This is a genomic window from Dactylosporangium sp. NPDC049742 (assembly GCF_040674675.1).
Classification (GTDB): Bacteria; Actinomycetota; Actinomycetes; order Mycobacteriales; family Micromonosporaceae; genus Dactylosporangium; species Dactylosporangium maewongense.
On sequence record NZ_JBFANF010000085.1, the window covers coordinates 1 to 44,653 of the forward strand.

A 44,653-nucleotide genomic window follows, 5' to 3' on the forward strand; every position below is an offset into this window, starting at 1 on the left:
CCGGCGGCACGCTCCGGGGCGTGCGCGACCTGGCCGGTCTGGTCGGCGTCGGCCTGCTCTGCGCGGTCCTGCTCGGCGGCGCCCCCGCGTGGGCCGGGCCGCTCGGCTACGCCATGGCCGGCGTGTACGCCCTGTACACCCAGTGGCACGCCCCCGCCCTGACGACGCCGTGGATCTGGCCGGGCCGCCCGGCCGGCGACGTCGGCGGTGCGGTCTGCGCCGCGCTGGTGTTCGCCGCCGGGACGGCCCTGTTCACGTGGCGCGGCGCCCGCGACGTCAGTACCTGAAGCTCGCCACCAGCGTCGACAGCTCCGAGGACATCCTGGCCAGCTCGGCCGTCGTCTGCTGGGACTCGGTGACGCCCTGGCTGGTGACGCGGGACGCCTCGGCGACGCCGGTCATGTTCGCGGCGATCTCGCCCACGCCGGCGGCGGCCTCCGCGACGCTGCGGCTCATCTCGCCGGTCGTGGCCGTCTGCTCCTCGACCGCCGACGCGATCGTCGTCTGGAAGTCGCTGATCCGGCCGATGACCTGCGAGATCTGCTCGATCGCGGCGACCGCGCCGGACGTGTCGGCCTGGATCGCCTCGACGCGCCGGGCGATGTCCTCGGTGGCCCGGGCGGTCTCCTGCGCGAGGTCCTTCACCTCGGACGCGACGACCGCGAAGCCCTTGCCCGCGTCGCCGGCCCGGGCCGCCTCGATCGTGGCGTTGAGGGCGAGCAGGTTGGTCTGCTCGGCGATGGACGTGATCACCTTGACGACGTTGCCGATCTCCGCCGACGACGCACCGAGCTTGTTCATCGTCGTCGACGTCGCCTCGGTGATCGTCACGGCATCGGTCGCGACGCGGGCCGCCTCGGTGGCGTTCTGCGAGATCTCCCGGATCGACGCGCCCATCTCCTCGCTGCCGGCCGACACCGTGTCGACGCTGCGGGACACCTCCTTGGCGGCGGCGGACACCGCCTGCGCCTGCACCGAGGTCTCCTCCGCCGACGTGGAGATCTGCGTCGTCACGCCCGACATCTCCTCGGCGGCGCTCGCGAGCGACGTCGCCGAGCCGTCGATGGTGAGCACGGTCTGCCGCAGCCGGACCAGCGCGTTGTCCAGCGCCTGCCCCATCCGTCCCGGCTCGTCGCGGGTCTGAAGTCCCGTGGTTTGGGTGAGGTCGCCCGCCGACAGCGCCTCGCACACCCACCGGACCCGGTTCAGCGGCCGCACGACGCCCCGCGCCACGACCAGCCCGACGCCGAGCGCGAGCGCGAGCCCGACGACCAGCATGATGATCGAGTTCCGGCGGCTGCGCTCGTAGCCGGAGCGGGCCGAGGCCGCGGACTTGGCGGCGTCCGCCCGCTCCGCGTCGTTCAGCTCCGCGATGTCCTTGTAAAGGGTCGCGACGATCGGCTGGACCTCCGTGTCGCGGGTCTGCTGCCACGACACGTAGTCGTTGCGGGCGCCGGAGGGCAGCTGCTTGGTCTTCACCACCTGCACCCAGCTCTGCCAGGTGCTGGCCAGATGGTCGATGGTCGCGGGGTTGCCCGCGGGGAAGCTGTTGCGGTACGCCTCCATCGCCGCGTCGAACGCCTTCAGGTCGTCCTCGAACATCCCGCTGAACTTCGTCACCGCGTCCGGGTTCTGGGAGATGGCCTGGTTGGCCGAGTCGATTCCGGCCTGCGCCGCGGACGCCTTGATCTGCCCGACGGCGGTGACGCTCGCGACGTTGCTGCGGTAGATCCGCCGCGCCGTGTCGCTGGCCTCGGACAGCGACAGCAGCCCGGTGATGCCGACGGCGAGCGCGACCACGGCCGCGACACCGATCGCGGCGAGGATCTTGATGCGGACGCTGAGGTCGGTGAACCAGTTGTGGGTACCGGCAGGCGAAGTCACCAGGGGCCTCCGAAGTACGAGTGAGCTCACCCCACCGTACGAAACGCGGCCTTTGCCCGAAGGTGATTCGCGATCATCGCCGGTTCGGGGTGTTGCCTTCGTCATAAGGTGGAAGACGCGGCGCCGGCCGGGGTGTTGGCGGCGACATGAGCCGACTCTTCGCTCCGGTGACCCTGCGTGGCGTCACGTTCCCCAACCGCGTCTGGGCGGCACCGATGTGCCAGTACTCGTCCGCCGACGGGCACCCCACCGACTGGCACCTGGTGCACCTCGGCGGCATCGCCCGCGGCGGCGCCGGCGCGGTCATCGCGGAGGCGACCGCGGTGCGCCCCGACGGCCGGATCACCCCGCAGGACGCCGGCATCTGGAGCGACGAGCAGGCCGCGGACTACGCCAGGATCACCGCGTTCATCCGCGGCCAGGGCTCGGTCCCCGGCATCCAGCTGGCGCACGCGGGGCGCAAGGCGTCGACGTTCGCGCCGTGGCGGGGCAAGGGCAGCGTGCCGGCGGCCGAGGGCGGCTGGCCGACCGTCGCGCCGTCCGCGGTGCCGTTCGACGGCTTCGCCACGCCCGCCGAGCTGTCCACCGGCGAGATCGGCGCCCTCGTGCGGGACTGGGCCGCGGCCGCCCGGCGCGCGGTCGACGCCGGGTTCGAGGTCGTCGAGGTCCACGCCGCGCACGGCTACCTGCTGCACGAGTTCCTGTCCCCGCTGTCCAACCTGCGCACCGACGCCTACGGCGGCGACCTGGCCGGCCGGTCCCGGCTGCTGCTGGAGGTAGTCGACGCGGTCCGCGGCGCGCTCCCGGACCGGCTGCCGCTGCTCGTGCGGGTCAGCGCCACCGACTGGGTCGAGGGTGGTCTCGCCGTCGACGAGGTCGCCGAGGTGGCCGCCGTCCTCGCCGGGCACGGCGTCGACCTGGTCGACGTGTCCAGCGGCGGCAACCACGCCGGCCAGCAGATCGTCGCCGGCCCCGGCTACCAGGTGCCGTTCGCCCGGGCGGTCCGCGAGCGCTCCGGCCTGCCGGTGGGCGCGGTCGGGCTCATCACCGAGCCCGCCCAGGCCGAGAAGATCCTCGCCGAGGAGTCCGCCGACATAGTCTCGCTCGGCCGCGCGCTGCTGCGCGAGCCGTCGTGGCCGCAGCGGGCCGCGCTGGAGCTGGGCGACGACGTCGCGTGGCCGCCGCAGTACCGCGCGGGCCGCCCGGCCGTTCCCGTCGCGATCCCCCGCTCATAGGCCGCCGGCGTAGTCGAACCAGTCGAACCGGACGGTGCCGTCGGCGCAGTACATGCCGATGACCCGTCCGGTGAAGCCGCCGGCGACCTCCGTCGACAGGTAGCGGCCGTCGAGCGTGGCGAGCGCGGTGAACGTCCCGTCGGCGCCCTCCACCCCGAACGCCAGGACGTCGGGTCCGCACCGGGGGTCGTCGGTGGATGCGGGCGCCACGTCGACGCCGAGGACGACGGGTCCGTCCGGCACCGGGCAGGACGCCACCTCGGCGCACAGCGGGCCGATCCGGGCCAGCACCTTCGCAGTACCGGCGAACACCTCGATCTCGTAGTGGTGGGCCTCGTCGAGGCGGACCACGAGACCGCCGCGGCCCTCCCCCGGGTCGAGCAGCGTCCTGGCCCGGCACGCGAGGTGCTGCTGGCGCCGGGCGACGAGGGTGAGGTCCAGGTCGTCCAGCGACCCGCCGGCCGCGTGCAGCGTCAGCCAGCCGGGCCGGTCCTGACTGGTGGAGGGCGGCCGCCGCAGCGACACCCACCGCGGATGCATGGGACCGTCGAAGTCGTCGCGGACCGGCTCGGCGGCGGCGGGGTACAGCGGCCAGCCCACGGCCGGCAGGTCCAGGGTCAGCGGACCGGCGACCGGCCAGCCGTCGACCCAGCGCACCGGCGCGAGGTACGTCTCCCGGCCGAGGACGTGCCAGCCGGGTGAGCCGCCGCCGGGGCGCACCCCGAGCAGCACCATCCACCAGGAGCCGTCGGGCGCCTGCACGAGGTCGGCGTGGCCGGTGTTCTGGATCGGGTGATCCGTCCCCCGGTGGGTGAGGATCGGGTTGAACGGGCACGGTTCGAACGGGCCGGATGGCGACGGTCCGCGCGCGACCGACACGGCGTGGCCGCGCTCGGTGCCGCCCTCCGCCAGCAGCAGGTACCAGTGATCGCCGATCCGGTACAGGTGCGGCGCTTCCGGCGCCTTCGCCCCCGGCGTGCCCGACCAGATCCGCTGCGGTTCGCCGAGCGCGGCCCCGCTCGCGGTGTCGAGCGCGGCCCCGGTCGCGGTGTCGAGCACGGACCCGGTCGCGGTGTCGAGGCGTACCTGGGAGACGCCGGCGACGGTGCACCAGCAGGTGCCGTCGGCGTCCCACGCGAGGTCGGGGTCGATGCCGGCGACGCCCGGCAGCGGGATGGGCTCCGACCAGGGCCCGGCCGGGTCGGTGGCGGTGTAGAGCTGGTTGCCGCCGGCGCTGACGTTGGTGACGACGAGCCAGAACCGGCCGTCGTGGTGGCGCAGCGTGGGCGCGTAGAGGCCGCCGGAGGACCGGGTGCCCGGCGGCAGTGGCAGCTGGCTCGGGCGGTCCAGGGCGTTGCCGATCTGCGTCCAGTTGACCAGGTCCCGGCTGTGGAAGATCGGCACGCCGGGGAAGTACTCGAAGCTGGAGCAGGCCAGGTAGTAGTCGTCGCCGGCCCGGCAGACGCTCGGGTCCGGGTGGAAGCCGGCAACGACTGGGTTGCTCAGGTCGCTCGTCATGCGGTGACCCTTCCAAGGCGTTGACAGCGGGGCCCGGGCGGGGGTCTATTATTCGACTGAACGTTTGGTTAGTTCTTGCCGCTTGCTTCGTTGGTCCAGTTTCTTGTTGGTCGATTTCGTTGGTCGATTTCGTTGGTCGAGGAGAGCCGTATGCCCACTCCCATGCTCCGGAGCCACGTCCTCGGCGCCTGGCACACCGCTGACGACGACGGCAAGGCCGTCCACGACGCGGTCACCGGCGAGGAGATCGCGCGGGTCAGCTCCAGCGGCGTCGACTTCGCCGCCGCCCTCGACTACGGCCGGCGCACCGGCGGCCCGGCGCTGCGGGAGCTCACCTTCCACCAGCGCGCCGCCCTGCTCAAGGCGCTCGGCCTGCACATCCGCGAGCAGCGGGAGCGGCTCTACGCCGTGTCCGCGAGGACCGGGGCGACGCTCGGCGACTCCAAGTTCGACGTCGACGGCGGCATGGGCGTCCTGCTCTCGTACGCCAGCAAGGCCAAGCGCGAGCTGCCCAACGACACGGTCTACGTCGACGGGCCCGTGGAGCCGCTCGGCAAGGGCGGGACGTTCCTCGGCCAGCACGTCTGCGTGTCGTTGCGCGGCGTCGCGGTGCAGATCAACGCGTTCAACTTCCCGGTCTGGGGCCCGCTGGAGAAGTTCGCGCCGGCGTTCCTGGCGGGCGTCCCCACCATCGTCAAGCCGGCCACGCCGACCGCGTTCCTCACCGCCGAGCTCATCGAGGTCATCGTCGAGTCCGGCCTCCTGCCCGCCGGCGCCCTGCAGTTCGTCGCCGGCGGCCTCGGCGACACGTTCGACCACCTCACCGGCCAGGACCTCGTCTCCTTCACCGGCTCCGCGTCGACCGCGCAGCTGCTGCGCACCCACTCCGCGCTGGTCCGCAACGCGGTGCGGTTCAACGCCGAGGCCGACTCGCTCAACCTGTCGGCGCTCGGCCCCGACGCCGTCCCCGGCACACCCGAGTTCGACCTGTTCGTCAAGGCTCTCGTCGCCGAGATGACCGTGAAGGCCGGCCAGAAGTGCACCGCGATCCGGCGGGCCTTCGTACCGTCAGGGCTGGTCGAGGCCGTGGTCGAGGCGGCGACCGCCCGGCTCGCGAAGACCGTCGTCGGCAATCCGGCCGCGGAAGGTGTACGGATGGGCGCCCTCGCCAGCCTCGACCAGCGCGACGAGGTCCGGCGCAGCGTCGGCGCGCTCACCGGCGCCGGCCGGATCGTCTACGGCGACCCGGAGAAGGTCGACGTGCTCGACGCCGACCCGCAGCGCGGCGCGTTCCTGTCCCCGATCCTGCTCGTCGGCGACCCCGACCGGGCCGAGCCGCACGAGGTCGAGGCGTTCGGCCCCGTCGCCACCGTCATGGCCTACGACACCACCGACCAGCTCGTCGAGTACGCCGCCCGCGGCCAGGGCAGCCTCGCCGGCTCGGTCGTCACCGCCGACACCGCGTTCGCCCGCGACGTCGTCCTCGGCGTCGCACCCTGGCACGGCCGCTTGCTGATCCTCAACGACCGCGACGCCAAGGAGTCCACCGGCCACGGCTCGCCGCTGCCGATGCTCGTCCACGGCGGCCCCGGCCGCGCCGGCGGCGGCGAGGAGATGGGCGGCATCCGCGGCGTCCTGCACCACATGCAGCGCACCGCCGTCCAGGCCGACCCGGACACGCTCGCCGCGGTCACCGGCCGCTGGGTCGCCGGCGCGCAGCGGCACGTCGACGACGTCCACCCGTTCCGCAAGAACCTCGCCCAGCTGCGCCCCGGCGACACCGTCGTCGCCGGCCCGCGCCGCGTCACGCAGGAGGACGTGGAGCACTTCGCCGAGTTCACCGGCGACACGTTCTACGCCCACATGGACGCCGAGGCCGCCGCCGCCAACCCGCTCTTCGGCGAGCGCGTCGCGCACGGCTACCTCGTCGTCAGCCTCGCCGCCGGCCTCTTCGTCGACCCCGACCCGGGCCCCGTCCTGGCCAACTTCGGCGTCGACTCGCTGCGCTTCCTGTCCCCCGTCAAGTTCGGCGACGAGCTCACCGTGACGCTGACCTGCAAGCAGATCACCCCGCGCGAGTCCGCCGACTACGGCGAGGTGCGCTGGGACGCCGACGTCACCCGCCAGGACGGCGAGTCCGTGGCGAAGTACGACGTGCTCACCCTGGTCGCGAAGCCGGCCGGGTGAGCGTCTCGGGCCGCTCCGGCCGACGCGAGCGCAGCGGGGGCGGCCAGCTTCGCGTCTCGGCCCGCTCAGGTCGACGCCGTAGCGCGGCGGAGGCGGCGGCATGAGCGACGCCGTCGAGCTCGGGCAGCGCCCCGGCCGCGGCCGCCCTCCCCGGTACAGCCGCGACGAGCTGCTCGCGAAGGTCGTCGCGGTCTTCAACGAGCGCGGCTACGAGGCCACCTCCATGGAGGACCTCGCCCGCGCGACCGGCCTGAACAAGTCGTCCTTCTACCACCACTTCACCGGCAAGGAGGAGCTGCTCGGCCTCGGCGTCGGCCACGCCCTCGACGCCCTCACCGCGGTGCTCGCCGAACCCGAGTCACTCTCCGGCCGCCCGGCGCAGCGCCTCGAACACGTGCTGCGCCGCACCGCCGAGGTCCTCCTGGCCGAGCTGCCGTACGTCACCCTCCTGCTCCGCGTCCGCGGCAACACCACCGTCGAACGCGACGCCCTCCACCGCCGCCGCGACCTCGACACCCGCGTCGCCGCCATGGTCCGCGCCGCAGCCGACGCCGGCGAGATCCGCGCCGACATCGACCCCCGCCTCGCCACCCGCCTCCTCTTCGGCATGGTCAACTCCATCACCGAGTGGTACCGCCCCGACCCCTCCCGCCCTTCCCCCGCCCCCGACATCGCCTCCGCCGTCGTCACCCTCACCCTGCACGGCCTCTCCACCCAACCCGTCCCCTGAGCCGCGCCACCGCGACCTCCTACCCCGGCGAGTCCCGCAACCTGGCCGCCACCGCACTGACCATGTCCCAGCCGTCGCACCTGACATGCGTGGCATCGGCCGGCCGCCAGCCCCGGTCGAGCGCCACCTCCAGCAACGCCCGCACCACCCCAGGCGTCGAGCAGGCGACATCGAGCACCAGAAACGGCTGGTCGGCACTGCCCGTGCCGCGGTCGTCGCCACCCTCGGCGCGCCGAGCCTGCCTACTACACGGCCGCCGCTGCAGCCGAGATCTGCCGGGCCTCCGGGGTGCGCATCAGCAGCGCGGGATGGGACCAGTACGTGCCGGGGTCGCCGTACAGCCTGCTCTGCTGAGCCTGTTCCCGCAGCATGCGGGCCTGTCCGGATCTGTCCGGGCTGCCGCGCGGCCCGTCCGGAGTTGTCCGGACCGCGCCGCGCGCCCTTCCGCTGGGCGGCGCCCGACCTGTTCGCTCGGCGTGCGGCACCCCGGCCGCGACGCCACACAGGGAGAGCTCATGACCGCAACGTTCGCAACGCCCCGCACCCGTCGCCGGTTCGCCGGTCTCGTGGCCACCGTCCTGGCTGCGGCGCTCGGCGGTGTCGCCGTGGCGCCCCAGCCGGCGGCGGCGTGGCCGTGGGAACCGGCCGTAACCCTCAACGGCAAGGTCGGCTGCACCTACGCGACCACGAACACCGTCACATGGGCCTGGGTCGAGGCGACCAACGGCGAGCGCGGCTGGGCGACGCTGAGCGGCAGCGGCATGACCCGGCCGTACTACTTCGACTTCAACAGCGTCGGGACCGGCGGCACGACCGTGACGTTCAAGTGGGGCTGCTCCACCGACGGCGAGCACTCGACCACGTTCGGGCTCAACCGCCCGTCGACCGGCAAGACCGCCACCCGCAACATCTGCTACTGGTCGCCCTGCTCGTTGTAACCGCACACGCTTACGTCCGCGGAAGGGGACGGCGCCGCGCACGCCACGGCAGCGGCGCCGTCCTCGCGGCTACAGGCGCTCGAATGGCCGGTGAGCGGCCTGCTTACCGGGCCGAGATCCTGGGCCGGACGCGCGGCGCCGGGCGGCTCCGGTTCAGCCGTTCGTAGAGCGCCGTGGTCTCGGCCGCGGGTCGCACGCCGAGCTCGTCGCCGAGCACAGTGACCAGTTCGATGTACTGCCGCCGGACCCGGCCCGGCTCGCCCAGCACGGCATAGCAGTTCATCAGCGCGCGGTGCGCCGCCTCGGCGAGCGGGTCCAGGTCGAGCAGCCGCCGGTAGGCATGCACCGCCCGCCCGGGGTCGCCGCCGTCGCACAGCAACCCGCCCAGGCGCAGCAGGCTGTCCTCGGCGCGTGTGCGCAGCCCGGTGCGCCGCGCGGCGATCCACGGCCCGGCAGCGAGGTCGGCCAGGAAGTCGCCCCGGTAGTGCTCCAGCGCCTGTTCCAGCAGCGTCACCGCCCCGGCGGCCGATTCCTCCGCGGCCGCCTTCTCCAGGCCGGCCTCGAACGCCTCGACGTCGTACAGGTGCGGCAACGCCCGGTTGAACGCGTACCGGCCGTTGCTGAACCGCACCCATTCGCCGCCGCCCAGTGCCCGGCGGGCGTGCCGTACCGCGGTGTGGAAGCTGTTGCGCAGCCCGGTGCCACCGGTGTCGGGCCACAGCGCCTGTCCCGCCTGTTCCTTGCTGCCGCCCGGGTGCGAGAGCAGATAGTGCACCAGTTCCCGGGGCTTCTGATACGTCCAGTCGGCAGGCCCGAGCAGCCGCTGCCCCGCGTACTCCCGCACCTGCCCCAGTGCGAAGATCCGCACCTGCGCGGGGAGCCGGCCCTCGGTCCGCACCGTGGCCGGCGCGACCGGGGCCGCTGCGATCAGGACCGGCGCCGCAACCAACGCCACGGAAGACCGGGCCACGGACAGCTCCGCGACGGAGGCGACGATGTCACCGAGCGGGACGGCTGCCGCAGCCGCCCACGCATCGGCCGTGAAGGGCGATCCGCGCAGCGCCGCGGCCAGCCCGGCGACGTCGGCGTCCTCGACGGGCGGGCGGGGCGTACCCAGCGTCGCACGGACGACATCGGCGGCACCCAGCAGCCGCGCCGCGACGACCGGGTCCTGGTGCGCCGCCGCCAACGCCTCCAGGCCGCTGGCGGTGCGCCACAGGTCGCCGACGGCGTACTGCGCGGCGACGCTCTCCGCCAGCAGGTGAGCCGCACGCGCCCGGTCACCGGCCCGCAGGGCGACGCGGCCGAGCAGTTCCAGCGCCCAGGCGGTCCCCTCGGCGAAACTGACCGACCGTGCCAGGTCCAGCGCCTCGGTCAGGATCCGCTCGGCGGTGTCGTGGCCTCCGCCGTAGAAGGCCGCCGCCCCCGCGTTGATGAGGCAGGCGGCGGTCCGGCGCGGGTTACCGACCCCGCGGAAGTACGCCACCGGCCCGGCGGCGAGCTCGGCCGCCCGGCCCGGGTCACCGCGCAGCCAGGCCAGGAACGCCAGCTGGTTGCGGGTGCCGGCGGCACCACCGGAGTCACCGGTCTCCTCCCGGCGGCGCAGGCACTCCAGCAGCAGGCGTTCCGCGTCGTCGTATCGGCCGCGTTCCCGGGCGATGCCGCCGAGGACCGCCAGCACCGAGGCGTGCCCGGCCGCGTCGCCCAGTTCCCGGTACAGCGGCAACGCCCGGTCCAGCTGATCGGCGGCCAGGTCGTACCGGCAGTGCAGCATCGCCAGCGACCCCGCGGCGAAGTGGCCGGCCGCGCGCGACCGTGGCGACCCGGCGCCGCTCTCCAGCGCCGCGATGAGCCACCGCAACCCTTCGGCGTACGTACCGCGCAGTGTCCACCATGGATACAGCGCGACCGACAGGCGCAGCAGCCGCTCCGCCGACGGGGCACGGTGCGCGCTCGCGTGGCACCACGCCAGCGCGGCGACCAGGTCAGCCCGTTCCGCGTCCAGGCGGCCGGGCCACGCCCCAGTGTCCGATGTGGACCTGCCGCGGTCGCCGAGTTCGGCCAGCTCGGTCACCAGGGTGGCGTGCCGGTCGCGGACGACCTCCTCCTCGCCGGACGCGCTGAGCTTTCGCGCGGCGTACCGGCGGACCGTCTCGAGCATGGAGTAGCGGACCTCGCCGCCGCTGCCGCGGACCTGGACCAGGGACTTGTCCACAAGGGATGCCAGGCTCCACAGGATCCCGGGAGTGCCGTCGCACAGCGCTTCCACGGCGGCGAGGGTGAACGTCCCGGCGAAGACGGTCAGCCGGCGCAGGAGGACCTGTTCGTCCGGCTCCAGCAGGTCATGGCTCCAGTCTATTGTGGACTGGAGGGTCCGCTGCCGGGCGACGCTGCCGGGGCGGCCGTTGTCGAGCAGTCCGAACACCACGTCGAGCCGGTCGGCGAGGTCCTCGATGGGCAGGGCCGCGACCCGGGCGGCCGCCAGTTCGATCGCCAGCGGCAGCCCGTCGAGGCGGGCGCAGATCGTGGCGACGGCGTGGGCGTTGCGCTCGCGCAGCACGAAGGCGGGGTTGACGGCGACGGCCCGGCGCGCGAACAGCTGGATGGCGGGCCAGGCCGCGAGTTCGTCCAGCGGGGGCAGCGCCGACGGGTCGCAGACCGGCAGCGGCGGCACCGGGTGGCACCACTCCCCCGTGATCCGCAACCGTTCCCGGCTGGTGACCAGGACCCGCAGTCCCGGGCAGCCGTCGACGAGCCGGTCGGTGAGGTCGGCGGCCTCGGCGATGACATGTTCGCAGTTGTCCAGCACCAGCAGCAGGTCCTCGCCGCGCAACCGGCGGACCATCGACTCGGCGAGCGGGACGCCGGCGGTGTCACGGATCTCCAGGGCGGCGGCGAGGGTTGCGGCAACCGCGCCGGGCCCCGCCACCGGGGCCAGTTCCACCCACCGGACCGGCAGTGCGCCGCCGGCCTCGACGTGCGCCGCGACCGCCCGCGCGAGGCTGGTCTTGCCGCTGCCGCCGGGCCCGGTGAGCGTGACGATGCGGTGCCCGTCCACCGCCCGCACGAGGTCGGCCACGTCGCCGGCGCGGCCGACGAGCGTGGTGCGGGCGGTCACTGCGTCGGTCATCGGGCGGCCGCTCCTCGCATCGTGGCGCTGGTCAGTGACCAAGTCACCACGATGCGAGGTGCACCGGGAACCGCAATGTCGGGTTGGCGACGCCATGTATCAGAACCGGAAGAAGAATCCGTTCTTGCGCAGCATCTCGAACGTGTCGGGTGGGAAGACCACCTCGCTGGTGCCCGGCGGCACACCGGGTGGAGGGTTGTCGATGGTCCGGGTCACGGCGGTGTGCCCGTACGCGTTGAAGAGCCGGTCCGCGGTCTCCTTGGGAATGGCGATCCCGACGACCGCCGGTTTCGCCGGCGGCGCGGCGCTGAACGGCTTGGCGGCGTTGAGGTCGTTGACCTTCTGCGCGCTCCGCTCCGCGAAGATGTTGGCGATGTCGAGGTTTCTCGTGGCGAACAGCTTGCCGCTGTGCGCGCCGCCACCGGCCGACAGCGAACCTCCCTGGGTGGCCACCATCTCGTCCGCGGCGGTGTCGATCGTGCCGTGGGCGACGACCTGCATCGTCGAGGTGTCGTCGATGTAGTCCTCCGCTCCTGCCTTGATGGCGAGTTCCCGCAGGTTCGGGCCTTTGGGCCGGGTCACCTCCCGCGGTCCGGTGCTGGGGGTCGGGCTCCACTTCGTCGGCCCGTCCCCGCCCGGCGGCGTGGGTCCTGAGGAGCCGTCGCCGGCCATCATCATGACGCCGGCCGCCAGCGGTGCTGCGCCCCCCGCGGGGGCGAGCGCGAGCGCCTGCACTCCGGCCGGTGCCAAAGCGGGTCCGCCTGCGGTCGCCAGCTGGGGCAGGGACCCGCCGGCTGCCCCGCCACCACCGGCGACCCCGGCGATCCGGGCGGCTCCGGAGGCCAGCAGCGCCCCGCTGAGAACGTTGGACGCCACACCGAACGCATCCCGCCCCGCCTGCCGGGCATCGGTCGCGTTCACGAACCTCTCCCCAGCGACCAGCGCCTGGTAGAACGGGTTGAACATCTTGGTCAGCCCGCCCACGCCCTCCTTGTCGTAGGCCTGGCGGGCACTGGAACCGAGCGCCTTGCCGGCTGTGACCGGGTCCCGCACCGCGCCGGCCAGTCCAGTGCCCAGGTGCAGCGCGCCCTCCCCGATACCGAGCCAGTAGTCGGCCTGGACCTGCCAGAAGTTCGGCCGCTCCTGGCGGCCGTCCGGGTCGTGGAACATGATCGGATTGCATCTGACGTACCGGTAGAGACTGCCGGACGTGCGGACCGGGTCGGCGGCGGTCCAGCGGGCCAGCCACGGCGCGTAGTACCGGGCACCGTGATACGACAGGCCGGTCTCCGCGTCGCGTTCCTTGCCGGTGTAGCGGTACCGCTTCGGCGTCTCGGTCTGCGACCGCACCGCCCGGTATGCGCAGCTGCCGAACGGGTGGTACTCCTCGTAGGAGATGACCCGCGCCGAGGAGTCCAGCTCCAGGGTGGCCGAGCCGAGCTGGTCGGAGTACTGGTAGCGCACCAGCTGCGCCGCGCCCGGATCAGTACCGGCCGTTCTCGTCTCCACCAGTGCCACCCGGGTCCGGTCGTCGGTGATGTGCCGGCTCTCGCGTTCCAGGGTCACCGTGCTGCCGTCGCCGCCGAAGCTGCGGTGCACCTCGAACCCGCCCAGGTACCGGCGTTCAGCGGCCCGCGTCGGCGTGGAGGATCCGGTGGCCGAACGTTCGGTGACCGCGCGCACCCGTTCCCCGCCGGCGTCGTAGACGTAGTACGTCGTCTCCGGCGTGCCGTCGGTGACCACCTGCCGGGCGACGGCGCGCAGCCGGTCGGCGTGGTCCCACGCCATCAGCGGCAGGTGCGGCATCCGGGTCATGTTGCCGTGCGCGTCGTGCTCGTAGGTCTGTTCCGGACCGGACCCGACGCTGGTGGCGACGAGCCGGTTGCTGTGTTCGGTGTACGTGTGCCGCCGCGTCCACCCGGCACCGGGCTGCGCCGACTGGTGCACCAGTTCGAGCAGGTTCCCGACCGGGTCGTAGCGGTACCGCTCGGTGTAGCGGCCGACCGCGGCCCCGTCGCCGGGGTGGATCGCGGGCCCCGGCAGGTCCGGGCCGGTTCCCGGGGCACCGGCAAGCTGTTCGCGCCCACCGGCTTCGACGAGGCGGTACAGCCCGTCGTAGGTGTAGTCCGCGCCGGGTTGCACGACCTGGCCGGCGAAGAAGGCGGTCTGCTGTGCCGCGTCCCGTACCGCCGTGATGTTGCCGACCGGGTCGAAGGTGTGGCGGAGGTCCTGCAGCACCTCGGCGGCGCGGCGGGTCAGCAGGCGGCGCAGCCGGCCGGTGTCGGGATCGTAGGTGTACGTGGTGACCGTCCCGTTGCCGTGCACGACGCGCGTGCGCCGCCCAGTCGCGTCGTGGTCGAGCTCGGTGATCGCGTGCAGGTCCGCGCCGCCCGGATCCAGCAGGCCGGCGGGTACCGGCCGGCGGGTCCACACGTCCAGCCGGGTGAGCCTGCCGCTGATGTCGTAGCTGGGCCGCACCACGTCGGTACGGTCACCGCCGTACGGGCCGGCCTGCTGGACGGTCCGGTTCAACGCGTCGTAGCGGGTGTGCGTCGTGTACGTCTCGGTCTCCAGCGGCGGATCGGCCGACCAGTCCGGGACCTCGCGGTAGCCGGCTGTGAACCGGCGGGTCGCGGTCAGCGGGTTGCCCTTGAAGTCCCGGCGTTCGGTGGTGCTGCGCCCGGCGCCGTCGTACACCGCGTGCACGGCGCCGCGCAGGTTGCGATCCTCGGCGTCGGGCAGCATCTCGCCGTGCACGGTCCGGCCGATGACGCGTTCGGGTTCGGTACCGGTGAGCAGGTGCACCTCGACCGGACGGCGCAACGCGTCGTACGTGGTGCGCAACCGATGCCCGCGGTCGTCCCAGGTGGCCAGTACCTGCCCGGCGATGTCGGTGAGCACCCGCCGGACGCCGGTGTCCATCCCGGCCTGGCGCAGCAGCCGGCCACCGAACCCCCGGTCGGTGCGCAGGACCAGGCGGTCGAGCCCGTCGCGGACCTCGAGCTCGTTGCCCTCGACGTCCAGCGTCAGCCGGGTCAGCTCGGCCGGTTCCGCCCCACCGGCCTCGGTCCGGGTGCGGAACGCCCGGCCCAGGCTGTCCAGGTGGGTGACCGTGGGCGTGGCGGCGTGCGCGGCCGCCTTGACCGCCGCGTCGCGTTCCTCGGCGCCGAGCCCGCCGTCCACCCGTCGCGCGTACCAGGTCGGCAGGTAGTCCCCGGCGGGCAGCAGCGCGGCGAACCCGGCCAGGTCCGCGTCGGTGCGCGGATCCAGCAGGACCGTGTCGTTGCCGTCCCAGGTCTCCTGCCGCCACGGGTCGAAGACCACCTTGTCCCAGCTGTGATCGGGCCGCAGCACGGCCACGACCCGCTGTACCGCGTCGTAGCACCGGGTCGCGCTCACCCCGGCGGCACGGTCGGCCTCGAAGCGGTGGGTGCCGGTGAAGAACGGCTCGTACTCGCGGACCGGGCTGCCCTTGGCGTTGAAGACGGTCCAGCCGGTGGCGATCCAGCGTGGCGAGACGATCGGGCCGCCGTCGGCGACCGGGCCGGGTGCGGCCGCCGCCTTCGTCTGCACGATCCGGCCGAATCCGTCGGAGTACGTCACGGTGTGCTGGATCCGGACCGGTTCCCCGGCCGGCTGGTCGGCGGCGTGGGTCTCCCGGACCAGGGTGTGCACGACCGGGCCCTGCGGCTGGGTGTCGCCCCGGGAACGGTGGTAGGCGAACAGATCGTGGATCAGCCGGGTGGTGGCGGCGCCGAGCAGCCCGGCCGGATCGGTGACCTCGCCCGCGAGCACGTCCTCGGGCAGGTCGGCGGTGAACCCGTCGAGCGAGTCACCCACCGGTTCACCCGGCTTGCCGCGCACGGCGGTGCCGACGACGACGCCGTGCACGTCGAACGCGACCTCGCTGCGGTTGCGGTTGGCGTCGGTGACCAGCCGCGGTTGCAGCACCCGGTAGTCGAAGCCGCCCGCGACGATCTGCCCGACCGCGTCCCGTTCCCCGACGGTGGTGCGGTTGCCGAGCGCGTCGCGGACATCGACGACGGCGAGGTCGTACGGGTCGTACCCGGCGATCGTGGTGGCGCCGAACGGGTCGGTGAACCGGACCGGGAGGAAGAAGTGCGCCCGGGCCAGCGCCAGCTCGGCCTGCGGGGTGCCGCCGGCCGCGAAGTGCACCCGCCCGGACGGCACCCACCAGCCGGCGTCTGCACTGTGGACGTACCCGGCATCGGCCAGCATCGCGTCGTCGACCCGGTCGCCGTACGCCTGCGTGACCATCTCGGGTGTCAGCGCCAGCGTGTGCGACTCGTACGGCAGCGCCAGCGACTCCAGTGCACCCAGCGGCAGCGGCCCGGTCAGATCGTCCCGCCGGTACAGCGTGCGGCGGTGCTCCAGCAGCCGGCGCGCCCCGTCGGCGGCGACGCGCAGTTCCTCGGCGGTGAACAGCCCGCCGGGCTGGGTGGGCGGGTCGAGCAGTTCGAAGCGGCGCCCCTCGGCCGGCAGCGGGGTGCGGTAGGCGACCGGTCCGGTCACCGCGGTGGTCATCCGGTTGTCCACGACGGTCATGTACAGCCGGTGCTGCGCCGCCCGGTCGGCCGCGCTCAGGGTCGGGTCGGGATCGGGGTGCCGCCGGCCGTAGGTGACGCTCACGGCGCGCAGCACGTTGCCGAAGCTGTCGACCTCCAGGGTGACGCCGTGGCTGACCCGGGGGTCGGGGACCGTCTGGTCACCGGCCTGGTCACCGGTCCCGTAGGTGGCGCGGTCGTACGCCGCCTCGACCGTCTCGTGCTCGTGCACCAGGAACACCGGGTGGGCGTTGCGTCCGCGTGGCTGCACCAGCCGGAGCGCGGGGCGGCGTTCGGTCACCGTGTACGGCAGCCCTTCCCGCTCGGTGCGGTCCTGCGCGTAGACCTCCTGGCGCAGCATGGTGCCCCGCAGGGCGCGGAGCGCGTCGCGGCGATCGGCGTCGGACAGCCCTTCCGGCAGCGTGGTCGCGGGCAGGCGCACGATCGGGTCGCCGTCCCAGTACTCCTGCCGCAGCTGCGTGGCTGTCGCTCCGCCCGGGTCGTGCAGGCCGGTGTGGAACCAGGTGCGGGTCAGCACCGGCGGCGTGGTCAGCACGTCCGTGCCGGTGCCGGCGGTCGCCGCGACGGTTTCGGAGTCGGTCTGCTCGACCAGGCCGAAGCCCCGGAACTCCCGCTCCACGCCGTCGTAGGCGCCGTGATGGTAGGTGTATCGGGCGACGAACCGGCTGTGGCTGACCTGGTCGAGGGTCTGTACCTCGGTGACGACGTGCACCGGGAACGGCAGCCGGGTCGCCCACGGCCGTCCGGCGGCCCGGTCGGCGAGGTAGAACCGGATCGACGAGGCATACCCGACCCGGGTCTCGGCGCCGAGGTTGTTGCGCACGCCGACGAGCAGGTACGGCTTGACCCCGCCCATCAGGTCCAGGTAGCGCAGCCGGTCACCGGCGGTCCCGTGCCGCGGCGCCGGCCACACCAGGCAGGCGGTGCCGTTGCCGAGCAGGTCGGTGACGGTGACGTCGGTCGCGGTGGCGGTCGGCGGGACGTGCGTGATGTGGTGCGGCGCGGCGAAGGAGTTGCCGGACTGGTTCAGCCACACGCGCACGCCGTCGCCGTCGAGGTAGAGCAGGTCGGCGACGCCGGTGCCGTCGACGTCGGCGAGCCGGACCCGCCGCTGGTCGAAGGACTCCGGCGGGGCGAGGATCGGGGCGCCGGCCATCGGCACCCGGGCGCCGAAGCGGCCGTGGCCGAGGTTCGGCCAGTACGAGATGTCGCCGTTGCGGATCCGGACCACATCCGGCAGGCCGTCGCCGGACATGTCGGCCAGGTACACCGATCCGGTCCGGTCGGCGAGCACCAGGCGCGGCCCGGTCTCGTCGTCGAGCGGGTGCGGGCGGCGGCGGGCGTCACCGAACCCGGCGGCGCCCAGCGACGGGTACCACGTGATCGCGTCGGTGTCGGTGAGCAGCAGGTCGGCGTGCCCGTCGCCGTCGAGGTCGACGAGCCTGGCGTCGGCGCGGTCCAGGTCGGTGGGCAGCCGTTCGAACGCCCGGAACGGTCCCCAGCCGTCGCCGTCGCGTTCGGTGAACCCGGGGACCGGGCCGTCGAACGAGACGACGTCGAGGGTGCCGTTGCCGGTCAGGTCCAGCAGCTGCCGCCGCGTCCCGGCGGGAGTGCCGAGTGCGCGCGGGACCGGCTGGGCGGCGACGGCGACGGCCGGTGCCAGCCGGCCGTCGCCGTAGTTGCGGTGGTAGAGCCAGCTGCCGCCGGACTCCACCAGCGCGCCGGAGATCCCTTCGCCGTCGAGGTCGACCCAGGCCGCCGGTCCGGCGGGAGCGTCGGGACCGGCCTCGCGCACGTCCTCGGCGAAGGTCGCCGCGCTGTACTCGCACTCCACCGGTGGCATCGACCGGCGCAGGTAGCCGGTGCCCGAGCGGCGGTACGCGTGGACGGTGGCCGACGCCAGCAGGCTCGCGATGGGCTGCCCGCGCCCGGGGTCGCCGTGATATCGCAGCTCGGTCGCCCGGACCAGGCAGTCCGCGCCGACGCCGGGCTCGTCCGGGAAGTGGTGGAACATCAGCACCCGCCGGCACAGCCGGTAGAGGCGCAGGTCGAACCCGGGCCGGTGGTCGGAGAACGGGTCCAGGCGGGCCGGCCATGGCCGGTCGGGTTGCGGCGCCGGGTGTTGCGGGTCGTGGTCGCCGTAGTCGAGCACCACCTCGAACGCCCAGTCGGGTGCGGCCGGCTGCGGGTCGGCGAGCCGGGAGGCCCGGTTGCCGTAGCGGATGCGTTTGAGGTACCGGTGGGCGCCGCGCCCGGCCGGGGTGCGGTTCAGCTCGGCCGGTGCGCCGGTGTCCACTCCGAGGCTGTCCTCGCCCCGGTACTCGAACTCCATCGCGTTGCCCCGGTCGTCGTACCGGCGGCAGATGAGCCAGCTGAACACCCGTTGCGGCGCGGCCGGGTCGGCGATGCGCGACTGCGGGGTCTCCCCGTACACGGTCGTGGTGCCGTCACCGCCGGCGGTCCGCCAGTGCACGTCCCCGTCGGCGTGGCGGGTCCACCGCTCGACCCGTGCGAACGCGCCCTCCACCCGGGGGCGGTACCGGTCGATGCGGTGGCCGGGCGCGTGCCCCGGCCGGTCCAGCACCACCGGGGTGCCGGCGCCGTCGAGTTCGGGCACCAGGTCCTCCGCCCCGGCCAGGACGAACACGTCGCCCTGGCCGTAGACCGGCAACCGCCGGTCGGTCGAGCGGGCCACCGCGGGAAGGCCGAGGCTCCAGCCGAGGCCGAACGCGCCGTTGCCGGTCCCGGAGTCGTACCGCAGCGTCAGCGCCGGCCCGAACCCGCCCCGCCCCGGGCTCACCGGGATCGGCACGCTGAGCGAGCCGGTACCGGTGGCCGGGTTGATCGCGAACGTCTCGTCCATCCCGCGGATCGCGCCGCCGCCGGCCGGTACCGTGACCGCCGGCGGATCAGCAAAACCGCGCGGCTGATGCGCCGCCTGAGCGGCGGCCGGCGATTCCGGCCGGGGAACGGCCTCAGAACGTGTAGCCGAAGACGACGCCGACATCAGCGAGCACTCCTTCCTTGAAGCGGGTCACGGTCGTGCCGCCGATGGTCACGGTCTCGGCCAGCGCGGCCGGGATCGCGCGGATCTCCAACCGCCACGGGGTCTCGGCGGACACCGGTACCCCCTGGGCGAACGCCGTCCCGGCCGCGGGCAGGCCACCGAGCTCGGCCGGTGACACGGCCAGCGACAGCTCGGCGGGCGGGCCGGACGGAGCGGTGAGCCGCAGCTCGATCGGATCGGCCGGGTCGTACGTGAGGCCGTCGGCGAGCCGGACGAACACCGCTGCCGCGTTCACCTTCAGCGCCCGGTCCCGCACGTGTGCCGGGAACCGGTCGCGGCCCAGCGGCACCGTCAGGAGGTGCGGCGCGGTCCCGTCGGGGTGCAGGAACCGCGGCCAGCCGTCGCCGAGGTCGGTCCGGCCCGACACCATCCGGTACAGCCCGGCGGCGCGTTCACCGACCGGCATGCTCGTGACGGCGGCCGCCAGGTCGGCCTTCGCGGCGGACCGCAGCTGCCCGCCGCCGTCGCGGGCGGTGTAGCGCACGTGCAGGATCACGTCGCTGATCGACTCGTAGTCGAACTGCCGGAACGTGTCGGGCAGTTCGATTCGCCACGCCCCGATCGCGCCGGCGCCCTCGAACGGCAGGTACCGCTCGTCGTCGAAGTTGGTCTGGAACATGCCGGCGTCCTCGTGCCCGGTGCTGGTCACGATCGACTGGACGCCGCCGGAATCGCTGCGGAACCGCACGTCCTCCGGCCCGGTCCAGGCGTAGCCGGGGCTGACCGCGGCGCTCACCCGGGTCCGGTTGGCCAGCAGGGTGAGCCGGGCGGTCACGTTGGTGTACGGCCCGGTGGTGCACGGGATGGTCACGCTGACCGACTTGATCCGCCGCATGTGGTGCCCGGGCTGGTCGAGGTCGAACAGCGCCTCCGGCAGCTCCAGGTAGCAGCTGCCCTGGCGACGCAACGCCAGCAGCCCTTCGGGGTGCAGGCTCGCCAGCGAGATGTGCTTGGTCATCTCGTGCTGGCGCCGGTTGAGGTCCAGATAGGACACCTGCATCCGCTGGATGTCGCGGTGCAGCGCCTCACCGGCGAGCAGCCCCTTGCGCAGGCTGTCCCAGTAGCTGTACTGCACGAACGAGCTGCCGTCGACGCCGAGCTCGAAGCGGTACGCCCGCTCGGCGCGCTTGGCCACGTCGAACGCGAGCTGGTACCCGGCGAAGTATGCCTGCGCGGTGCGGCCGATCATCCAGTTGTACAGCTCGGCGTTGGTGTACTTGCTGTGCAGGAACTCCTCGGTGCCGCGCGCCTGCTCCAGCTGGGTGCGGTGACCGGCCAGCTCGTCGGTGGCGATGCGCACGCGCACGGCCGCCTCGGCGAGCTGCTTGTCGATCTGCATGATCTCCTTGCCGGCCAGGTTCTGCTGGAGCACCATCTCCGTCTCGCGGTGCACCAGACCGGCCACGATGGCGGCCCGGGCCGACCCGTCGGCGTGCTTGCTCGCACCGGCCCGTTCCCGGCTGGCCATCGCTTGCAGGGCCGGGCCGAGCGCGGAGCCGGAGATGCCGAGCTTGACGCTGCCGCCGACGCCCCACGGCAGCGTGGCGATGCTCAGGTCGGGGATGTAGTACGACAGGATCGCGGCCGCCTCCCAACCGTGCGCGCTGTCCTGGAAGCGATGCGCGGTGGCCAGCTCGTCGAGCTGCTGCTGCTCGGACGCGATCATCTTGGTGCCCTCGCCGTTGACGACGGCGGCCTTCGCCGGCGCGGCCACCTCCTGGATCTGCTCGCCCTCGCCCGGCCGGTGCAGCTGCGCGACGCCCTGCAGCCGCTGGTAGTGCACGTACCGGGCCATCGCCTGGTCCCGCGAGGCACGCAGGGTCTCCAGCTGCCGGGTGGCGGCCTCGACCTGCTGGACGCGGATCTGCTCCATCGTGCGCAGCAGCGTGGTCTCCTGCCCGGCACGCAGCGCCGCGAGGTCCTCGGCGTCGCGCTTCTCCAGCACCTGGGTCAGGCTCGCACCGAGCTGCTGGACGTGCTGGCTGAGCTCGACCGCCTTCGCCGCCAGGGCGCGGAAGCGGTAGACCGGCTGTGGCGCCGACGCGTCGGCGATGGCGTTGGCGATGTCGGCACCGGCCGCGCTGGCCTGCACCAGCAGCGCCGGGTCGATCGGCGACTCGAACAGCGGCAACCGGCGTTCGATCCCGTCGACGTTCATGCAGTGGCGGATCTTGAACAGCCGGTCGGCGACCCTGTCCCAGTAGCCGAGGAGCTTGTCGTTGGCGGGGACACCGAAGTACAGCGTCTTCGGCAGCGGCACCGGCGGGGTGTTCGGGTTGACCACGACCGTGTCCGGCCGGACCGAGCCGAACAGGTACTCGATGTCGACGAGCTCGTTGGAGAGCGTGCCGAGGTCGAGTTCCAGCGTGGAGTACGTCTGCACCTGCGGGACGGCCCGTGGCGGGATCAGCGACGGCCGCGGGCCCAGGATCTGGGCTGCCAGCACGTACAGCTGGGTGGCCTCGTTGATCGACTCCAGGGTGTCGCGGCGGAACAGCTGATCGCCCCACGCGACAAGGTTGTCCAGGTAGCGCATCACGACGTTCTTGGCGTACGCGGTCGGCCGCAGCCGGGCGATCGCGTGCGGGTCGAACGGGCTGTCGCGCCACTGGTCGACCTCGTCGAGCAGGCCGTCCGGCGGGTTGCCGCCGGCCAGCATCTTGAGGATCTTGTCGATGCGGTCGTTGAGGATCGTCGCGTTGCTCAGCGTGTGCAGCGGCTTGGTCTGCCAGTACTTCTGCGGTGCCTTCAGGGTGGAGTTGTCGGTCGGGTCGAAGATGAGGTGCAGCCAGCGCTGTGCCTCCTCGAACCGCTGGTTCGCGCTGAGCCGGTCGGCGATCAGCAGCGGCAGGTGGAAGAACAGCTCCCAGTTGTAGAGCGTGTACCCGCCGCCGTACGTGAAGTCGATGTCCTCCACCGGGTACGGCGCGTCCACGACCGTGGTCGGGTCGTACCGGGTGTCGAAGTTCTCGGTCTCGCCGAGCTGAATCGTGCGGCTCAGCGCGCTCGTCGGGGAGCCGCTGCTCATCCCCTGGACCAGGTTGGCGATCCGGCCGTGGAAGTGCGGCTGGAACAGGTACCGCCGCTGCTGGGTGGCCGCGACCACGAGCTGCTGCGGCGCGTCCAGCCGTCCGTCGTCGACGGTGTGCCCGGCCGGGTCCTGCACCGATGCGCCGTCGAGGTCCTGGTCGAGGTAGTAGTGCCGCCGCACCCGGTCGATCGCCGCCGGGTCGACGCGGACGGGGTCGGCGGCGAGGTTCACCGTGACGGTCCGCGAAGTGACGTAAAAGGTGCGCTCGTCGTCGCTGAAGAAGAACGGCCGGTCCGGCCGCAGGCCGTGATACTGGTGCGGGTAGGACAGGGTGTACCGGCCGGGCGTCTCCTTGAACGTCAGGGTGTACGTCGCGTCCGGGAACGCGGTGTCGTCCTTCGGCAGGTACAGGTTGTCCCAGCCGTTCGGCTCGGCCAGCTGGACGAAGTCGTTGCCGTCCTCGTGCGTGTTGGCCGGCGGGTACACCCGGATCGGCTCGTGCTCGATCGGCTGGACGAAACCCTCCGGGCCGGAGAAGCGCCAGCCGTCCCGCGGGGTTCCGGCGATCTTGCTGTCGAACCAGATCTGCAGGTCCGTCGAGCCCTTCTCGATCCAGAACAGGTGGTCGCCGCGCGGGCCGACCGCACCGAGATCGGACCGCACCCGCTGCGTGGTGATGCGCCGGGGCTGCCACTTGCCGTCGACGTACTCGCTCCAGGCCAGCTGGATGTCCAGCTCGTTCGGCGACGGGTCCGCGACCGGCCCGGAACCGCCGTACACCGGCACGGGTGTCTCGGTGTACACCGGCCAGAACAGGAACAGCCGGTCCCGCCACTCCACCGGCAGGATGTGCCGCTCGGTGATGTCCAGGTCGACGGGCTCCCACGCGGTCCAGCGCCCGCCGAGGAACCGGCGGTGGTAGAACAGCGGCGTCGGCGTCCCCGGCACCCGGCCGAAGACGTGGATGTCCGACGACCCGACCCGGTAGATGCCGGCGATCTCCAGCCGGGCGATCAGGCTGAGCTTGTGGATGTACCCGGCGACGACCCGCTCGGCGGACTCGGAGGTGACGTCGTCCTGCCCCAGCTCGGCCTCGGCGGCCCGGAACAGCGGTGACCGGTCGGCCCGCAGCTCCGGCTCGATCCAGTTCTCCGGGAACAGGAACACCTTGCGGGCGGCCTCCCAGACGCGGTACTGCTTCATCCACGGCCAGTCCCGCCAGCCGGAGTTCGTCATCTTCGGCCCGGTCTCCAGGCCGAGCAGGCAGCGCTGCACGAACTGCTGGGCCGAGCCGATCGCCTGCTTGAGCCTCGACGTGGTGGCGCAGGCGCTCATCTCGGTGTCGATGAGGAAGTGCCCGTACAGCCCGTTCGCGTCCCGCCAGTGCTGCCCCTTCGCCGGGTCGGGGTTCGCGACGAGGTAGCTGACGAGCGCCTTGCGCTGGGTCTCGCGCAGCCCGTCCCGCAGCGGACGGGCGACCCGCGGCCACTCGTCCACCGTGGATCGGGCCCGGACGAGCTGCACGGCGGCCCGCGCGTCGGCCGCGGTCAGCGACGGTGCGGTGAACGCCACCGTCTGTGCCACGCTCGCGCCGAGCCGGGTGATCCGGCCGATCGCCGGGATCAGCCGGGCCAGCGCGGTCTCGTCGGCGAACCGGTCGACCGCGGTCAGGTCGAGCACGGGCTTGGCGGCCAGCGCCGTCAGGTCCGCCGTGACCCAGCCGGTCCGGGTGGCCAGTCCACCGAGGACGGTCGCGGTCGTGGCGCCGGTCGCCCTGGCGTCGGCGAGCATGCGCTCGACCGTGTCCGCGCCACCGGGGACCCGGTCGCGCGCGGCCGCCAGGTCGACCAGCCGCAGCCAGGCCGCGAACCGGGCCGGCGACGGGTCCACCGGTTCGGTCACCGCCAGCTCGTCCGGGTGCAGCCAGCCGGTCGGCACCGGCGTGACGCTGAGCCAGGGTGCCGGGCGGACCGGTACCCCGGGCATGCCGAGCCAGTGCAGCTGGCCGGGCTGCAGGCGCAGCAGGCCGGTCAGCCGGTGCGTCTTGGCCAGCCGGCGGACCGTGGCGAACTGGTGCGGGAACCCGGCGGCGGTGATCGTGATCTCCGGCTCGCTGCCGAGGTACGCCGGCTCGAGCAGGTCGGCGATCGCGAACTGCTCGGGTGCGGTCCCGGCGTGCAGCGTGCCGGTCAGCAACGCCCGGACCGTGTGCGTCGGCACCGCAAGGGCCTCGGCCAGGTGCTGGATGACGATCTCGGTGCCCTGCTCGACGCGGACGAACGCCAGCACCCGGTCGAGCACGATCGCGTACCGCTGCAGGACCGTGACCGGTTCGTCGAACAACCGGGCAGCGTCCACCGCGGACACCAACACGTTGCCGGGCTCTGGCTGGTACTGCGCGACCGCGGCGTACAGCTCCTCGACCGCGGCCCGGTAGAACCCGTCGGTGGACAGCGAGTTCAGCAGCCGGCGGTCCGCGACGGTCATCGCGCCGCGGAAGCACAGCCGCCGGGCCGGCGCGTCGTAGAACACCCGCGCCTTGATCTCGGCGGGAAACACCACACCGGCCGGGAGCCCCTTGAGCGGGGCCTGGAACGTCGGCCAGCGCAGCGCCAGCCGGGTCACAGCCGACCGGGCGGCGGCGAAGATCTGCTTGACCGCGGCCAGGAACGCGGTCGCCGTCGGAGCGGCCGCGCTGAGCGACTCGCGCTCAGCGACGGTCAGCGGCCCGGTCACCCGCAGCACCCCGTTCACCCACTCGACCCGTCCGCGCAGGTCGGCCGGCACCTGGAAACCCGGTGGCAGGCTCGCCAGCGGCGCGGAGTACACCGCGTCGGGCGACAGCGCCACCAGCAGGTCGTCGATCAGCTCGTCCGGCCAGCCCAGCGCGGCGAGCCGGGAGCGTAGCGCCGTGCCCTCCCGGTCGACGACCGCGGTGTCCGGCTCGTGCAGCGCTCGCACGGCGGCACGGATGTCGTCCAGGACCGCGGTGATCGCTGTGTCGGCGGGCGTCGTCACGGCGCTGCCCCGGTGGTGGAGCAGGTGGTCCAGTTCCGCGACCGACGTCCCGGCCGCGGCGACCCGGTCCAGAAGCTCGGCGAGGAACAGCACGTTGTGCGGGTTCTGCGGGAGGAACACGTCGGTCAGGCCGGTCATCGCCTTGAACGTCAGCAGATCCGCGATCGGCAGCCCGAGCCCGCGGGCCAGCAGCACGTGCCGGTACAGCCCCGACAGCTTGGCCAGGTCCAGCGGGCCGGTCGGGGCGAGGGCTGCCAGCAGGGTGCCCAGTTCGCCGTCGTTCACGCCGAGCGCGGCGGCGAGGGTCGCGCGGTTCGCCTGCGGTTCGGGCGCCACGGACACGGCACCGTTGACCGGGACGAACGCGGGGTTGACCGGGTCGACGACCGCCGGGTTCGCGAACAGCCGCTGGTACAGCGGATCCGGGCCGGTCACCGGCAGCGGCGACCAGAACGTCAGCGTCTGCTCGCGGGTCAGCCCGAGCCGGGTCGCCAGCAGTTGTACCGCCAGGCACCCGCGCAGCACCGTGGTCGTGAACGGCTGCGCCGGCGCGCCCTGGAACACCGCGAGGGTGGCGTCGAGCTCGGTCGTGGTCCAGCCGAGCCGGCGCCACAGCCGCACGAACAGGTGCAGGCGGGCCAGGAACGCCTCGGTGACCCCGGTCAGCTTCAGCTTCCACAGTTCGCCGGTGGTCGGGTCGGTCGACTGCGCGGAGACGATCCGCACGGCCGCGTCCGGGTTGACGTACCGGGTGGTGAGCAGCTCGACGAGTTCCTCGTAGCCGACCGCCAGCCGGTCCATCACCTTCGTCACCCAGGTGAGCGCGGACAGCCAGTCCAGCTGCTGGGTCACCGGCATCGACGAGCCGCTGAAGACCTCGACCGGGTTGCCGGTCTGCGCCAGGCCGTAATAGTGCCAGGGCATGACCCGTTCACCGCGGTGGCCGCCGGTCGCCGCCGGCACCAACCGCCACGTCGTGACCTTGTTGACCGTGCCCTCCGCGACAGCCACCAGGCCCGGGGCGTCAGCGCGGCTCCAGGCGGCGCTGCTGACGGTGTAGACCCCGTTCTGCGACTGGTCGGTCTGGTCCTTCACCAGCACCAGCTGCCCGGCTGTCAGCGCGACGCCGTCGACGGTCCGCAGTTCGGAGAGTCCCGGCAGCGACGCCGTCGTGGCGACGCGCACCGGTGTACCGCCGGTCAGCAGTACCCGTTCGGCCGGTGCCATCCCGAGCCGTTCGCCGATCACCTCGGGACGGTTGAACGCGGTCCACGGCGACGACGGCGAGAACTCGGTGAGCAGGCCCGCCCGGTCGGCGCCGAAGTGGCCCAGCATCGCGGCGGTCTCGGCCCGCCACAGGTCCAGCGGCAGATCCAGCGGGAACACCGAGGACCGCAGCACGTCGTACGCCCGGGTGTTCACGTGCTCCGGGCTCGCCGCCAGCCGTCCGGCGTCCGCGCCCGTCTGGTACGTCATCGCGGTGACCGTGATGGTCGTGCTCGTGGTGCCGCCCCGGACGAGGTCGAAACGCACCGAGCCGTCGGACAGGTGCCAGCGCTGGCCCTTCAGGACCACGTACACCACCTGGCCGGCGCTGAGCGGGTACCCGGCCTGGGCGAACGGTGCCCGGATCTGGTCCGGCACCTTGCGCAGGTCCAGGTCGGCGGCGAGCGCGGCGGGCACGGTGAACGGCGCGAACGGTGCCACCGCCTGCTCCAGCACCTCGTTGACCAGGTCGATGTACGGCAGCTCGGTGTTCGTGTTCTCGCACGTCAGCTCGATGTCGCCGAGGTCGGGCCGCCGGGCCAGCAGCACCTTCAGCGCATTGCCGAACGGTGCGTCGGCGCCGCGCCGGCTGAGAAACTCGAGGACCTCGGCGTAGTACGCGGCCGGGCCGGCGACGGACTTGCAGTGCTCGCAGGCGCACGCGTCGAGCGACCCGAACAGGTCGGTCAGCGTCGGCACGTTCACCGCGTCCGGCGTCAGCACGCTCGCGACGTCGACGGTGTTGTACTGCGGGCTGTAGGCAGCGACGGTCGCCATCGCCGCCGCGGCGACGGTGGCGGCCTGGGCGTGGACCTGCCCGGCCCGCTCGGCGTCGGGGAAGATCTGGCCGTAGCGCTCGACGAAGTCGTCGTGGTTGAGCTTCGCGATGTCGGTTGCCGAGGTGAGACCGGCGTCGAGGAGGGCTGCCGTCTCGGTGTGGCGGCGGGTCAGGTTGAACACGCGCTGGGTGGCGCGCAGTTCCCGGGTGACCGCCTCGGCGTCGGTGATGCCCTGGAGCAGTTCCGGGTGCGCGGCCAGGAACGACTCGACCTTGACCGCGCCGAGTTCGAAGGCGACGCCACGGCTGGTGACGTTGGTCCAGAAGGCGCGCAGCCCCGCGGAGCGGGTCTGGTCGGCCTGGGCGCGGTAGGCCAGCACCTGCGTCGGCATCGCGTCGGTGACGATGCGCTCCAGGGTCTCGGCGTAGCGGGTCACCCGGGTCGCGTGGTCGGCGCCGGTGATCTCCGCCGGGACCTGGTCGGCCGCCGGGACGGGCTGGCTGGTGATCACCGTCTTCCAGTCGGCGACGCCGAGCTTGGCCAAGTGCCGGAACGTGGGCGCCTCGCCGCCGGCACGCATCGCCCGCAGCCGGTTCACCAGCGGTGCGTGCCCACCGGTGAGCGCCGCGACCTGCATCGTGAACTGCAACTCGGGCACCTTCGGGCCGAGCCGCGGATCGCCGGCGAGCGCGGTCCAGAACCGCGCCGGATCGGTCTCGGCCCGATCGCGGGCCGCGTCGTCGACGTGGGCGGCGTACCTGGCGATGAACGCCTCGCGGTCGGCCGGCTGGTCCAGGACCCCGCCGAGCAGTTTCGCGATCGGGGCCGGGCCCGCGCCGTACTTCACCGCAGCCGCCCGGAACGCCGCCTCGATCTGCTCGATGCGGTCGTACAGGACGCCGGGGACGATCCGCTGCCGTACGGATTCCTCCAGCGCCCGGACGCGGACCTCGGGCTCGGTGGCGAGCAACGCGCTGAGATTCGTCGGCAGCTGCTGGCGGACGTAGCCGTAGTGCACCTCCGGCTGCAGGCCGGTGCGGCGGGCCAGTTTGTGCGCCACGACGAGCGAGGCCAGCCGTTCTGCCGGCCTTCTGACCTTCCCGGCGAGCAGGCTCAGGTCGCGCTGGCCGGTGCGCTGGGCGAGGTCGGCGAGCTGGACGTCGCCGAGGTGGGGCTGCAGCTCCTGCATCATCTGCTCGTACTCCGACCAGGTCGCCGGCTTTCCGCCGTCGACGGTCAGCGGCACGGACTCGACCTCGCCCGCGGAGAAGACCACCGCCGACTCGGCCGCCATCGTGGTGCCGTCCTGGGCGTACACCCGGACGAGCAGGTCCACCGGCGTGCCGCCGGGCGGGTACGTGATCTCGTACGCGCCGTCCGCACCGGTGACCGTGCGGCCGAGCTCGGACTCGTCGCGCAGCCGCTTGTGCCACGCGATGACCGTCCGCCCGGCGATGCCACGCCCACCGGCGAACGTGACGGTGCCCCGCACCGTGCGCGTGCCCTCGGCAGGAGCAGCTGCGGCCGAGCCGGTGCGATCCAGTTCCAGCGTCATCGGTACACCCTCATCTCGCGTCGTTCGACGAATGAGGTGACTGTGCGCGGCGGGTGCCGGGGGCGGTGCGGGGTGAAACGCGGGGTGCCGCGCCCGGTTGTCGGGAACCCGTCGCTGCCGTCGGCCGTCCGGGTGGGCCTGTTCGGCGTACTCAGCGTCGCGGTGAACTGACCGGAACGTCGGTCACGTTCAATACCGGCTGGCCCCGCAGGGTGAGCAGGCCGTTGAGCACGTCGACGGTAGCCTGCCAGCCGGCGCGGCCGCGCAGTCCGGCGGTGAGCAGCGTCGGCGGGACGTGTCCCGCGTGCAGCAGCCGCTGCCACCCGTTGACGTCGAGCTCGAGGAACTCCAGCGCGGGCAGGCCGGTGACCGCGTTCAGGTCGGTGACCGCATCGGACGAGGTGGACAGGGTACGGATCCGCGAGTGGCCCGCCAGCGCCGCCAGGTCGACGGGTCCACCCCTCACGTACAGGACCTCGGTTTCCGGCTCCACCGCGGCAAGGGTCGTGCCGGAGACCCGGACCAGCAGTCCGCCCTCCGAGGGCCGCCCAGCGATGTCGACGGGGCGCCGGACGAGCAGCTCGGTCAACGACGGCGCGACCCACTGCGCGCCCGCGCTCATCTCGTGGTCGACGAACAACACCTGGCCGACAGTGCCGCACGGTCCCGGGGCGAGGTCGACGACGTACAGATTGCCGCCCCAGTCGTCGCCGACGACGAACCAGGCCGGCGACGCCCCGAGCGCCTGGACCCGCCCATGCGGGTCGGGCGGGACGACCTCCGTCGCGCCGTAGGTCCACGACAGGTATCGCGCCTTCGGCTCGAGGTAGTCCCTGGCCGCCGCGTCGTCCAGGCCGACGATCTGCAGCCCGTAGAAGCGGTCCTCCTGCCGCGGCCGCATGATCAGCTCACCGGAGCCGGCGGCGAGGTACAGCGCCCGCACGTCCTCGGGCAGCGCCGCACCGAGCCGCGATTCGGCCGCCGCCAGCGCCGCCGGGCTCGCCGGCCGGGCCTCCGGCAGCAGCTCGCGCACCAGCGCCGTAACCGCGTCCGGGTCGGCGCCCGGCGACACGGTGACGCCGTCGTGGTGCACGGGTGTGCGACGGAACGGCTCGGGGTCCGCGCCGGGCACGAGCGTGACCACTTCCAGGACCTGATTGCCCATCCCGAACGTGACCTGCGGCGCCGCAGCCACGATGCTGACCATCCCGTCGCCGGTGCTCCTGGCCACGGCCCGGATCGCCACGCCCGCCCCGTCGACCAGGTCTGCGATCGGGGCGAGCGCGTCCATCGGCCGCTCCCCCCGGGCGAGGTCCAGCCCGACCCGGCCCGGGTCGCCGTCGTAGTTGGTCGAACCGCCGTACCCGCCGGACGACATGGAGCCGACGAACTCGGTCTCCCGGACATCGGGCGGGGCGCTGCGCAGCAGCGCCTCCACCAAGGGACGCCAGACGGCCGGCTCGTGCAGCGGGTTGTCGACCACCCGCCGACCTTAGCGGGAGTTGGACGGTTCCGGCGGGAGCTGCGAGCGCTGTTGCGGCTCGCCGGAAGATACGTGTCCCGAGCGGACGATCAGGCTGACACAGCGCAACCAGCGGCGCTCCAACGCGACTGGAATCGTCCGCCGCGGATGACAACCGGTGGGCGCGAGGTTGCGTCCTTCCATCCGATGTTGTCGGCGATGGCGCGTGGAGGGTTGATGGACGAATCGTGGACCGGCTGGACGAACGCATCAGCACCACGTTGGAGCGGCGGGCCGGTTCGGTCGACGCTTCGCCGCCGCACCTGGCGGACGACGTCGTCCGGCTGGGGCGCCGGGCCGCCCGGCGGCGCGCCTGGACGGCGGCGGCCGGCGGCGTCACGGTCCTGCTGCTGGCCGGCGCCCCGTTCGTGCTCCGCTCGGCGCCGCCGCACCGGGCGGACCCGCCCACTGCCGGATCCACCCCTTCCGTGGTGCCCACGGCCTGCGAGGTCGAGCGGCTCCCGCTGCCGGTCGGCGGCGCGCCGACGCTGGTGATGGCGATGGCGCCGACCGGACGGTACGTCGTCGGCCGGACGGCGCACACCGGCAGCACGTCGAACTTCGACCTGCTGATCTGGGACCGAGGCGTCCTGCACCGCGCCGACCTGCCGGGCGCGCAGCAGATCCCCACCGACGTCAACCCCGGCGGCGTCGTGGTCGGCTCCGCCGAGGGCCAGGGTTGGGTGTACGACGGCGGCACGGCCCGGCCGCTACCGGGCCGTCGACCGTCCCCGTCCGCGATCAGCGACGGCGGCGTCATCGTCGGCGAGGACGAGGGGCTCCCGGTGCTCTGGCGTTCGGCGTCGGACGCGCCGACACCCCTCCCGCTGCCCTCCGGGGTCTGGGAGGGGCACGCCACCGACATCACCGCCGACGGCAGGACCATCGTCGGCACGATCCGGGACCCGCAGACCAGCACCGGCCACGCGTACGTCTGGACGTCCGACGGGACGCGCCGGGAACTGCCGCTCCCGGTCGTCGCCGGCGCCCCCGCCACCGGCGCGTCCGCCGCGGGCATCACCGGCGACTGGGTCAGCGGCGCGGCCGAGACGCAGCACACGAGCGTGCCGGCCCGCTGGAACCTGCGCACCGGCGAGGTGCAGACCTTCCCGGACGCCCAGGGCGCTGCCGGGGACGTCAGCACCGACGGCTGGATGGTCGCCGGCGACCTGCCCGGCAACGCGACCCTGCTCCTCGACGATCAGGCCACGCTGCGCCTGCCACGCCTGCCCGAACACACCGACGCCCGGCTCCGCGACGTGCCCAAGGGCATCAGCCACGACGGCCTGCTCATCGCCGGCAACGCGTCCGCCGGTTCCCTGGAGACCCCGTCCAAGGGCACCCTCCCGGTCCTCTGGCGCTGCAAGTAACCGTACAGTCCGTCGAAGTGGGGCGGGCAGGACATGCGCAGCCACCACCCCACTTCGGCCGGTCATCAGCACATCACCGGAGGCAGGTAACCACAGCTCACCCCGGCGCTCTACTCCTCAGCTCGGGGCTGGACAACCGTGCCCGACACGTGGTTGAAGACGGAGACCGCGAGCTGCTGCCGGCCAGCAGCGTCGGCCACCGGCAGGCCGACCTGCTCGTCCCGTCCGGCCATGCCCGTGCAGCGTTCCACGATCTCGCCGATCTGATACATCACCCGGACGATCGCCTCGGCCTCGGCCCCCGAATACCAGTACGGGACCGTCACGCCGGCCTCGTCCGCGTACAGGCTCACCTGAATGCCGGTGGGCTCGTGGTCAAGCTCGAAGTAACCGTCATGCCGACGAACGTCGACGTCGCCCAGGACGCTCCGCGACTCCTCGACGATGCGCTCCCAGGCCACGCCGTCCGGCGCCTCCAACGCCTCGTCGTCGTCATCGTCGTCCCAGCCCTCGCCATCCTCGACATCCTCAGCGTCGGACGGCGAGGCCGAGTCCTTCAGCAAGAACGTGAGGTCATAGCTCATGCGTCGGCACGCTACCGAACCGCACGCCGGACCGACGCACAGCACTGGCCGGCACGGCTCGGTTTCAGACCGGGGTGGCGACCGGCAGACCGGCGACGCAGCGCACGTTGAGGCGGAGCTTGGCGGCCAGCAGGTCGATCTCCACGCGCGCCGTGTCACGGGCGCCGCCGTCCACGCTCGCGACCTTCGCGCCTGGGGCGGGCCGAACGTCGAGGACGCGCACCTTCCCGTCGGCGCAGCCGGCGACCACGACCCCGCCGAAGGTCGACAGGCTGACGGCGACCAGCGCCGGCGTCGCCTCGGGGTTGGCGCTCGTCACCGGCGCCGTGGTGGCCGGCGCGCCGGCCGTCGGCGGGGCGGTGGTGACGGCGGACCCCGGGTCGGTGTGTCCATCGCCGTCCGTGGCGTTGCCCGGGCGTCCGGCCGCGCCGCCCGACTCGGTTCGGCCGTTGCCCGCCGACGGATCGCTTCCGGTACCCGGGGACGGGCTGACGCTGGACTCGACCGCGGGTTCCGTCCCATCCGGCTGCGCGGTGCCGGCCGCACCCGGTTCGCGTCCTGCGGAGCTCGGCAGTTCGATCGGCCCGGCGTCGTGCGCCAGCAGGAACGACCCGAGGATCACCGCCGCAGCGGTCGACAGGGTGAGGGCGAGCCGCGTACGACGCCGGGTATGGAACTCCTCGGCGACGTCGTCCACCGGCGATCCGGTGAAGATGCCGATCGCCCGGACCGGGCGGTGCGGCACGCCGGACGGAAGCCGTTCGGTGACGTGGTCCTGCCCGTCGGGCACCTGTGCTTCATCCACGAACATAGTTTCTATCAGACGGCTCAGCGCGGCACGGTCAGCGCCGCGATGGGCTCATCGGCCGGTGCGCTGTTCACCGAGACGTTCTCCGCTGGACACGCCCTGGAGGCCGACCGCGCCGCCGTGCCGAATCCGGTCGTCCTCGATCACGATCGCGGTGACACGCACATTCATGACCACCCACAGACCGTAACAACCCCGCCCGGCCACCACCTGCCGCAGCGGTCATGACCACCCGGGCCGACCGGTCACGGCTACGGTGGTGCTGCCCTTGACGACGTCGAACGTGCCAGACGAGGCGGCGATCGGACGATGGGATGGGATCACCCCTCGCAGTGCTAGTAGCTGCTCACACCCGACTCTGGACGGCAACCGGAGGGTATTGCTTCCGAGCGGGCCAGGATCTCCCGAACGGCGCCTGCAAGACCTTCGATGTACTGGCCCTGAGACGAGTAGTGATTCGGCACGGAGACGCTGACGGCGATGTCGCGATCGATGGTGGTCCAGGTCGTCGAGTTGCCCGCCGGTCGCGTTGCCCAGCACGTGCCGGAGACCAGATACACCAAATCTGTCCGAGCCACGGCCTGCTTGGCCGCGTCGCAGCGCACGACGATCGGCGGCGCCCCGAACGCCGCGGCGAACCTGTCCTCTGGCGCGGCGACCGGACGATGCGCCGCCTCGAGAAGGTTTGCCGGCAGGCGTCCGATCAGGGCCTGGCACTGTGAGGCCCGCTCGGGGGCGGGTGGCGCGAAGGACACCGGCAGCGGGGCCGCAGGGACCGGGCCGCTCTCGCCCGCCGGTTGAGGGCGGCTCACCAGCCACAGCGTGACACCGGTGGCAATCGCCGTCGGCACGGCGACGGCGCTGGCGATCGCGTAGGACAACCTGCTTGTGCGCTCCATGTACGGCCTTCCGGGCACCGGCGGTCAACGACAGCGGCATCGTCGTGCACATCCCTGCACGTCCCGTCCAGGAACGTGCAGGGAGTCTGGCATCGCGAGTCATCGTACGAACCCGTCGGCGTTCGGCCGTCCGGGGCCGCGACGGCGGCGTGCCGGTGCAGGGCCCACGCGTCGGTGAGCGCGCCGATCCACATGGGCGGCCACTTCGAACTGGTGGCCTTCTCGTGCCGGATCGGGCTGCCAGGCCGGACCCGCGGCATGTCGCTGGTGCTGCCGCGAGGTCGGCCTGGCCCCCGATCACGTGCTGTTCGTGGGCGGCCGCGGCGAGAACGTCGCGGCCGCCCGGTGCGTCGGACTACACGCGCGCCTGTTCGTCGGCCTGGGCCTGGACCTCGTCCAGTGAGTCGGGGATCTCGGCGCCCGCTGCGGCGTCCGGCAGGTCGTCCTCCATCCGGTGCAGGGGACGGTATGCCAGGCCCAGCGCACCCCAGATCACCAGCAGCACGCCGCAGGCCAGCAGGATCAGGCCCGTGCCGCGGGCATCCCCGACGCCCACGACCCGCCCGACGGTGTCCGCGAGCGCGCCCCCCGGCCGCAGCAGCGGCGCGACCGCCTCCGTGAACGGCGGTGCGGTCAGGAACGCGACCGGTGTCATCGCCACGGCCAGCATCTGGTTCGTGGCGAGGACCCGGCCCTGCAGTTCGAGGCCGACCTTGACCTGGATGATCGCGAGCCAGTGGGCGTTGAGGATGGTGAGCGAGGCGTACCAGATGAGGCTGCCCGCCGCCGCGAGCGCCGTCGACGGCCGCAGCCCGACGAGTGCGGCTCCGAGGCCGACGCCGATGACGAAGCCGACCATGCCGGTGGCGCGGCGTTCGGCGCCGCCCCACAGCACCATGGCCAGCGCGCCGAGGGCGGCCCCGACGCCGCTGAACGCGGTGACGACGCTGACCCCCGTCGTGCCGCCGAAGGCGTACACGGTGGGCACGGTCACGGCGAGGGCGAGCATCGCGAGGTAGTTCTCGACGACGAAGAACACGATCATGACCATGAGTGGGCGGCGCCGGATGAGGAACCGCCAGCCGCCGACGATCGCGCGGACGAAGGTCTCCTCCTGGCGGCGGAAGAGCCGGTCGGGCAGGCGCACCAGCAGCAGCGTGCCGACGCCGACGAGCAGCGACACCACGTCGACCGCGACCACCCACGGCATGCCCAGCGCCGTGATCAGCGCGCCGCCGGCCAGTGGGGCGATGAGCATGCCGATGCCCGGGCCGAGGTTGGCGAGGGCGTTGGCCTGGCCGAGGTACGGCTTCGGCACCAGCTGCGCGACCGCGGCCAGGTAGGCGGGCCGGTGGAAGGCGGTCACCGCGGACAGCAGCCCGGCCAGCAGCCCGACGCTCCAGATCTCCAGGCGGCCCAGCGCCAGCAGGGTGACCACGGCGGACATGACCGCCGCGCCCGCCCCGTTGCAGGCCAGCATGATGCGCCGCCGGTCGATCCGGTCCGCGACGGCGCCGCCCACCGGTAGCAGCAGGATCGAGGGCAGCAGGGCCAGCATGGTGACGAGGGCGTAGTCGGCGACGCGGCCGTTCTGCTGGTACGCCCAGACGCCCAGGGCGAACGAGCTGAGCGCGGCACCGATCAGCGAGGCGGTCTGGCCGGCCGTCATGACGTAGAACTCGCGCAGGTCGCGCCGGGCGCGGCCGCCGGTGACCGCGGTGCTGACCACCTCCGGCGCCCGGCCGGCGCTCCACTCCCGCAGCGTGCCGGCGATCTCGTCGGCCGCGGCCGCCGCCTGGTGCTTGAGGAAGTAGTGCCCGGCCCGGGGCAGGACGGCGAGGGCGACACGGTCCGCGAAGGCGCCCCATTCCGCATAGCGTTCCTGGTACAGCTCCGTCGAGCGGTCCCGCGCCCCGATCAGGCACAGCACGGGCGCCCGCAGCCGCCGCCGGTCGGGCCGGGTCAGTTCGCGGGTGAACCATGTCTGCGACTCGTCCACGTCGTGCCGCAGGCTGCGCAGGATCACGTCGGCGTCGAGGCCCTCGTCGTCGTCGAGGCCGCCGAGTGTACGCAGGAAGTCGCGGTACGCCCGGTCGGAGGTGAACCAGGTGGCGTGGAAGCGCCGGTGCAGCCAGGACGACACCCGCCCCGGCAGCCGGGCCGCCGGGAAGCTGCCGCCGACGACGAGCCCGGCGACCTCGCGGCCCTCGGACTCCAGGCGGAGGGCGAGCTCGGTGGCGGCCGCCGAGCCGACACAGTGGCCGTAGACCAGCACCGGGCCGGGCGGCAGGTCCGCGACCACGCGGTCGATCAGCTCGGCCATCGGCAGCGGCGGCTCGTCGGGCCGGGCGGGGTCGTGCCCGGGCAGCTCGATCGCCAGCACGGCGGCGCCCGGCAGGCGTTGCGCGAGTTCGGTGGCGAGCGGCCCGTAGGCCGCGGCCGAGCCGCCACCGTAGGGCACGCAGACGACGGTCAGGGTCGCGTCGGCCGGGCCGGCGAGGCGGTGCAGCAGCCCGGTCGAGCCGGTGTCGCCGTCGAGATAGGCGGCCAGCTCGCGCACGGTCGGGCGGGTGAACAGGTCGATGACCCGCAGCTGCGGGTCGATGGCCCGCACGGCGCGCACGGCCTTGAACGAGTCGCCGCCGAGGGCGAAGAAGTCGTCGTCGAGCCCGATCTCAGTACCGTCGAGGACCTCGGCCCAGGCGGCGGCGACCCGCAGCTGCGTCGGGGACTCCGGCGCGACCCGGGTGGCGGCGCCCGGCGGCTGCGGTGCGGGCAGCGCGGTCCGGTCCACCTTGCCGTTGGCGGTCAGCGGGAGCCGGTCGAGGACGACGAACGCCGACGGCACCATGTAGTCCGGGAGCCGGTCGCGCAGCGCGGCCCGCACCTGCCCGGGGTCGGCGGTCGCGGGCGTGATCCAGGCGGCCAGCCGGCGGGTGTGCGCCTCGCCGACGGGCAGTACCACGGCCTCGCCGACGCCGGGGACCCCGCGCACCGCGGAGGCGACCTCGTTGAGCTCGACCCGGAAACCGCGGATCTTCACCTGGTCGTCGACCCGGCCGAGGATCTGCACGAGGCCGTGGGCGTCGACGCGGACGCGGTCGCCGGAGCGGTACCACCCCTGCTGGAAACGGTCGTCGACGAGGTTCAGGTAGCCGCGGGCCACGCTCGGGCCACCGATGCGCAGTTCGCCCGGCACCCCGTCCGGCACCTGGCGGCCCGCCCGGTCGGTCACCCGGCATTCGACGTTCGCGAACGGGCGTCCGATGGGGACGATGCCGGTGCGGCGCTCGGCCGGGACCTCGCGCACGTCGCAGCCGAAGACGGAGACGGTCGTCTCGGTCGGGCCGTAGTGGACCTGGACCTCGAGGTCCGGCCGGACCCGTTCGATGCGGTCGACCAGCTCCCACGGGCAGGGCTCGCCGGCCAGGACGAGCAGCTCGCGGGGCAGCAGCGCGGCGAGGTCGCCGTGCGCGGCCAGCAGCTCCAGGTGGCTCGGGACCAGCTTCATCGCGTCGACCGGGTGCTCGGCCAGGTAGGCCGCGAACGCCTCCGGGTCGGTGGCGGTCTCGCGGTCCACGAGGTGCGCCACGCCGCCGGTGGCGAGCGCCCCGAACAGGTTCGTCATGCCGAGGTCGGCCGCGTGGGTGGACACCAGGGCGTAGGACTTCCGGTGCCCGATGCGGTCCGCCACGGCGTGCAGGTAGTGCGCGATGTTGCGGTGCTCGACCATGACGCCCTTCGGCCGCCCCGTCGAGCCGGACGTGAAGATGAGGTACGCGAGGTGGTCCATCGGCACCACCACGGCCTCGGCCGGCTCGCCGGTCACGTCCGCGACGACGATCGCCTCGCGGCCCGGGGCACGGCACGGTGCACGGTCCGCGAACGCCGTCTCGGTGAGCACGAACCGGGCCTGGGCGGTGTCGAGGATCTCCGCCACGCGGCCGTCCGGGTAGCCGGGGTCGACGGGCAGGTAGACGGCGCCGGCCTTCAGCGTGCCGAGCATCGCGACGGGCAGGGCCGTCCCGCGTTCGGTGAGCACCGCGACCGGCTCCTCGGGCCGTACGCCGGCCGCCAGCAGCCGGGCCGCCACCGCCCCGGCGCGCCGGTCCAGCTCCGCGTAGGTCAGCCGGCCGTCCGCCGCGACCACCGCGGTGGCCTCCGGCGTCGACCCGGCGTGGCGGGCGATGAGCTCGTGCAGTGGCCGGTCCAGCGGGTAGGACACCCGCGGGCCGTCCGGCCCGGGCCGCACGCCGGGCTCCAGCGCCAGCGCTCCGACGGGGCGGTCTGGCTCGGTGACCAGGCCCGTCAGCAGCGCCAGGAACCAGTCCACCAGCCGCCGGACGGTCTCCTGGTCGAACAGGTCGGTGCGGAACACCAGCATGCCGCGGTAGCCGTCGGCCACGCGCGACAGCGTGAGGTTGAGGTCGTACTTGGCGGTGTGGGTCGGCAGCAGGACGCCCTGCACGTCCAGGTGCGGCAGTCGCGGCGCCGCGGCCGGCTGCTCCAGCACGTTGAGCAGCACCTGGAAGATCGGCGTGTGGCCGAGGGTGCGCTCGGGCTGGAGCCGCTCCACGATCCGCTCGAACGGGGTCTCGGACTGCGCGAGCGCGTCGATCGCCACCTCGCGGACCCGGTTCAGCAGCTCGCGTCCGGTCGGGTCGCCGGAGCAGTCGGTCCGCATGACCAGCGTACCGATGAAGCAGCCGATCATCTTCTCGATGTCGGGGTGGTGCCGGCCCGCGACCGGGACGCCGATCGGGATGTCGTCGGTGCCGCACACCCGGGCCAGCAGCGCCTGGAGCGCGGTGAGCAGCACCATGAACGGGGTGGCCCCGCAGGAGGCGGCGAGGTCGGCGAGCGGGCCGGCCAGCGCCGCAGGTACGTGCACCGGCACCTCCCCGGCCCCGTGGCCGGCCACCGCCGGGCGGGGCCGGTCGGTCGGCAGGTCCAGCACCGGCGCCAGGCCCTGCAGCCGCTCGACCCACCGGTCGAGGGCCGCGGCCGACGGCTCGCGGCCGGCCTGCCAGCGGGCGTAGTCGGCGTACTGCAGCCCGGGCGCGTCCGGCGCCGGGCGGCCGTCGAGGCGGGCGGCGTACAGGTCGGCGAGCTCGCGCAGGGCGAGGTCGACGGACCACTCGTCGAAGGCGATGTGGTGCACGACGAGCAGCAGCACGTGCTCGTCCGGCCCGTCGCGGCGGATCAGCGCCCGCAGCGGCGGCTCCTCCTCGAGCCGGAACGCCCGCTGCCGGACGTCGTCGATCTCCCCGTCGGTCTCGACGATCACGTCGTCCGCGCTGCCCAGCACCGCGCTCGGCTCGCCGTCGCGGTCCACGTACCGGGTGCGCAGCACGTGGTGGCGCACGGCGAGGTCCCGGACCGCGGCGGTCATCGCGGCCACGTCCAGCGGGCCGGTCAGCCGGACGGTGGCTGTCACGTGGTACGAGCCGCTGTCGGGCTCCAGCTGGTGCAGGAACCACAGCCGGGCCTGGGCCGGCGACAGCGGCGCCGGCGAGTCCCGGTCGGGGGACGCGGGGATGGTGCTGGCGGCGCGGGCGGCGTTGCGGCGTGCCCCGGCCAGCCGCTGCTGCAGCAGCGAGCGCTGGGCGTCGGTGACTGTCACGCCTGCGCCGCCTCGTCCAGCAGCAACGCCTCCAGCGCGGCGGCGAAGTTCGCCAGCACCGGCTGCTCGAACTGCAGCCGGACCGGCACCGGGAAGTCCAGCGCGTCGCGGAGCCGGCCCACGACCAGCGTCGCCGACAGGGAGTGCCCGCCCAGCGCGAAGAAGTTGTCGTACACCGACAGCTCATCGCGCTTCAGCACGGCGCTCCACATCTCGGCGACCAGCTGCTCCGCCTCGGTGCGCGGCGCGACCCGCTGCTGCACCTCGTCCCGCGGCTCGGGCAGCGCGGTGCGGTCGACCTTCCCGGACGCGTTGACCGGCAGCGCGTCCAGCGTCACCCAGCGGCGCGGGACCATGTAGTCGGGCAGCGTCGCCCGCAGCAGGGCCTCCAGGGCCTGCGTGTCCGGCGTCGACCCGGGCCGCGGTACCACGTAGCCGACGAGGTGCGCGTCGCCGGTCGGGTCGGCGACGGTCACCACCGCCTCGGCCACGCCCGGCGCCGAGCGCAGCTGCGACTCGATCTCGCCGAGCTCGATGCGGTGCCCGCGGACCTTCACCTGGTGGTCGCGGCGGCCGAGGAAGTCCAGCAGGCCGTCGGTGCGCCAGCGGACCAGGTCACCGGTGCGGTAGCAGCGCTCACCGGGCCGGACCGGGTCGGCGACGAACGCGGCCTCGGTCAGGTCGGGCCGGCCGTGGTAGCCGCGGGCCACACCGGCGCCGCCGATCCACAGCTCGCCGATGGTCCCGGGCAGCGCGAGGCGGCCGGCGCCATCCATCACGTACACCCACTCCCCGGCCATCGGGGTGCCGATGGGCACGGTGTCGCCGACGGGTGCGGTGAGGCGGTACATCGTGGACGCCACGGCGGTCTCGGTCGGACCGTAGCCGTTCCAGCACTCGCCGAGCCGGGCCGTGAGCTCGCGGCCGAGCGCGGGGTCGAGGGCCTCGCCGATGGCGATCCCCCGTACCTCCGGTGACTGCCAGCCGGCCGCGACGAGCATCCGGAACGTGGTCGGGGTCGCGGTCATCACGGTCACCTTGGACTCGGCGATGCGCTGCGCCACCAGGTGCCCGTCGACGGCCACGCCGCGCTCCAGCAGCACCAGCCGGGCGCCGTTGCCGAGGCCGCACCACAGCTCGATCCCGGCCACGTCGAACGAGAGCGCGGTCAGGCCGAGCATCACGTCGTCGGGCGTCACCGGCACCAGCTCGCAGTTGGCCGCGACGAACGCCGCGACGGCGCCGTGGCTGAGCTCCACCCCCTTGGGGCGGCCGGTCGAGCCGGAGGTGTAGAGGATGTACGCGAGGTCGTCCGGTCCGGGCGCCGGGAGTTCGCCGGGCTCGGCGGCGAGCGCGTCGGCCAGGTCGACGAGGACGGCGCCGGTGCCCTCGACGAGCGGGCGGGCCACGTCGAGCGTCTCCGCGGCGGCGAGGACGACCTTGGCGCCGGAGTCGCTGAGCTGGTACCGCAGCCGCTCGGCCGGGTGGTCGGGCTCCAGCGGCACGTACGCCGATCCGGCCTGCCAGACGCCGACCAGCGCGGCGGGCAGGTGCCGGTCGCGGGGCAGGCAGATCCCGACGGGCGCGCCGGGCCCGGCCCCGTGCTCGCGCAGTGCGGTCGCGATCCGGGCCGCGGCCGAGGCCAGGTCGCCGTAGCTCAGGGTGCCGTCGGTGGCGTCGACGGCGACGGCCGCCGGGCGGGCGTCGGCCTGGGCGAGGACCGCGTCGAGCACCGTGGCGGGCGCGCCGGCGGGCAGGCCGGGGCCGGTGCCGAGGGCCACCAGGTCGGACCGCTCGGCGTCGCTGAGCAGGTCGAGCTGCGAGAGCGGGCGGTCGGGCTCGGCCAGCATCCCGTCGAGCAGGGCGAGCAGCCAGCGCGCCCAGCGTTCGGCCGTCGCCCGGTCGAACAGGTCGCGGCGGTAGTGCAGCTCGCCCTCGTAGCCGCTGCCCTCGGCCTCCAGCGACAGGCTCACGTCGAACTTGTTGAAGTCGAGCGGGGCGTCGAGCCGCTCGGCGCGCACGCCCGGCAGCACCGGGTCTCGCTGGGTGGTCTCGAGCAGGTACAGCATCGACTGGAAGATCGGCGTCGTGGCGGTGGAGCGCTCGGGCGCCACGGCCTCCACGACCCGTTCGAAGGGCGCGGTGGCGTGCGCGAACGCCTCGATGGTGGTCTCCCGGACGCGGTCGAGCAGCTGCCGGCCGGTCGGGTCGCCGGACAGGTCGGTGCGCATCACGAGCGTGTTGATGAAGCAGCCGACGACGCCCTCGGTCGCGCGGTGGTGGCGCCCGGACTCGGGCACGCCGACGGCGACGTCCTCGCTGCCGCAGAGCCGGCCCAGCAGCGCCTGCCAGGCCGCGAGCACCACCATGAACGGTGTCGCGTTGCATTCCCGGGCGGTCGCGCGCACCCGCTCGGCCAGCGCCGGGGACAGGCTGAACGGCAGGTAGCCGCCGCTCCAGTCGGCCACCGCCGGGTAGGGCCGGTCGACGGGGAGCGCGAGCACCGGGGCGAGCCCGGCCAGCCGCTCGACCCACCAGCCGACGTGGTCGTCCGCGGTCCGCGTGGCCTGCCACTCGGTGATGTCGGCGTACTGCAGCCGCGGCGGGGCGGGCGGCGCGCCCTGACCGAGCCGGGCGGCGTACAACGCGCCGATCTCGTCGAGGATCAGGTCCTGCGACCACGCGTCGGTGGCGATGTGGTGCACGGTCAGGGCCAGCACGTGGTGCTCGGCGCCGAGCCGGAAGAGCACGGCCCGCATCGGCGGCTCGCGGTCGAGCTCGAACGGCCGGCTCACCTCGGTCCGCAGCGCCGCGTCCAGCGCCGGCTCGTCGATGTCCACAAGGGACAGTTCGATCCGGTCGGCCGGGCCGGCGACGGCGTGTCCGGGCGGCGCGATGACGCTGCGCAGGACCTCGTGCCGGGCGGCGACCTGGCGCAGCGCGGCCAGCAACGCGTCGGCGTCGAGCGGACCGGTCAGCCGCAGCACCGTGGGCACATGGTAGATCGACGTGTTGGTCTCGAACTGCGCGTTGAACCACAGCCGGGCCTGCGACGGTGACAGCGGCTGCGGCGCGGCCGGGTCGGACCGGCGCGGGATCTCCGCGTCGACCCGGGCGGCGGCGCGGGCAGCCGCGACCCGCCGCTCCATGATGGCCCGTAAGTTGTCCTGGTCAGACATAGTCATAGTTAACTTCCCAATTTTCTATTTGCCGGTGGCCGGTTCGGCCACGATGTCGTCCATGACAAGCCGCTCGAGCTGCCCCGCGAAGTTCGCGAGGACCGGATGGTCGAACAGCAGCCGCACGGGAATCGCGCAGCCGAGCGTCTCTCGCAGCCGGCCGACGGCCCGGGTCGCGGCCAGCGAGTGCCCGCCGAGACCGAAGAAGCTGTCGTCGGCGCCGATGCGATCGGTGGTGAGGATCTGGGCCCAGACGTCGGCGACCAGCTGCTCCATCATCGACTCGGCCGGCCGGTGCGGCCGGTCCTCGCCGGGCTCGGGCAGCGCGCCCAGGTCGACCTTGCCGCTGGGCGTCATCGGCAGCGCGCCGAGCACCACCCACCGGTGCGGCACGAGGTAGGCGGGCAGGCTCGCGCGCAGGTGGGCGGCCATCTGTCCGGCGGTGACCGGGCCCGCGACGTAGCCGATGAGGTGCGCCTCCGCACCCTGGCCCCGCGCGGTGACGACCGCGTGCTCGACGTCGGGGTGGGCGCGCAGCACGGCCTCGATCTCGCCGAGCTCGACGCGGTACCCACGGATCTTCAGCTGATGGTCGCGCCGGCCGCAGAACACGACCTCACCGTCCGGCCGGCGGTAGACCAGGTCCCCGGTGCGGTAACACCGCCCGCCGGGCACGACGGGGTCGGGCACGAACGCGGCCGCGGTCAGGTCCGGCCGGTTGTGGTAGCCGATGGCCGGCCCGGCGCCGCCGATCCAGAGCTCACCCACGACGCCCGCCGGGACGAGCCGGTCCAGCGCATCCATGACGTACAGCCGCTCGCCGAGCATCGCGTGCCCGATCGGCACGGCGTCGCCGACCTCGAGGACGCGGTACGCGGTCGACAGCACGGTGGCCTCGGTCGGGCCGTACGTGTTCCACAGCTCCCGCACCACCGGCAGCAGCTCCCGGGCCAGGGCCGGGTCGAGCGTCTCGCCGGCGGCCCACACGCGCAGGTCCGCCCCGCCGGTCCAGCCCGCCGCGAGCAGGGTGCGCAGGATCGTCGGCGGCACGTTCATCACGTTGACGCGGTGCTCGGCCATCTGGCGGCCGAGGCGGTACCCGTCCACCGCGCTGTCGCGGTCGACGACCACGCAGCAGGCGCCGACGCCGAGCGAGGACCAGATCTCCGCGCACGAGACGTCGAAGCTGAGCGTGGCCACGGCGAGCATCCGGTCCCCGGGCCCGAAGCCGGGCTCGAAGCGCAGCGCCTCGGTGAGCGCGGCGACGCTGGACTGCGCGACGGCCACGCCCTTCGGCTTGCCGGTCGAGCCCGAGGTGTAGAGCAGATAGGCCCGATCGCCGGGCCCGACGGCGGGGAGGTCGGCCGCGGGCACGGCCGGCGCCCGGTCGAGTTCCAGGTCCAGGTCCAGCGCGCCTGTACCGGCCGCGGCGGCGGTCGTGGACCGGCAGAGCACGGTCTTCGCGCCGCCGTCCGCGGTGAGCCAGGCCAGGCGCCCGGCCGGCAGCTCGGGCTCCAGCGGCAGGTAGGCCGCCCCGGCCCGCCACACCCCGAGCAGCGTCGCCGGCATCCGGTGGTCGCGCGGCAGGCACACGCCGACGACGTCGCCGGGCCCGATGCCCTGACCCAGCAGGAGCGCCGCGATCGCGGCCGAGTCGTCTCTTCAATTTCGGCCCGATCGACGGTGAGGACGAGATATCGCCGGACTGGACCGCGGAGAAAGCGGTCGACGTCGACTCGGCGGC

General features: G+C 73.5%; 19 protein-coding genes and 2 pseudogenes. 6 read left to right on the plus strand and 15 right to left on the minus strand.

The annotated features are described in order from the left end of the window. Window positions 1-287 (plus strand): annotated as a pseudogene (locus AB0J72_RS52660) (hypothetical protein); the annotation flags it as partial. Here AB0J72_RS52660 and AB0J72_RS52665 read toward each other — a convergent pair. Beyond that, window positions 277-1,884 carry a methyl-accepting chemotaxis protein gene (locus tag AB0J72_RS52665; protein WP_363414744.1) on the minus strand — a complete coding sequence of 536 codons (1,608 nt, stop codon included), beginning with the start codon at window positions 1,882-1,884 and terminating at the stop codon, window positions 277-279. The pseudogene AB0J72_RS52660 and the gene AB0J72_RS52665 overlap by 11 nt on opposite strands. A gap of 146 nt (window positions 1,885-2,030) precedes the next feature. Between AB0J72_RS52665 and AB0J72_RS52670 the strand changes: the two genes are divergently transcribed. Continuing rightward, complete coding sequence (locus AB0J72_RS52670; protein ID WP_363414747.1) at window positions 2,031-3,119, plus strand: NADH:flavin oxidoreductase/NADH oxidase; 1,089 nt, start codon at window positions 2,031-2,033, stop codon at window positions 3,117-3,119. Here the strand turns inward: AB0J72_RS52670 and AB0J72_RS52675 are convergent. Beyond that, a complete protein-coding gene (locus AB0J72_RS52675) occupies window positions 3,114-4,637 on the minus strand; it encodes a glycoside hydrolase family 43 protein (RefSeq protein ID WP_363414749.1) in 1,524 nt (507 codons plus the stop codon). The genes AB0J72_RS52670 and AB0J72_RS52675 overlap by 6 nt on opposite strands. 150 nt (window positions 4,638-4,787) lie before the next feature. Between AB0J72_RS52675 and paaZ the strand changes: the two genes are divergently transcribed. Continuing rightward, window positions 4,788-6,824, plus strand: coding sequence for a phenylacetic acid degradation bifunctional protein PaaZ (paaZ, locus tag AB0J72_RS52680; protein WP_363414752.1), 2,037 nt, complete (start codon window positions 4,788-4,790; stop codon window positions 6,822-6,824). A gap of 100 nt (window positions 6,825-6,924) precedes the next feature. Continuing rightward, complete coding sequence (locus AB0J72_RS52685) at window positions 6,925-7,554, plus strand: TetR/AcrR family transcriptional regulator (protein ID WP_363414755.1); 630 nt, start codon at window positions 6,925-6,927, stop codon at window positions 7,552-7,554. Between the two features lie 245 nt (window positions 7,555-7,799). Here AB0J72_RS52685 and AB0J72_RS52690 read toward each other — a convergent pair whose 3' ends face one another. After that, complete coding sequence (locus AB0J72_RS52690) at window positions 7,800-7,925, minus strand: hypothetical protein (protein ID WP_363414758.1); 126 nt, start codon at window positions 7,923-7,925, stop codon at window positions 7,800-7,802. A gap of 144 nt (window positions 7,926-8,069) precedes the next feature. Here AB0J72_RS52690 and AB0J72_RS52695 point away from each other — a divergent pair, with 144 nt between their 5' ends. Continuing rightward, a complete protein-coding gene (locus AB0J72_RS52695) occupies window positions 8,070-8,492 on the plus strand; it encodes a hypothetical protein (protein ID WP_363414761.1) in 423 nt (140 codons plus the stop codon). A 103-nt stretch (window positions 8,493-8,595) separates the two neighbouring features. On the opposite strand, the gene AB0J72_RS52700 is transcribed toward AB0J72_RS52695, so the two are convergent. The 4 genes from AB0J72_RS52700 to AB0J72_RS52715 all read right to left on the minus strand — a co-directional run bounded on the left by AB0J72_RS52700 (window position 8,596) and on the right by AB0J72_RS52715 (window position 30,407). Then, window positions 8,596-11,622 (minus strand): BTAD domain-containing putative transcriptional regulator, encoded by a 3,027-nt coding sequence (locus tag AB0J72_RS52700; protein WP_363414764.1) that lies wholly within the window; start codon window positions 11,620-11,622, stop codon window positions 8,596-8,598. A 99-nt stretch (window positions 11,623-11,721) separates the two neighbouring features. Continuing rightward, window positions 11,722-19,071, minus strand: coding sequence for a SpvB/TcaC N-terminal domain-containing protein (locus tag AB0J72_RS52705; protein ID WP_363414767.1), 7,350 nt, complete (start codon window positions 19,069-19,071; stop codon window positions 11,722-11,724). Window positions 19,072-19,183: 112 nt separating this feature from the next. After that, on the minus strand, window positions 19,184-28,924 hold the full coding sequence (locus AB0J72_RS52710; RefSeq protein WP_363414770.1) for a neuraminidase-like domain-containing protein: 9,741 nt from the start codon (window positions 28,922-28,924) through the stop codon (window positions 19,184-19,186). Between the two features lie 151 nt (window positions 28,925-29,075). Continuing rightward, window positions 29,076-30,407 carry an SMI1/KNR4 family protein gene (locus AB0J72_RS52715; protein WP_363414773.1) on the minus strand — a complete coding sequence of 444 codons (1,332 nt, stop codon included), beginning with the start codon at window positions 30,405-30,407 and terminating at the stop codon, window positions 29,076-29,078. Window positions 30,408-30,634: 227 nt separating this feature from the next. Here AB0J72_RS52715 and AB0J72_RS52720 point away from each other — a divergent pair, with 227 nt between their 5' ends. Next, the gene (locus tag AB0J72_RS52720; protein ID WP_363414775.1) at window positions 30,635-31,816 is read left to right on the plus strand and encodes a hypothetical protein; all 1,182 of its coding nucleotides are present in this window, start codon (window positions 30,635-30,637) and stop codon (window positions 31,814-31,816) included. A 110-nt stretch (window positions 31,817-31,926) separates the two neighbouring features. Here the strand turns inward: AB0J72_RS52720 and AB0J72_RS52725 are convergent, their stop codons facing one another. From AB0J72_RS52725 to AB0J72_RS52760, 8 genes and pseudogenes are all read right to left on the minus strand, one after another. Then, a complete protein-coding gene (locus tag AB0J72_RS52725) occupies window positions 31,927-32,400 on the minus strand; it encodes a hypothetical protein (RefSeq protein WP_363414778.1) in 474 nt (157 codons plus the stop codon). Between the two features lie 64 nt (window positions 32,401-32,464). Then, window positions 32,465-33,205: a hypothetical protein gene (locus AB0J72_RS52730; protein ID WP_363414781.1), complete on the minus strand. Its 741-nt coding sequence runs from the start codon at window positions 33,203-33,205 to the stop codon at window positions 32,465-32,467. Between the two features lie 54 nt (window positions 33,206-33,259). Further along, on the minus strand, window positions 33,260-33,385 hold the full coding sequence (locus AB0J72_RS52735) for a hypothetical protein (RefSeq protein WP_363414784.1): 126 nt from the start codon (window positions 33,383-33,385) through the stop codon (window positions 33,260-33,262). A gap of 158 nt (window positions 33,386-33,543) precedes the next feature. Continuing rightward, window positions 33,544-34,089 carry a DUF3515 family protein gene (locus AB0J72_RS52740; RefSeq protein WP_363414786.1) on the minus strand — a complete coding sequence of 182 codons (546 nt, stop codon included), beginning with the start codon at window positions 34,087-34,089 and terminating at the stop codon, window positions 33,544-33,546. A 373-nt stretch (window positions 34,090-34,462) separates the two neighbouring features. Further along, on the minus strand, window positions 34,463-39,730 hold the full coding sequence (locus AB0J72_RS52745) for an amino acid adenylation domain-containing protein (protein WP_363414789.1): 5,268 nt from the start codon (window positions 39,728-39,730) through the stop codon (window positions 34,463-34,465). Continuing rightward, window positions 39,727-42,909, minus strand: coding sequence for an amino acid adenylation domain-containing protein (locus AB0J72_RS52750; RefSeq protein WP_363414791.1), 3,183 nt, complete (start codon window positions 42,907-42,909; stop codon window positions 39,727-39,729). Before AB0J72_RS52750 ends, AB0J72_RS52745 begins: the two co-directional genes overlap by 4 nt. A 24-nt stretch (window positions 42,910-42,933) precedes the next feature. Continuing rightward, a complete protein-coding gene (locus tag AB0J72_RS52755) occupies window positions 42,934-43,266 on the minus strand; it encodes a phosphopantetheine-binding protein (protein WP_363414794.1) in 333 nt (110 codons plus the stop codon). After that, window positions 43,261-44,556 (minus strand): annotated as a pseudogene (locus AB0J72_RS52760) (amino acid adenylation domain-containing protein); the annotation flags it as partial. The pseudogene AB0J72_RS52760 and the gene AB0J72_RS52755, both read right to left, overlap by 6 nt. Window positions 44,557-44,653: the final 97 nt, after the last annotated feature.

Coding starts and splice junctions, on each gene's coding strand:
- AB0J72_RS52685 (WP_363414755.1), top strand. CDS start 6,925: ATGAGCGACGCCGTCGAGCTCGGGCAGCGCCCCGGCCGCGGCCGCCCT.
- AB0J72_RS52695 (WP_363414761.1), top strand. CDS start 8,070: ATGACCGCAACGTTCGCAACGCCCCGCACCCGTCGCCGGTTCGCCGGT.
- AB0J72_RS52675 (WP_363414749.1), bottom strand. CDS start 4,637: ATGACGAGCGACCTGAGCAACCCAGTCGTTGCCGGCTTCCACCCGGAC.
- AB0J72_RS52755 (WP_363414794.1), bottom strand. CDS start 43,266: ATGACGCCCAGCGGCAAGGTCGACCTGGGCGCGCTGCCCGAGCCCGGC.
- AB0J72_RS52710 (WP_363414770.1), bottom strand. CDS start 28,924: ATGACGCTGGAACTGGATCGCACCGGCTCGGCCGCAGCTGCTCCTGCC.
- AB0J72_RS52700 (WP_363414764.1), bottom strand. CDS start 11,622: ATGACCGACGCAGTGACCGCCCGCACCACGCTCGTCGGCCGCGCCGGC.
- paaZ (WP_363414752.1), top strand. CDS start 4,788: ATGCCCACTCCCATGCTCCGGAGCCACGTCCTCGGCGCCTGGCACACC.
- AB0J72_RS52670 (WP_363414747.1), top strand. CDS start 2,031: ATGAGCCGACTCTTCGCTCCGGTGACCCTGCGTGGCGTCACGTTCCCC.
- AB0J72_RS52750 (WP_363414791.1), bottom strand. CDS start 42,909: ATGTCTGACCAGGACAACTTACGGGCCATCATGGAGCGGCGGGTCGCG.
- AB0J72_RS52725 (WP_363414778.1), bottom strand. CDS start 32,400: ATGAGCTATGACCTCACGTTCTTGCTGAAGGACTCGGCCTCGCCGTCC.
- AB0J72_RS52705 (WP_363414767.1), bottom strand. CDS start 19,071: ATGGACGAGACGTTCGCGATCAACCCGGCCACCGGTACCGGCTCGCTC.
- AB0J72_RS52690 (WP_363414758.1), bottom strand. CDS start 7,925: ATGCTGCGGGAACAGGCTCAGCAGAGCAGGCTGTACGGCGACCCCGGC.